The organism is Streptomyces sparsogenes (assembly GCF_001704635.1).
In the GTDB taxonomy this organism is placed as follows: domain Bacteria; phylum Actinomycetota; class Actinomycetes; order Streptomycetales; family Streptomycetaceae; genus Streptomyces; species Streptomyces sparsogenes.
In genome coordinates this window covers 1-57,671 of record NZ_MAXF01000148.1, presented here as the reverse complement: position 1 = coordinate 57,671, position 57,671 = coordinate 1, and the positions used below count along the sequence as shown (strand labels likewise).

The 57,671-nt window shown below is 75.3% G+C and carries 44 protein-coding genes and 1 pseudogene (1 of these 45 running past the window's edge); 21 read left to right on the top strand and 24 right to left on the bottom strand.

Going from position 1 to position 57,671, the window contains the following annotated elements; genetic code table 11:
- From BBH68_RS30480 to BBH68_RS44110, 6 genes are all read right to left on the bottom strand, one after another.
- A protein-coding gene (locus BBH68_RS30480) for a helix-turn-helix transcriptional regulator (RefSeq protein WP_065966963.1) crosses the window boundary here: on the bottom strand, window positions 1-1,659 show its 5' portion. Its footprint begins 1,173 nt before the window's first position; 1,659 of the gene's 2,832 nt are visible here — the first part of the coding sequence; its start codon is at window positions 1,657-1,659; the stop codon falls past the left edge of the window.
- Window positions 1,649-4,372 carry an AAA family ATPase gene (locus tag BBH68_RS30475; RefSeq protein ID WP_065966962.1) on the bottom strand — a complete coding sequence of 908 codons (2,724 nt, stop codon included), beginning with the start codon at window positions 4,370-4,372 and terminating at the stop codon, window positions 1,649-1,651. Before BBH68_RS30475 ends, BBH68_RS30480 begins: the two co-directional genes overlap by 11 nt.
- 83 nt (window positions 4,373-4,455) lie before the next feature.
- On the bottom strand, window positions 4,456-7,365 hold the full coding sequence (locus BBH68_RS30470; protein ID WP_065966961.1) for a helix-turn-helix transcriptional regulator: 2,910 nt from the start codon (window positions 7,363-7,365) through the stop codon (window positions 4,456-4,458).
- 375 nt (window positions 7,366-7,740) lie between these two features.
- Complete coding sequence (locus BBH68_RS30465; protein WP_065966960.1) at window positions 7,741-8,259, bottom strand: ATP-binding protein; 519 nt, start codon at window positions 8,257-8,259, stop codon at window positions 7,741-7,743.
- A complete protein-coding gene (locus BBH68_RS39875) occupies window positions 8,256-8,450 on the bottom strand; it encodes a DUF5999 family protein (RefSeq protein ID WP_076972067.1) in 195 nt (64 codons plus the stop codon). Before BBH68_RS39875 ends, BBH68_RS30465 begins: the two co-directional genes overlap by 4 nt.
- A gap of 163 nt (window positions 8,451-8,613) precedes the next feature.
- A complete protein-coding gene (locus BBH68_RS44110) occupies window positions 8,614-10,830 on the bottom strand; it encodes an ATP-binding protein (RefSeq protein ID WP_065966959.1) in 2,217 nt (738 codons plus the stop codon).
- Between the two features lie 292 nt (window positions 10,831-11,122).
- Between BBH68_RS44110 and BBH68_RS30455 the strand changes: the two genes are divergently transcribed.
- Together BBH68_RS30455 and BBH68_RS30450 are read left to right on the top strand one after the other, a co-directional pair.
- Complete coding sequence (locus tag BBH68_RS30455; protein ID WP_079151289.1) at window positions 11,123-13,411, top strand: ATP-binding protein; 2,289 nt, start codon at window positions 11,123-11,125, stop codon at window positions 13,409-13,411.
- Between the two features lie 151 nt (window positions 13,412-13,562).
- The gene (locus BBH68_RS30450) at window positions 13,563-15,374 is read left to right on the top strand and encodes a pyridoxal phosphate-dependent aminotransferase (protein ID WP_076972068.1); all 1,812 of its coding nucleotides are present in this window, start codon (window positions 13,563-13,565) and stop codon (window positions 15,372-15,374) included.
- A gap of 42 nt (window positions 15,375-15,416) precedes the next feature.
- On the opposite strand, the gene BBH68_RS30445 is transcribed toward BBH68_RS30450, so the two are convergent.
- On the bottom strand, window positions 15,417-15,818 hold the full coding sequence (locus BBH68_RS30445; RefSeq protein WP_245738374.1) for a hypothetical protein: 402 nt from the start codon (window positions 15,816-15,818) through the stop codon (window positions 15,417-15,419).
- A gap of 129 nt (window positions 15,819-15,947) precedes the next feature.
- Here BBH68_RS30445 and BBH68_RS30440 point away from each other — a divergent pair, with 129 nt between their 5' ends.
- From BBH68_RS30440 to BBH68_RS30425, 4 genes are all read left to right on the top strand, one after another.
- Complete coding sequence (locus BBH68_RS30440; RefSeq protein ID WP_065966956.1) at window positions 15,948-16,808, top strand: helix-turn-helix domain-containing protein; 861 nt, start codon at window positions 15,948-15,950, stop codon at window positions 16,806-16,808.
- The gene (locus BBH68_RS30435) at window positions 16,809-17,045 is read left to right on the top strand and encodes a DUF397 domain-containing protein (protein WP_065966955.1); all 237 of its coding nucleotides are present in this window, start codon (window positions 16,809-16,811) and stop codon (window positions 17,043-17,045) included.
- Window positions 17,046-17,109: 64 nt separating this feature from the next.
- On the top strand, window positions 17,110-17,919 hold the full coding sequence (locus BBH68_RS30430; protein ID WP_065966954.1) for an SAM-dependent methyltransferase: 810 nt from the start codon (window positions 17,110-17,112) through the stop codon (window positions 17,917-17,919).
- Between the two features lie 1,705 nt (window positions 17,920-19,624).
- Window positions 19,625-20,893 carry a transglycosylase family protein gene (locus BBH68_RS30425; protein ID WP_065966953.1) on the top strand — a complete coding sequence of 423 codons (1,269 nt, stop codon included), beginning with the start codon at window positions 19,625-19,627 and terminating at the stop codon, window positions 20,891-20,893.
- Between the two features lie 137 nt (window positions 20,894-21,030).
- On the opposite strand, the gene BBH68_RS30420 is transcribed toward BBH68_RS30425, so the two are convergent.
- Entirely contained in the window at window positions 21,031-21,762 is a 732-nt protein-coding gene (locus tag BBH68_RS30420) for a DUF429 domain-containing protein (RefSeq protein WP_065966952.1), read from the bottom strand.
- 57 nt (window positions 21,763-21,819) lie between these two features.
- Here BBH68_RS30420 and BBH68_RS30415 point away from each other — a divergent pair, with 57 nt between their 5' ends.
- On the top strand, window positions 21,820-22,470 hold the full coding sequence (locus tag BBH68_RS30415) for a DUF4291 domain-containing protein (RefSeq protein ID WP_065966951.1): 651 nt from the start codon (window positions 21,820-21,822) through the stop codon (window positions 22,468-22,470).
- Window positions 22,471-22,534: 64 nt separating this feature from the next.
- Here the strand turns inward: BBH68_RS30415 and BBH68_RS30410 are convergent, their stop codons facing one another.
- Window positions 22,535-23,110, bottom strand: a complete 576-nt coding sequence (locus tag BBH68_RS30410; RefSeq protein ID WP_065966950.1) for a helix-turn-helix domain-containing protein — start codon at window positions 23,108-23,110, stop codon at window positions 22,535-22,537.
- 47 nt (window positions 23,111-23,157) lie between these two features.
- On the opposite strand from BBH68_RS30410, the gene BBH68_RS30405 reads away from it, so the two are divergent.
- The 3 genes from BBH68_RS30405 to BBH68_RS30395 all read left to right on the top strand — a co-directional run bounded on the left by BBH68_RS30405 (window position 23,158) and on the right by BBH68_RS30395 (window position 27,929).
- Window positions 23,158-23,700, top strand: a complete 543-nt coding sequence (locus tag BBH68_RS30405; RefSeq protein ID WP_065966949.1) for a GNAT family N-acetyltransferase — start codon at window positions 23,158-23,160, stop codon at window positions 23,698-23,700.
- Between the two features lie 73 nt (window positions 23,701-23,773).
- Window positions 23,774-24,190 (top strand): YchJ family protein, encoded by a 417-nt coding sequence (locus BBH68_RS30400; RefSeq protein ID WP_065966948.1) that lies wholly within the window; start codon window positions 23,774-23,776, stop codon window positions 24,188-24,190.
- 199 nt (window positions 24,191-24,389) lie between these two features.
- On the top strand, window positions 24,390-27,929 hold the full coding sequence (locus BBH68_RS30395; protein ID WP_065966947.1) for a phosphodiester glycosidase family protein: 3,540 nt from the start codon (window positions 24,390-24,392) through the stop codon (window positions 27,927-27,929).
- 103 nt (window positions 27,930-28,032) lie between these two features.
- Here the strand turns inward: BBH68_RS30395 and BBH68_RS30390 are convergent, their stop codons facing one another.
- A complete protein-coding gene (locus tag BBH68_RS30390; RefSeq protein ID WP_065966946.1) occupies window positions 28,033-28,581 on the bottom strand; it encodes a tyrosine-type recombinase/integrase in 549 nt (182 codons plus the stop codon).
- 156 nt (window positions 28,582-28,737) lie between these two features.
- On the opposite strand from BBH68_RS30390, the gene BBH68_RS30385 reads away from it, so the two are divergent.
- Together BBH68_RS30385 and BBH68_RS30380 are read left to right on the top strand one after the other, a co-directional pair.
- Window positions 28,738-29,241, top strand: a complete 504-nt coding sequence (locus BBH68_RS30385; protein WP_065966945.1) for a metallophosphoesterase family protein — start codon at window positions 28,738-28,740, stop codon at window positions 29,239-29,241.
- A gap of 125 nt (window positions 29,242-29,366) precedes the next feature.
- Window positions 29,367-31,412 carry an NAD(+) synthase gene (locus BBH68_RS30380; RefSeq protein ID WP_065966944.1) on the top strand — a complete coding sequence of 682 codons (2,046 nt, stop codon included), beginning with the start codon at window positions 29,367-29,369 and terminating at the stop codon, window positions 31,410-31,412.
- Window positions 31,413-31,446: 34 nt separating this feature from the next.
- Here BBH68_RS30380 and BBH68_RS30375 read toward each other — a convergent pair whose 3' ends face one another.
- From BBH68_RS30375 to BBH68_RS30360, 4 genes and pseudogenes are all read right to left on the bottom strand, one after another.
- Window positions 31,447-33,417, bottom strand: a complete 1,971-nt coding sequence (locus tag BBH68_RS30375; RefSeq protein ID WP_065966943.1) for an APC family permease — start codon at window positions 33,415-33,417, stop codon at window positions 31,447-31,449.
- Between the two features lie 112 nt (window positions 33,418-33,529).
- Window positions 33,530-33,919 carry a VOC family protein gene (locus BBH68_RS30370; protein ID WP_065966942.1) on the bottom strand — a complete coding sequence of 130 codons (390 nt, stop codon included), beginning with the start codon at window positions 33,917-33,919 and terminating at the stop codon, window positions 33,530-33,532.
- Window positions 33,920-34,027: 108 nt separating this feature from the next.
- Window positions 34,028-35,008, bottom strand: a complete 981-nt coding sequence (locus tag BBH68_RS30365; RefSeq protein WP_104531439.1) for a hydroxyacid dehydrogenase — start codon at window positions 35,006-35,008, stop codon at window positions 34,028-34,030.
- 35 nt (window positions 35,009-35,043) lie between these two features.
- Window positions 35,044-35,262: pseudogene (locus tag BBH68_RS30360) on the bottom strand (carbohydrate ABC transporter permease); the annotation flags it as partial.
- A 174-nt stretch (window positions 35,263-35,436) separates the two neighbouring features.
- Between BBH68_RS30360 and BBH68_RS30355 the strand changes: the two are divergent.
- Window positions 35,437-35,919, top strand: a complete 483-nt coding sequence (locus BBH68_RS30355; RefSeq protein ID WP_065966939.1) for a hypothetical protein — start codon at window positions 35,437-35,439, stop codon at window positions 35,917-35,919.
- A 52-nt stretch (window positions 35,920-35,971) separates the two neighbouring features.
- Here BBH68_RS30355 and BBH68_RS30350 read toward each other — a convergent pair whose 3' ends face one another.
- From BBH68_RS30350 to BBH68_RS30335, 4 genes are all read right to left on the bottom strand, one after another.
- Entirely contained in the window at window positions 35,972-37,993 is a 2,022-nt protein-coding gene (locus tag BBH68_RS30350) for an NAD(P)-binding protein (protein WP_065966938.1), read from the bottom strand.
- Between the two features lie 13 nt (window positions 37,994-38,006).
- A complete protein-coding gene (locus tag BBH68_RS30345; RefSeq protein ID WP_065966937.1) occupies window positions 38,007-38,363 on the bottom strand; it encodes a darcynin family protein in 357 nt (118 codons plus the stop codon).
- 69 nt (window positions 38,364-38,432) lie between these two features.
- Window positions 38,433-39,821 carry an MFS transporter gene (locus BBH68_RS30340; RefSeq protein WP_065966936.1) on the bottom strand — a complete coding sequence of 463 codons (1,389 nt, stop codon included), beginning with the start codon at window positions 39,819-39,821 and terminating at the stop codon, window positions 38,433-38,435.
- Between the two features lie 151 nt (window positions 39,822-39,972).
- On the bottom strand, window positions 39,973-41,112 hold the full coding sequence (locus BBH68_RS30335) for an XdhC family protein (RefSeq protein ID WP_065966935.1): 1,140 nt from the start codon (window positions 41,110-41,112) through the stop codon (window positions 39,973-39,975).
- Between the two features lie 61 nt (window positions 41,113-41,173).
- On the opposite strand from BBH68_RS30335, the gene BBH68_RS30330 reads away from it, so the two are divergent.
- The 7 genes from BBH68_RS30330 (at window position 41,174) to BBH68_RS30300 (ending at window position 48,908) form a co-directional block, all read left to right on the top strand.
- Complete coding sequence (locus BBH68_RS30330) at window positions 41,174-41,728, top strand: (2Fe-2S)-binding protein (protein WP_065966934.1); 555 nt, start codon at window positions 41,174-41,176, stop codon at window positions 41,726-41,728.
- Complete coding sequence (locus BBH68_RS30325) at window positions 41,725-42,726, top strand: FAD binding domain-containing protein (protein ID WP_065966933.1); 1,002 nt, start codon at window positions 41,725-41,727, stop codon at window positions 42,724-42,726. Before BBH68_RS30330 ends, BBH68_RS30325 begins: the two co-directional genes overlap by 4 nt.
- Entirely contained in the window at window positions 42,723-44,870 is a 2,148-nt protein-coding gene (locus BBH68_RS30320) for a xanthine dehydrogenase family protein molybdopterin-binding subunit (RefSeq protein ID WP_065966932.1), read from the top strand. Before BBH68_RS30325 ends, BBH68_RS30320 begins: the two co-directional genes overlap by 4 nt.
- Window positions 44,871-44,880: 10 nt before the next feature.
- Window positions 44,881-45,513, top strand: coding sequence for a TetR/AcrR family transcriptional regulator (locus BBH68_RS30315; RefSeq protein WP_065966931.1), 633 nt, complete (start codon window positions 44,881-44,883; stop codon window positions 45,511-45,513).
- 136 nt (window positions 45,514-45,649) lie between these two features.
- The gene (locus BBH68_RS30310) at window positions 45,650-46,297 is read left to right on the top strand and encodes a LysE family translocator (RefSeq protein ID WP_065966930.1); all 648 of its coding nucleotides are present in this window, start codon (window positions 45,650-45,652) and stop codon (window positions 46,295-46,297) included.
- 178 nt (window positions 46,298-46,475) lie between these two features.
- Entirely contained in the window at window positions 46,476-47,372 is an 897-nt protein-coding gene (locus BBH68_RS30305; protein ID WP_065966929.1) for an MBL fold metallo-hydrolase, read from the top strand.
- 162 nt (window positions 47,373-47,534) lie between these two features.
- Entirely contained in the window at window positions 47,535-48,908 is a 1,374-nt protein-coding gene (locus BBH68_RS30300) for an FAD-binding oxidoreductase (protein ID WP_065966928.1), read from the top strand.
- A 6-nt stretch (window positions 48,909-48,914) separates the two neighbouring features.
- Here the strand turns inward: BBH68_RS30300 and BBH68_RS30295 are convergent, their stop codons facing one another.
- From BBH68_RS30295 to BBH68_RS30270, 6 genes are all read right to left on the bottom strand, one after another.
- Window positions 48,915-49,778 carry a TauD/TfdA dioxygenase family protein gene (locus BBH68_RS30295; protein ID WP_065966970.1) on the bottom strand — a complete coding sequence of 288 codons (864 nt, stop codon included), beginning with the start codon at window positions 49,776-49,778 and terminating at the stop codon, window positions 48,915-48,917.
- A gap of 42 nt (window positions 49,779-49,820) precedes the next feature.
- Complete coding sequence (locus BBH68_RS30290; protein ID WP_065966927.1) at window positions 49,821-51,095, bottom strand: FAD-dependent oxidoreductase; 1,275 nt, start codon at window positions 51,093-51,095, stop codon at window positions 49,821-49,823.
- Window positions 51,092-52,867, bottom strand: a complete 1,776-nt coding sequence (locus BBH68_RS44105) for a prenyltransferase/squalene oxidase repeat-containing protein (RefSeq protein WP_065966926.1) — start codon at window positions 52,865-52,867, stop codon at window positions 51,092-51,094. The genes BBH68_RS30290 and BBH68_RS44105 overlap by 4 nt, the downstream gene beginning before the upstream one ends.
- A 237-nt stretch (window positions 52,868-53,104) precedes the next feature.
- Entirely contained in the window at window positions 53,105-54,166 is a 1,062-nt protein-coding gene (locus BBH68_RS30280; RefSeq protein WP_218029722.1) for a UbiA family prenyltransferase, read from the bottom strand.
- Window positions 54,167-54,172: 6 nt separating this feature from the next.
- Complete coding sequence (locus BBH68_RS30275) at window positions 54,173-55,192, bottom strand: polyprenyl synthetase family protein (RefSeq protein WP_104531437.1); 1,020 nt, start codon at window positions 55,190-55,192, stop codon at window positions 54,173-54,175.
- A 94-nt stretch (window positions 55,193-55,286) separates the two neighbouring features.
- The gene (locus BBH68_RS30270; RefSeq protein ID WP_065966924.1) at window positions 55,287-56,324 is read right to left on the bottom strand and encodes an aminotransferase class I/II-fold pyridoxal phosphate-dependent enzyme; all 1,038 of its coding nucleotides are present in this window, start codon (window positions 56,322-56,324) and stop codon (window positions 55,287-55,289) included.
- A 309-nt stretch (window positions 56,325-56,633) separates the two neighbouring features.
- On the opposite strand from BBH68_RS30270, the gene BBH68_RS30265 reads away from it, so the two are divergent.
- The gene (locus BBH68_RS30265) at window positions 56,634-57,650 is read left to right on the top strand and encodes a LysR family transcriptional regulator (protein WP_065966923.1); all 1,017 of its coding nucleotides are present in this window, start codon (window positions 56,634-56,636) and stop codon (window positions 57,648-57,650) included.
- The last annotated feature ends 21 nt before the right edge of the window (window positions 57,651-57,671 follow it).

Here is a 57,671-nt window from a genome sequence, read left to right as displayed (position 1 = left end):
CTCGGCCGCCGTGGCCGTCGGCGGCTCCTCCCCCATCGCGTGCAGCCGCTCCACCGCCGAGGCCAGCTCCGCCGGGTCCGCGACGCCGCACTGGCGCAGCCGCGCCTCCAGCCGCAGGGCCACCTCGCGCACCGCGCCCTCCAGCGCGTCCGGCGGGCCGAGTTCCGCGGCGGCCTGCCGCAGCAGATCGACCGCGGAGTGCGGGGTGCGGTCCAGGACGGCCGGGGAGAGCCGCAGGGCCGCGGCGGCCCGCTGGCCGGCGGTGGGGAGCAGCGGGATCGCCTGGGAGATGTGGCGCTCGGAGGCGGCGGGGTCCAGGCCGCGCTCGGCGGCGGCCAGGTCGATCAGCAGCCGCGCCCGGGCCTCGCCCGCCAGGGAGCCGTCCAGCAGCGCGCGCCGCAGATAGCGGATGGCGGCCTCGGGGGCGCCCCGGCGCAGCGCCGTGTCCGCGGCGGCCCGCAGCACGCCCACCGACCACGGGTGGCCGGAGGTGACCCCGGCCATCAGCTGGGCGGCGACCTGTTCGTCGGAGTGTCCGGTGCGGTACAGCAGTTCCGCGGCGTGGTCGTGCAGCCGCTCCCGCTCCGTGACGGTCAGCGAGGCGTGGACGGCGTCGCGTACGGCGGGGTGGGCGAAGCGGGGCCGCGGCCCGGCCGTCCGGTCCTCGGGCAGCCGGTCGGCCACCAGCCCGAGTTCGCCGAGGGCGCGCAGCGCCGCCCCGGCTCCGATGGGGTCCAGGCCGGCCAGCCGGGCAGCCAGCGCGGGATCGCCGTGGTCGCCGAGGACCGCGAGGGCGGCGGCCAGGTCGCGTACGGCGGGGGGCTGGAGGCGTACGCATCGGGCGAGCCGCTCGCGCAGGTCCGCGGGGCGCGCGGAGCGGGCCGCTTCCGCCCGGTCGGCGGTCGGCCTGTGGCCGGCGGCCGCCAGGTCCTGGAGGACGGAGGTCAGCGCGAGCGGGTTGCCGGCGCAGGTGTCGTGGCAGGCGCGGACGAAGTCCTCGTGGCCCGGCTCGCCGAGGTGGTCGCGGATCGTCTCCGCGGTGGCCGCGGCGGACAGCGGGCCGAGGGGCAGCCGGTGGGTGGCCGCGTCGGCGATCTCGCACACCAGGGGGTGCCGGCCGCGGGGTTCCCCGTCGCGCAGGGCGCACACGAGGACCGCGCGCAGCCCCCGCAGCCGCTTGGCCAGATACGCCAGGCAGCGCAGCGAGGGAGTGTCGACCCACTGGAGGTCGTCGACGAGGATCAGCAGGGGGCCGTCGGCGCAGACGTCCTCCAGCAGTGAGCGCAGGCCGCCGAGTGCCGGTTCAGGGGCGGCGGGGCCTTCGGGCCCGGGCCCGGCCTCGTCGGCGAGGGCCGTCATCCTGGCGAAGCCGGCGCTCTCGTGCGTCCAGCGCTCGCACAGCTCGCGCGGGGCGCCCGCCAGCAGGCTGTCGAGCAGCTGGCGCACGACGCCGAAGCCGAAGTCCTGTTCCATCGGGGCGGCGTTGGCGCGCAGCACCCGCGCGCCCTCGTCGGCGACGTGTGCGGGCAGCCGCTGGAGCAGCGCGGACCGGCCGATGCCGAGCGGGCCGGTGACCAGGACGAGGGACGGCCTGCCCGCGCGGGCGTCCCGCAAGGCGGTGGTGACCTGGGCGAGTTCGGGGTCCCGCTCATGCAACATCCGTGTCGTGGCCTTCCATCGAGCGCACCAGCGCGCGCAGTTCGGCGCGGCCGCTGATCCGCAGTTTCCTGTAGGCGGCGCTCAGCCGCAGCTCGACGGTGCGGGTGGTGACCGAGAGCTTGTCGGCGATGTCGCGGTTGCCGTGCCCGCGGCCCGCGAGGGTGGCGGTGCGCCGCTCGGCGTCGGACAGCGCGGTCCAGGCGGCGGGCAGATCGCGGCTGGGGCCGCCGGGCCGGCCGAGCCGCTGGGCGAGGGCGCGCGCCCGCGCGGCCGTCCTGCTGCCGGGCTGGGAGGCGACGAGCCGGGACACCTCGGCCACCAGGGGTGCCGCGGCCTGCCGCCGCCCCGCGTCCAGCTCCGCCGTGGCCAGTTCGATCAGCGCCCCGGTGTAGGCCACGGTGGCGGGGACGGCCCGCAGGGTGCGCACGGCCTCGCGCAGCCTGGCCGTCCGGCCCTCGCGGGCCACCCGCCCGAGGCCCAGCTCCGCCCAGCCGATGGCGCTCGGCGCGCCCCAGTGCCGGGCCAGGGACAGTTCCTCGTGGCCGAGCCGCTGGGCCTCCTGGTCGCGGCCGAGGGCGTGGCAGGCCCGGGCGGCCAGGGAGCGCCAGGGGAGCAGGGCCGGGTTGGCGTACTGGAGGCGCAACAGCCGCCGCCCGGCGGCCAGCAGCAGGTCGGCCGCTTCTGCCGGGCTGCCGTACGCGATGGCCACAAGGCCCCTGGCGAAGAGCAGATGGGCGCCCGCCATGCCGTTCCACGAGGCGTCGGGGTCGGGCAGGGCCGCGAGCGCCTCGGCCCGCCGGCGGTCGTCGCTCTCCAGCGCCACCAGGATGCGCACGGCCAGCGCGTAGGGGGCGTAGAGGGGGTGCCAGTGGGTCTGCGGCAGGGCGCGCTCGGCCGCGGCGACGTCCCCCTCGGCCAGGTCGGGCCGGCCGCGCCGCAGATTGAGGTCGCCGCGCGCGATGAGCAGCAGCGCGGCGGCGGCCGGGGCGTGGTCGCGCCGGGCCTCGGCGAGCAGGGCGTCCAGGCGCCAGGCGGCCTCCTCCAGGTCGCCGGTCAGACACAGCGCCCGGCACGCCGCCAGCCGGGGCAGCAGCAGCGCGCCCTCGTCGCCGCGGCCGGCGAAGGCGTCGCGGGCGAGCGCTCGGGTGGCGGGCAGGTCCTCGCCGCGCAGCGCCTGCCGCCAGGCGCGCACCCCCGCCTGGGCGGGCGAGGCCGGGTGGCGGGGCAGCGCGGGGACCTCGTGCAGCAGCAGGTCGGTGTCGTCCTGGCGGCCCAGTTCGGCGAGCCAGAACAGGGCGACCAGGGCGTCGCGTTCGCTGCCGTGCGCGGCGGACAGCGCTTCCACCAGCGCCCGGCGTACGGCATCGCCGCCGCCGCGGGCCAGTGCCAGGTCGGCGGCGCGGGTCCGCGTCCCGGCGAGTTCGGCGCCCGGCGAGCGGAGGATGTGGGCGAACCGGCGGTCGGCGGCCTCCGGGGCGGCCGGCATCTCGGCGGCGGCCAGCCGCAGGCTCAGCCGGGCCCGCCGCACGTGGGCCAGCGGCTCCTCCAGCGCGCGGGCCAGCGCGGCGACCGCCCGGCCGTGGTCGCCCGCGCGCAGCGCCTCGGCGCCGGCGCCGCGCAGTGCGTGGACGGCCCAGGGCGCCCCGACGGGGCGGGCGGCGAGCAGCAGTTCCGCGATGTCGGCGTCGCCGGCCCCGGCCCGGTGGGCCAGCTCCGCGGCGCGCGCGTACAGGTCGGCCCGCTCGTCGGCGGGCATCTCCTCCAGCACCCGGGTACGCACCTCCGGGGCGGCGGGCCGCAGCGCCTCTCCCCCGTCGGAGGCGGTGAGCCCGGTGGCCTCCAGCGTCTCGCGCAGCCCCGCGTCGTGTGCGGGGCGGGGCCTGGCGAGGGTCCGGACGAGGGGGAAGTCCAGCAGGTGGCCGCAGACGGCCACGGCCCGCAGGGCCGCGACCGCCTCGGGGGGCAGGCCGCGCAGCACGCGGGTGGTGTGCTCGGCGGTGACGGCGGCGGTGATCGCGCGCAGCTGCGGCACCCGGGCGTCGAGCGGTCGGTGTCCGGCGTCGGCGAAGCGGCGCAGCACCTCGTGAAGCACCTCCGGGTTGCCCGCGCAGGCCTCGGCGGCCGCCGCGGTGAAGCGCTCCTCGCCCCGGTCGCCGCACACCAGCGCCACCGCGGCCGCGACCTCGGCGGGGCCCAGCGGCGGGAGCGTCAGCCGGGTCACCGGGAGCGGCCCCGGGGCGTCCGGGTCGGCCAGGCGCGCGGGGCCGGTGGCGCCGGCCAGCACCGCGACCGGCGCCCCGGGCAGCCGCCGGATCAGCGCCCGGAGCCAGCGCAGCGAGTCGGGGTCCAGCCATTGCAGGTCCGCCACGGTCAGCAGGGTCGGCCGGTCCCGGGCGGTGCGCAGCAGCTCGGCGAGGCCGGGTAGCGGCCCGTCGCGCCCGGCGCCCCCGGCCGGGGCGTCGGGGCCCAGCAGCTGGGTCACGGCCCCGTACACCAGGTCGCTCTCGCCGGGGGTGGCCCGGGCGCGCAGCACGCGCAGCCCTCGCTCCTCGGCGAGCCGGGCCGCCCACCGCAGCAGCGCGTGCTGTCCGGAGCCCGCCGCGCCGCTCACGGTGACGACCGCCGGGCGGTGCTCGCTCAGGCCGGTGACGGCCCTGGCGAGGACTTCCTGCTCATGTTCGCGACCGAGGAGGGAGAGCCCGAATGGCGGCATGCGGTCACTATACATAGGGTTTATAGTGGCGGTTTCGCCAGGCGGCCCGGTCGCGGCGGGCACGGCGGCGACGGGTCTCCCGCTCAGCTCCGGCCGCGGGAGGCGGACACCCAGGCCGGCGCCCGGGGCCCGGGGGGCTCCGAGGCGCGCAGCGCCGCCCCGAGCTCGCCGCGCTGACCGACGCTCAGCTTCCGGTAGACACTCGTCAGGTGCATCTCCACGGTGCGCACAGTGACGAAGAGGGATTCCGCGATCTCCCGGTTGCCCGCCCCGCCCGCGGCGAGCTGGGCGACCGTGCGCTCCATGCCGGTCAGCAGGTCCACCGGCGAGGCGGTGATCTCCCGCATCCGCCCCCCGGAGGCGACCAGCCTCCGCCGCGCCTCCTTGGCGAGCGCCAGCGCACCGCAGCGCCAGGCGAGGTCCGCGGCGGTGCGCAGCCGCTCACGCGCCCCGCGCGGGTCGCCCGCCTCCAGCAGCGCCCCGCCCAGCAGGTACTCGGCCCGCGCGTGCTCGGCCCGGGCCGGTGACCGGGACAGCAGTTCCACCGCCCGGCCCAGCAGTTCGACGCCCCGCCGCCCCCCGGCGGTCACCCCCTCGGCGAGCGCGGCCAGCCCGAGCGCGCGCGGCGTCCCCCACCGGCGGGCCAGCCCGGAGCCCCACTCGACGAGGTCCCGGGCCTCCTCGGGGCGCTTCAGCTCGGCGAGCACACAGGCCGCCTCCGCCCACCAGGGCGCGAACGCCGGGTTGGTGAAGCCCGTCTCCTCCAGGGACCTGCCGCAGTCCAGCAGCAGCCCGAGCGCCGCCTCACGGTCGCCCAGCGCCCACCGGGCCCGCGCCCGCGCCATCAGATACCAGTGGTACTCGAGCACGAACCCGTCCAGGTTCGGGCGGGCGATCCGGTCCAGCAGCGCCTCGGCCCGCTCCGGCTCGCCGCGGTCGACGAGCGCGGTGGCCAGCGCGGTCTGCGGCATGGTCACATGCCCGTTCCACCGCTCCTCCGCGATGATCTCCACCGCGGTCTGGGCGTCCGCCAGCGCGTCGGTGATCTCGCCCATCGCGTGCCGCACCAGGGCGCGGGTGGACAGGCCGAGCACATACGTCCACACCGCCGCGTTCTCCTGGCTGTGGCGCAGCGCGCGGTCGAGCCCCTCGAGCGAGTCCCGCGCCTCGTCGGCGAGGCCGAGCGTGAACGCGGAGAAGATCAGCGGCAGGGTGCCGGACTCGGCGTCCCGCGACCGCTGGGCGCGCCGGGCCTGCCGTACCGCGCGCTCCACCGAGCGGCCGTCCATCGCCGTCAGCACGCTCATCATGGCCAGCGTCTGGCGCTGCGCCGGGGTGTCCCCGGCGGGGGCCGCCATCCGCGCGAAACGGCCGCGGACGGCCGCGATCGTGGCCTTCTCGTCGCAGCCGGTGATCAGCAGCACCGACTGGACGAGGGCGCGCAGCTCACGGTCCGCCGGGTCGGGGTCGGGCCCCAGCTCGGCCTCGAGGGCGTCCAGGACCTCGCCGAGCACCCGCACCGCGGCGGGCGCCCGCTGCACGGTCAGACAGGCCATGGCCAGCTGGACGGCGAGCGTCGCGCGGACCCGTACGTCCACGGCCAGCGCGAGCGCCTCCTCCAGCAGGGCGATGGCCTCGGGCGGGTTGATCTCCGCGAGCGACCTGGCCAGCTGGGCGCGCGCCGACACGCTCTCCGGCTCCGCCTCCAGGACCCGGTACAGATAGCGGACCGCCGCCTCCGGGGCGCCCCGGCTCTCGGCCCCCGCGGCCGCCTCCCGCAGCACCCGCCGCATCCACGGCTGGTCCACCGCGGGCACCAGCAGCAGTTGGCCCGCGACCTCCTCGGCGGGCCGCCCGGCGTCGCTGAGCAGCAGGGCCGCCCGGGCCCGCAGCTCGCCCAGCTCCTCGGCGGCCGCCGAGTCCAGCACGGCCGAGCGCACCACGTCGTGCGTCAGCTCCGTCCGGTCGTCGGCCACCACCTCGGCGCGCCGCAGCGCCGCCAGGGCCTCCTCGACCATCGCGGCGGGCACCCCGGCCAGCGCCCCGACGTGGTCCACGTCCTCCTCACCGAGCACCGCGATCGCCGTGGCCACATCGCGCGCCCAGGGGCGCAGCCCGTCCAGCAGGGCGCGCACGCTCGAGCCCACCACGCCCTGGCCCACCTCGGCGACCGCGGCCAGGCCCCTCTCGTCCGGCGAGGCCCCCCTGGCCCGCAGCTCGGCCAGCAGCTTGGTGAGCATCAGCGGATTGCCCCCGGAAACGGCGGCGGCGCGCTCGACGAAGGCGGGGTCGACGGGGGCCGGGAAGGCCCGGCCGACCATCTCCGCGACCCCCTCCTCGGTCAGCGGCTCCAGGCGGATCGCCGTGGAGCGGGGCTGTGCGGCCAGGTCGGCGAGGGCGCCGGGGGCGGCCGGCTCGGTCTCGGTGCGCTGGGCCAGCACCACCAGCAGCGGCAGGTCGTCCGCGCGGCGCAGCAGGAAGTCGAGCCAGCGCAGCGACCGCTCGTCGCACCAGTGCGCGTCGTCCAGGACCAGGACGAGCGGGCCGCTCGACATCAGATTGACGGCGAGCCAGTACAGCCCGTGCAGCACGGGGTAGACGCTCGCGGCCGTGCCGGGCTTCTCCTCCTCGCCGGGGCAGGGCCGCAGGGCGGGCAGCGCCCGGCGGGCGCTGCCCCGCAACAGCGGGGAGTCGCGGGCGGTCTCGGGCTCCGCGAGCCCCAAGCGGCCGAACAGGGCCCGCACCCCGCCGTAGCCGGCGTTGGTGACGACTTCGCCGCACCTGCCGTGGAGCACCGTCATGTCGCGGCAGGCCCCGCCGTTCACGAAGGCGTGCAGCAGACTCGTCTTGCCGATGCCGGCCGGGCCGGACAGCAGGACCAGACCGGCGCGCCCGGAGCGCGCCGCGTCGGCGTGGTCCCGCAGCGCCGCCAGCTCGCGGGTGCGCCCGATGAGGGCGTCGGACAGCCAGGATCCAGCGGTCCGGTCCGTCACCGTAGCCCCCTCGCACCCCAACACGCTGCGATAAGCCGGAAAAGCATGCTACTCGATGCGATCACGAGATTACACGAGTGACACTTATGTGATCAACCGACACGGCAGTGAGCGGTGATGCCTCACGGAATCGGTGTTCGCGCCCCGGGCGCTGGTGGAGCGAGGCGGGGCGGACACGGGAAGGCCCGGGGCCGGAAGTCGCGGTGGAGGGCACTCATCTTCCGGTCCCCGGGCCGTTCGGCATCACGGAGTGCGATGTACCGTCCGATGGCATCTCCCTTCGTCGTGTCGTGTGCGGTGTGACGTGTGCGGTGCGTGTCCCGCGCGGTTCGTGTCGCGCGCGGTCCGTGCCGTGGTTTCGGCGGGGTGTACGGCTCAAGGGGCCTCGGGGTTCGGGCGCCGCTCGGCCTGGGGGCGGACGTGGAGCTCGAACCACACGGTCTTGCCCCCGCCCGTCGGGTGGCTGCCCCAGCAGCGGGCCAGCAGGTCGATCATGTAGAGCCCGCGGCCCCCCTCGTCCTCCTCACCGGCCTCGCAGGCATGCGGCGGCGTGGGGTCGGCGTCCTCCACCTCGCAGCGCACCGCGTCGTCCGCGGGGCACAGGCACAGCGTCAGCCGCACCGGCCCCACGGTGTGCCGCAGCGCGTTGGTGACCACCTCGCTGACCAGCAGCTCGACATCGTCCGCCGGCCCGGGCACGGCCCATACGGCCAGCTGCGACAGGGCCAGCCGACGGGCGGCGGACACCGAGGACGGATGGGACGGCAGCACCCAGGACACCCCCCGGTCGGCGGCGCGGGCACCGCGCCGCGCCGGCCGCCGGAGAGTGCCCGGCGGGTCGGTGAGCGCCACTGCGGGAGGGGGCACCGCCCAGCGGTAGCCGGGGGACTTCATGCGGCCTGCTCCGGGCTGTTACGGGGGGCGGGGACGACGCGACCGTCGGGGAGGAGTTCACCCGTGTCCGCGAAAACCACCACGCCGTTGCACAGGAGGCTCCACCCCTGCTCGGGGTGGGTTGCCACCAGACGGGCCGAGTCGTGGTCGGTCGCGTCGGCGGGCGGGCAGGGAGGCTGATGATCACACATGGCTCGGGCCTTCGATCTTCCGCCGACTTCCGGCGGAATCCGGAATCGAGACCTTCAGCATGCGACCGGGGGCTTCCCCCGGGGAGGGGAGAAATCCCCGCATGGGTACCTGACCCGCCCCCGGGGCCCGCCCCGGCCCCACCTCAAGCGCGCCGAGCCCCCCTCACGCGCCGGCCGAGGCCGCGCGGCGGCCGGGGGCGGGTACCGGGTCGTGGAGGGCGGCGGCCGTCGCCTCGTCGGCCGTCAGCCGCGCCCCGGCCCGGTACGCGACGGCGTACGCCCGGGTGCCCAGTTCGGCCCGCAGGCGGGCGGCGACCTCGTCGTGTACGGCGGCCAGGTGCCGGAAGCCCGCGGGCGAGGCGCCGGTGGCGCTCCACATGGCGTCCGCCGAGCCCAGCAGCCGCGCCCCGTAAGCCGGCCGGCCGCCGAAGGCCGCGGTCCAGGCCAGCACCTCGAGGCACAGCGCCGTCCCCCACCCGTCGCGCACCGCCCACCGGGTCCGCAGGGCGTCGCGCACCAGCGCGGTCGCCCGCCGCCGGTCGCCCCGGCGCCAGGTGTGCAGGCCCAGGGCCCACAGCGCGTAGGAGCGGGTCCACTGGGCCCCGGCCGCCTCGCACAGCGCCAGGCACTCCTCGCCGTAGGCCGACGCCCTGGGGTCGCCGTACAGGGCGCAGGCCATGGTCAGCTGGTAGAGGGCGGTCATCACGCCGTTGCGGTCACCGGCCGCGCGGTGGCCCGCCAGGGCCTGCTCGACGAGGCGGATCGCGCGGGGGAAGTCGCCCTCGTACAGCGCGAGGGCGCCCCGGTGCTGGGTGGCCCGGACCGAGGTGGGCTCGTGCCGGATGCGGAGGGCCAGCTCACGGCACTCGTCGAGCCGGGGCAGGGCCGAGGCGGTGTCCCCCTGGAGCGCCGCGAGCCAGGCGTCCACCCACAGGGCCTTGCCGCGCGCCACGCCGTCCTCGGGGGCCAGCCGCAGCGCCTGGCCGAGCCAGTGGCGGCCCTCGCCCAGGCTGCCGCCGCAGATCCAGTGGGGCCACAGCGAGGCGGCGATCTCCAGCCCCGCGCGCGCCTCGCCGGGCTCGGCGCGGCAGAACTCCAGGGCGGCGCGGACGTTCGCGATCTCGGCGCTCAGCCGGGTCAGCCACTCCTCCTGACGCGGGGTGAGCCACTCCTCCTCGGCCTCGCGCACCAGCGCGCGGCACCAGTCGCGGTGGCGCCGCCGCCACACCGCGACCCGCCCGGAGCCCGCCAGCCGCTCCCGCCCGTACTTGCGGATCGTCTCCAGCAGCCGGTAGCGGACCCGGCCGTCCCGCTCCTCCCGGACCAGAACCGACTTGTCGACCAGCCCGGCCACCAGGTCCAGTACGTCCTCCCGGCCGACTCCCTCCCCGGAGCAGACCTCCTCCGCCGCCCGCAGGTCGAAGTCCCCGGCGAACACCGACACCCGGGCCCACAGGGTCCGCTCGCCCGGGGAGCACAGCTCGAAGCTCCAGTCGACGGCCGCGCGCAGCGTCTCGTGGCGGGAACGGGTGCCGGCCCCCTCCTCCCCCGCGGGCTCCAGACACCGGTCCAGCCGGTCGAGCACCTGTTCGGGGGCGAGGGTCCGCAGTCCGACCGCGGCCAGTTCGATGGCCAGCGGGAGGCCGTCCAGCCGGCCGCACAGCAGGGCCACGGTGTCCCCGTTGTGCGGGCCGAGGGCGAAGCGGGGCGAGGCCCGCGCCGCGCGGGCCACGAAGAGCCGGACCGCGGGGTAGCGGGCCAGTTCCTCGGGGCTGTGCCGCCGGTGCGGCTCGGGCACGCCCAGGGAGGGCACCCACAGGACCACCTCCCCGTGCACCCGCAGCGGCTCGCGGCTGGTGGTCAGCACGCACAGCCGGGGGGCGCGCCGCAGTAGGCGGTCGGCGAGGACCGCGCAGGGCTCCACCAGGTGCTCGCAGTTGTCGAGGACCAGCAGCGCCCGCTTGCCGCTCAGGTGGTCGCCCAGCAACTCCACCACGGGCCGGGCGGCCGGGTCGCGCAGGCCCAGCGCGCTCGCCACGGCCCGCGGGAGCAGCCCGGGGTCCGCGAGCGCGGCGAGTTCGGCCGGCCACACACCGTCCGGGAAGTCTCCCCGCACCAGGTCGGCGACGCCCAGCGCCAGCCGGCTCTTGCCGACGCCCGCGACGCCGGTGAGGGTGAGCAGCCGCGTCCGCCCGAGCAGCCGCCGGGCCTCGGACAGCTCCTCCTCCCGGCCGACGAGCCCGCCCGGGCCGGACAGCCCGCCCCCGTACCCGCCGGGAAGTCCGGGGAGTCCGGGGAGTCCGGGAAGTCCGGGGAGTCCGGGGAGTCCGGGGAGTCCGGGCCCGCCGCCGGGGCCGGACTCGTCATCCCTCACCGCCATGCGATGTCCTTCGCTCGCACCCTTCGCCTCAGCCCTTCGCCCACACCTCTCCTCTCCCTTATGCCCGCCATATCCATTCTTGGAGTATTTCTCACGTTTCTTTGCGTTTCTTGCGTTCCATTCTCCGCGCTCCCCTCCGGCCCCGCTTCCCCTAGCCTGGAAGCGTCGGCCCGGTCCGAGCGCGCGGGGCCTCGTCGGCCGGGACTGGTTCGAGGCATCCATGAGCGCGGTGGCAGCAGGCACCTCGAACGGTCGGCACACCGGAAGGCTGCCGGCCGAGGTGACGAGCTTTGTGGGACGTCGGCACGAGATGGCCGAGGTCAAGCGGATGCTGTCCGCCTCCAGACTGGTGACCTTGACCGGTGTGGGCGGGGTCGGCAAGACCCGGCTGGCGCTGCGGGTGGCCGAGGACGCGCGCCGGGCGTTCCCGGACGGGGTGTGGCTGGTCGAGCTGGCCGCGCTGACCGACCCCGCGCTGCTGGCGCAGAGCGTCAGCGAGGCGCTGGAGCTGCGGGACCACTCCTCCCGGCCCGCGGTCGAGACCCTGGTCGACCATCTGCGGGACAAACAGGCGCTGATCCTCCTGGACAACTGCGAGCAGTTGGTGGAGGACTGCGCGCGGCTCACCGACCGGCTGCTGCGCGAGGCGCCCCGGCTGCGCGTCCTGGCCACCAGCCGGCAGGCGCTGGGCACCGCCGGGGAGCAGACGCTGGCCGTCCCGGCACTGGCGCTGCCGGACGCCGACGGCCCCCGCCTGTCCACCGCGGCCCTGGCGCAGTGCGACGCGGTGCGGCTGTTCGTGGAGCGGGCCGGCGCCATCCTGCCCGGGTTCGCCGTGACCGAGGCCAACCGGGACGCGGTGGAGCGGGTCTGCCGCCAGCTGGACGGCCTTCCGCTGGGCATCGAGCTGGCGGCGGTGCGGCTGCGGGCCCTGTCCGTACAGCAGCTCCTCGACCGGCTGGACGACCGGTTCCGGCTGCTGACCCAGGGCTCCCGGGCGGTCCTGCCGCGCCACCGGACACTGCGGGCGCTCGTCGACTGGAGCTACGACCTGTGCACCGACAAGGAACAGCTGCTGTGGGCCCGGATCTCGGTGTTCGCCGGAAGCCTGGACCTGGAGGCGGCCGAGGCGGTGTGCGGCGGGGACGGCATCGGCCGCGAGGAGGTCCTGGACCTGGTGACCGGGCTGGTGGACAAGTCGGTGCTGATCCGGGAGGACCATCCGGAGGCGGTGCGCTACCGGATGCTGGACACGCTGCGCCACTACGGCCGGGACCGGCTCGCCGCGGCCGGGGAGGAGGCCGTGCGGCTGCGCCGCCACCGCGACTACTACCGGGGGCTGGCGGCCGCGGCGCGCGCGGAGCTGTTCGGCCCCTTCCAGGTGCCGTGGTTCGCCCGGCTCCAGCGGGAGCACACCAATCTGCGCGCCGCGCTGGAGTACAGCTTCGCCGAGCCCGGGCAGGCCACGGTCGGTCTCGGCATCGCCACCGACCTGCTCTACCACTGGATCACCAGCTACTACCTCGCCGAGGGGCGCGGCTGGCTGGACCGGGGCCTGGCGCTGTGCCCCGAGCCCACCGAGGAGCGGGCCCGCGCGCTGTGGACGGACAGCTGGCTGGCCATCATCCAGTTGGACATCGACGCGGCGGCCGACATGCTGGAGGAGTGCCGGGCGCTCGGCGACCGGCTGGGGCAGGACTCGGTGCCGGCCTATGTGGCGCTGTACTCCGGGATGGTCGCCATGTGCCGGGGCAACACCGAGTCCGCGGTCGGGCTGTACGAGGAGGCCGTGGCGCGCCATCGCGCCACCGGCGATCCGGTGGGGCTCGCGCTCGCGCTGATCCGGCTCTCCCTGGCCCATTCCTTCCGGGGCGACGCGGCCCGCGCCGTCGCGGTGGGCGAGGAGTCGCTGGCGGTGTGCGATGCGCACGGGGAGGGCTGGCACCGGGCGTACGCGACGATGGCGCTCGGCGTGGAGGTGTGGCGCCAGGGCGACCACGAGCGGGCGGAGGCCCTGGAGGCGGAGAGCCTGATCTTCAACCGCTCGCTGGACGACCCGCTGGGCGTCGGGGTCAACCTGGAGGTGCTGGCCTGGATCTCGGCCTCGCGGCAGCGGTACCAGCGGGCCGCCAGGCTGCTGGGCGCCCTGCAGAACATCTGGCAGAGCGTCGGCGCCCCGCTGTCCGGGTACGGCCACCTCGTCCGCTACCACGAGGGGTGCGAGGCCGCCACCCGGCAGGCCCTGGGCAAGCAGGCGTTCCAGGCGGCCGTGAAGGAGGGCGCCAGGCTCTCGTACGACGAGGCGATGACGTACGCGCTCCAGGACCGGCTGCCCGGCCCGTCCGCGGCCGGCGAGGCCGAGCCGTCCTCGCCGCTGACCCCACGGGAGACGGAGATAGCGGAACTGGTCGCCCAGGGGCTGAGCAACAAGGAGATCGCGGCGACGCTGGTGATCGCCCAGCGCACCGCCGAGGGCCACATCGAGCGCATCCTGAGCAAACTCGGGTTCAACTCCCGGGCGCAGGTGGCAGTCTGGGTCGCCGGTCAGCGCCGTCCCGAAGACGATGTCGAGGCGGAATGATAACCGCTCACCTGTTCCCCTGTCCCGAACTCCTCAAACACCCCACGAAAATCCTCAGTGTGCCGACATGTGAGGGATCATGCGGCAGGCTCTGGAGACAGAGCAGCAACGGTCGTGTCTGCACGGCCCCGTGACCGAGGAGGGTCCCGCGGTGACTGTTGCCGCAATCGGCAATTCCGGTGGCGCCACGGAGCTGTTCCGTGGCACCCACCACAGCCCGTCCTCTTTCTCGCTCTCCCGCGCGGGAGTGGGCCAGGACGTCGTGGACTTCTGCATCCCCTGCAACCCGTACTTCCCCACCCCCGCGATGTTCGCGGTGCTGGCGGTGCGGCTGCGGGACATCCTCACGTACTACCCGAGCCCGGCCGACACCATCACCGCCGAACTGGCCGGCCTGCTCGGGCTGCAACCACAGACCATGGCGATGGGCAACGGCTCGACCGAGCTCATCACCTGGATCGACCACCTCCTGGTCAAGGAGAGCCTGGCGGTGCCGATCCCCACCTTCGGCCGGTGGACCGACCAGCCGATGGAGACCGGCAAGCGGGTCGACATGTTCCAGCTCCCGGAGGCGGACGGCTTCCGGCTCGACCCGGAGGCGTTCGTCTCCTTCGTACGGTCCAGGGGCTCGCGGGTCGCGGTGATCTGCAACCCGAACAACCCCGACGGCGGGCTGCTGTCCCGGCGGGCCGTCATCTCCATGATGGACGCGCTGGCCGACCTCGACCTGGTCGTCATCGACGAGTCGTTCCTGGAGTTCGCCGACGCCGAGGCGTATCCGAGTGTCGTGGACGAGGCGGTGTTACGGCCGAATGTGATCGTGCTGCGCAGCCTCGGCAAGAACTTCGGTCTACACGGCGTCCGTTTCGGCTATCTGGTCGCCAATCCGGCGCTCGCCGGCCAGATCCGCGCCCGGTTGCCGAAGTGGAATCTCAACTCCTTCGCCGAGGTCATCGTCTTCATGCTGAAGCGGTACCAGCCGGAGTACGCGCAGAGCCTGCGCATGCTCAGCCGGGACCGGCAGGAGATGACGGCCCAGCTGGCCAATCTGCCCGGCCTGACGGTCTACCCGTCCCAGGGCAACTTCGTCTTCGTCAAGCTCCCGGAGGGCGCCGACGGCGCCCAGGTCCGCGACCGGCTGCTGGCGGAACACGGCGTGCTGGTCCGCGAGTGCGGCAACAAGCTGGGCAGCAGCAGCCGGTTCATGCGGCTGGTGGTGCGCTCCCAGCCGGATGTGCGGCGGCTGCTGACCGGGCTGAGCACGGTGCTGTACGGCACCGCCTGGTACGCCCCGCAGCCCTCCTTGGACCACCAGCCGTCCTACGCGCTGGAGCAACAGCCCTCGTACGCGCTGGACGAGCGGTCCTCGTACGCGCAGGCACCGCAGCCGGCGCTCCACCCGGCCGATCCGCTCCAGGCCACGCAGGACGACTACGGGCCGTACGCGGCGCAGCAGGCCGCGCCCGCGGCCTACCTCCAGCCGCAGGCGCAGCCGATGGCCGAGCTGACCCCCGCCGCGTACACCCCCGCCGGCCAGATGCCGCCCTACCAGGCGCCGCTGCCTCAGCCGGCCCCGGCGTTCCACGCGGCGTCCCAGGTCCAGCAGCCGCAGCCGACGGGCGCCTACGCCCGGCTGCGGGCCATGCAGGAGGCCCTGCGGCAGCCGGCGTGGCCCGGCGCCGGGTCCGAGCCCGCGCAGACCGCGGAACAGCCGTCCGGCGGCGGGCGGATGACGGTCTACGCACCGAATCCGGCGTCGGCCGGGGCGGATTCCTCGTCGATGGACGACACCCTGATCTACATGCCGACGGTGGTCACCGACTCCGCCCCCGACCCGGCTCCGGCCTCCGCCCCCGCCAGGCCCGCCCCTGAGCCCCTCGACAGCGAGGCCCCGTCCGGCGGCGGCGCCCTGCGCCGCTATCCGCGCCCGGCCGCGTATCGGCAGGCCGACGGCGTTTCCTGACGGCTGAAGGCGGCTGAAGGCGGCTGAAGGCGGCTGAAGAGCCTAGTCCGGCCAGGACGGGGAGACCCCGGCGACCGCGCAGACGGCGATGTGCAGCACCAGCGGATGGGTGTACGGCACGGTGCCCTCGGGGCGGTGGATCAGCCGGGGGCCCTCGGCCGCCGCGTTCCGCTCCGGTGCGCCGGTCAGCACCGCGCCCACCGAATACTCGGCGATCCCGGGCCAGTTGAGCCCGGAATCCGACCGCGGCGGAACGATCCACCACCACCGGCCGGATGCGGAGTAGACACAGCCCGCCCGGGGCAGCAGCTCCATAACCTGACGCCCCTGCCGCTCCGGCAGGGCGACGGCGTCGTATCCGGCGTCGGCGGCCAGCGGGGGCGGCAGCTCCAGACGCCGTCGGCGGCCGAGCCTGGGCGGCGCCGCGGGAGATGACGGGATCACGACGCCACTATGCGTAACGCCTTGTGCACTTGGCAAGGGGCACTCTGAAAAGTGCAGAGTCGCAAGTGCAGTGTGTCCGCTCCATTCAGGGCATGACACACTTCGGGCATCAGCTGCGGGAGGTAAGAAGTGAGTGAACCGCGCTCCGCCCCGACCGTGGGCCAGGTCGTCCTCGGCAAGCGCCTGCGGGACCTGCGCGAACGGGCGGGTCTCAAGCGCGAGCAGGCCGCCAAGGTGCTGCACGTGGCCCCCGCCACCATCCGCAGGATGGAGACCGCCGAGGTCGCCCTGAAGATCCCGTATGTACGGATGCTGCTGGAGGCCTACGGCGTCACGGGCGACGAGGCCGAGGCGTTCATCGCCCTGACCGAGGAGGCCAACCGGCCCGGCTGGTGGCAGCGGTTCCACGACATCCTGCCGGACTGGTTCAGCGTGCACGTCAGCCTCGAGGGCGCGGCCGCCATCATCCGCGCGTACGAGCCGCACTTCGTCCCCGGCCTGCTCCAGACCGAGGACTACGCCCGGGCCATCATGCGCACCGGCGCCGTCGGCCAGGTCGGCCCCGAGGACACCGAGCGGCATGTCGCCCTGCGCATGGAGCGCCAGGCGCTGCTCACCCGTGAGGACGCCCCCCACCTGTGGGTGGTGATGGACGAGACGGTGCTGCGCCGCCCCGTGGGCACCCCGGAGGTGATGCGGGGGCAGATCGACCGGCTACTGGCGGCCACCGAGCGGCCGAACGTCACCCTGCAGATCGCGGAGTTCTCCTCGGGCCACCACCCGGGCACCTACGGGCCCTTCGTCCTCTTCCGTTTCGCTGTACCCGAACTGCCGGACATGGTCTACGTCGAGTACCTGACCGGCGCCGTCTACCTCGACGAACGTGTCGAGGTGGCCTCCCATCTGGAGGTCATGGACCGCATGGCGGCCCAGGCGGCAACCGCACGACGCACAAAGGAAATCCTCCGGGACTTCCGCAAGGAGCTCTGAATGGATCGCATTTACAACGGCATGCGCGCGGCCGACCTCGGCACCGAGGGCTGGCACAAGCCGTGGAGCGGCGGCAACGGCGGCAACTGCGTCGAGGCCAGGAAACTGGACGACGGCCGGGTCGCGCTCCGTCAGTCCACCGATCCGGAGGGCCCGGCGCTGATCTACACCCGCAACGAGATCATCGCCTTCATCCAGGGCGCCAAGGCCGGCAAGGCCGACTTCCTGGTGTCCTGAGGCACGTCTCCCGACGCACTACTCCCTTCACCCCCCCATCGCGCCGACCCCCATGGAGCGCACCATGCCAGCACCCGAATCCGGCCTCGCCGGAATCGACACCAGCAGGCCCCACCCGGCCCGCGTCTACGACTACATACTCGGCGGCAAGAACAACTACCCGGTCGATGAACAACTCGCCCTGCGGGTCATGGACACCGACCCCACGGTCAGAACCTCCGCCCGGGTCAACCGGCTGTTCATGCACCGCGCGACCGAGTGGCTCGCCCGCACCGGCACCCGCCAGTTCCTCGACATCGGCACCGGCATCCCCACCGAGCCCAACCTCCACCAGATCGCCCAGCGGACGGCCCCCGAGTCCCGCGTGGTCTACACGGACAACGACCCCATCGTGCTCCGCCACGCCGAGGCCCTGCTGCGCAGCACACCGGAGGGGGCCACCCACTATCTCGAAGCGGATGTGCGCGAGCCCGGGAAGATCATGGACCTGGCCGCCGAGGTACTCGACCTGAGCCGGCCGGTCGCCCTCTCCCTCATCTCGCTCATGCACTTCATCCCGGACGAGGACGGCGCCTACGACCTGGTGCACGCCCTGATGGACGCGCTGGCCCCGGGCAGCCACCTGGTGTTCTCCCACGCCACCTCCGACGGCAGCGAGGAGGAGGCGGAGAAGGTCGTGGCCCTCTACCGCGAGGGGGGCGTGACCTTGCGGCCGCGCACCCGGGCGGAGGTCGCGAGGTTCTTCCACGGCCTGGAGCCCGTCGGCCCCGCGCCCGTCCTCGTCTCGCAGTGGCGGCCGGACGCCGAGGCGGAGGAACTCGCGCCCGACGGCCCGAAGGTCACCGTCTACGCGGGCCTGGCGCGCAAGCCCTGAGCGCCGCGGGGCCGTACGGACCACGGCCCCGCCCTGCACCCATGGGGCCGCACGCGACACTCGCCCGCTGCCCCGCGGCAGCGGGCGAGTGTCCGCGGGGGCCGGTCGTGTGCCGGACCGGCCTCGGCCGGCAGCCCGGCCCTCCGCGCGGTCGGCGCGGCTTCTCGGCGTGGGAAGCCTGGGCGCCTGGTGCCCGATGGGCGGTCGGCGGCACGCCGCGGCGCGGCGTGCGCCCCCGGTGGGGCGTCCAACGGGATGTCGTACGCACGGCTACGCCACGTCATGTACGGCGCCGGGCGGGGAACGACCGCCGTGCGCCGTAGGCGCGGTGCGCTCCCCCGGCGGCGCGGGCCCGGGCGTGGCTCCGGGCGGGGGCCCTGGGCGCCTCACCGGCGGTGGAGCCCGGGATAAAGACGCGGGGGCCGGCCCGGTCCCGACGGTGCGGCGGGGAGAGATGATTAACCGCGAACCGCCCCGGCGGGCGGTCTGCGGAGGAAGTCGATGTGAATGCCATGGTATGCGCGGCGGCAGGGCTCCCGCTATACGTGGACCCTCTGATTCTCCGCCAGTTTTCGGGCCCGTGCGGGAGCCCGGATGGCGATCGCCTTTTCGGGAGAAGCACGGCGGCGCGGGTTCGGCGGATCTTTCCCCTATCCCGCCGCTCACCGCTCACCGAGGGGCTCCACCTCACGCCTGGGCCGGATCTGAACGTGTGGGGGACGGAACCGCAAATCGATACGGAAGACAAGGGACGTGCCACCGGCGAGATCTCTTCATAAGGCCTGCCGTGCGACGTGGCACTTCTCCCGTGACGGCCCCGCGCCGCGCACCCCGCACGAGCAGCCGCACGCCCACCCCGCTCCCCCAGGGAGGAGCGGGGCCGCGGGCAGCGGCCCGCGCGGGAAGGCCTCGTCCCCACGCCCCGCACCGGGCGGAACCCCGGCACTCCGGAGCGGGTGAGGATACGAACGGGCGGGAAGGCCCATGGACGGCCGGATATACGACCCGCCGGGGAGCGGAAGCCCCGCCCCGGGCCCGAGCCCGGCTCGAACCCCCGCACCACGCACCGCAAATGCATACGCCCAGGAGGGAACGGCTCACCGCCGACCTCGACCTCCCTCCATCTCCCACCCTCTCCCTATACCGTCCGCCGCGACTCGACGGCGTCCCGCCGAAACAGGCCGGCACGCGTTGACGCGTGGGGCATGGGTCATGAGCCATGAGCCATCGGGCATCACGGAGGGTCAAGGCCGGGCCGTCGCTCGGGCTCCGCGGGCCGTCCCATGGCGCGGCCGTTCTTCTTCTCTCCTTCTCCTTTCGTCTCTCCTCCGTGGCGCGCGGTACCGGTGGGGTCCGGAATCCAATCCCGTGGATTACCCGGCCGTCCCCCACCGGGAAAGACTCATTTCCCGCCCACCCGGCCGCGGCCGGACCCCCGCCGCCGGGCCGGGCCGGGGACGCGCCCGGGGCCGGCGGCGTCCAGGCCGCCGGCCGCGCCGGTCCCGGCCGTGCGCCCCCCGTCCTCCACGCGCCTTGCCGTGCCCGGCTGACGGGGCATCAGCCGCGGCGGGGGTGGCGTTCGACGGCGCTCGGTCGGTCGTGCGGCCCCCTGCGCCTTGCGACCCGCGGGGCCCGGCTGCGGTACTCGTACAGCCCGCCGGGCCGCCGGTGGGCGAGTCGAAAGCTCGTGGAGAGGAACAGGCCCATGGCCCAACGACGAAGTCACCGCCGTTCCGCACCGCCCAGCCGGATCTCGCCCCTGTGTGTCGCCCTCACCGCGGGCAGCGTGGGAATCGTCCTGCCGCTGCTGGGCGCCGAGCCGGCCGCCGCGGCCCCTTCGGAGGCCTGGGACAAGGTCGCCGAGTGCGAGAGCGGCGGGGACTGGGACATCAACACCGGCAACGGGTACTACGGCGGGTTGCAGTTCTCCCAGCACACGTGGGCGGCCTACGGCGGCACCAAGTACGCCGCCCGGGCCGACCTGGCGACCCGGTCCCAGCAGATCGCCGTGGCCGAGGCGGTGCTGCGCCGCCAGGGCCCGGGGGCCTGGCCGGTCTGCTCGGCGCGGGGCCGGCTGACCCGCGACAGCCGGCCCGCGGCCGGCACCGACCACGGCGGCTCCCGCCACTCCGGGGGCTCCCGCCACTCCACGGAGTCCCGCCACTCCACGGGGTCCGGCCACTCCGGAGGCTCCGGCCACGCCGCGGGCTCCGGCGGTTCCCGCCACCGCGCGGCCACCCCACGGCGGCACGCCACCGGCTCCGGGCCGTACCGGGTCAGGCCCGGGGACTCGCTGTCGCGCATCGCGCTGCGCGAGTCGGTCAGCGGCGGCTGGAAGACGCTCTACCGCGCCAACTGGAGCACCGTCGGCCCCGACCCGGACCTCATCCACCCCGGCCAGCGGCTCGCCCTGCCCTCCCGCGGCGGCCAGGCGCGCGAGGCCGCGGCGCACCGGAAGCGGCCGCGCTCCGGGCAGCCGCGCTCCGCGCGCGGCGGCGACACGGCGGAGGGCGCCGCGCGGAGCTCGTCGGACACCCCGGCGCACGGCGCCCGGCGCCCCGCGGCCCGGCGCGCCCATGTGGCACCGGTCAGCGGCCAGGTCGGCACCTCCTACGGCGTCCGGGGCCCGCGCTGGGCCGGCGGCCACCACACCGGCGTGGACTTCGTGGTGCCCGTCGGCACCGGGGTGCGCGCGGCCGCCCCGGGCGTCGTGGTGACCGCGGGCTGGGGCGGCTCCTACGGCTACGAGGTGGTCATCCGGCACGCGAACGGCCTCTACACCCAGTACGCCCACCTGTCCTCGCTCGCGGTGCGCCCCGGCCAGACGGTGGACGCCGGCCGGCGGATCGCCCGCTCCGGGGCCACCGGCAACGCCACCGGACCGCACCTCCACTTCGAGGTGCGCACCGGGCCGCGCTACGGCTCGGACATCGACCCCGTCGCCTATCTGCGCTCGCATGGGGTCGTCGTCTGACGCCCCGACGGGCCTGGTGAAACGGGGAGGCCGCCCGGCGGAGGGGGCCGGGCGGCCTCCCGCACCCAGCAGGACACCGCGGTCAGTGGCGTCCGGGCGAGGGCCCAGTCGGCGGGACGGGGGGGGAGAGGAGGGGGTCAGTACCAGATGGCCACCGGGAGCCCGTCGCGCGTGGTCTGGGGCGGGTCGGGCAGGCTCACCGCGGTGCCGAGGGCGATCCGGTGGGCGCTCCAGGCCGCCGCCGCGGCGTCCAGGACGTCGTCGGGCGGGACGCGGCCGGCCGGGCCGAGGTCGTCCGGCAGGGTGATGCCCCGTTCGCCGAGCAGCCGCCGCCGCTGGGCCTGGCCGTTCCAGCTCTTCTTGCGCCAGGCCACCGGGCGCCCGCCGGCCAGGGCCGCGAAGGAGACCTCCGGGTGCACCTCGTACAGGCGCCGCTCGCCGCCCTCCCGGCAGGCGTTGGCCTCCCGCAGTTTCAGGGCCAGGCCCCAGGACTGGCGGGACAGCCCCGAGCCGGTGAGGCGGCGGCAGCGCTCGTTCGCCGCCTCGTACCCGGACTCCTCCCACACCTGGCGCGGCGGCACCGGGAACACCCGGGAGCGGTGCGGGGCGACCAGGCCGAGCGCCAGCTCGTCCGCGCGGCGCCGCCCCGACTCCAGCAGCCCGAGCGGCATGTCGACCGCCACCACGGCGGCTTCCGGCAGCCGCGCCAGCAGCGCGGCCAGCGCCGGATCGGCGTCGGCGCCCGCGTACCGGCCGTCGCGCAGGACCACCGCCACCCAGCCGCCCGGGCAGGCGTCCACCCCCACGACGCACGGGGCCGCGGGCCCGGCGGGAGGAGGGGTGCGAGAGACATCGCTACGGGGACCCATGGCTCGTATCCTTAATTCGCTGGCCGCACGCGGCACATCCCCGCCACCCTGAGCGGCATGCAAGCACCACCCCATCAGATCCGCGCGCTGCACACGGCCTCCACGGTCACCGTCTACCAGGCGTACGCCCCGCACCTCGGGCTGCCCGCGGCGCGCGACGGCTGCTTCCCGGCCGCCTGGAAGCGCGACCGGATGACCTGGATCAAGCCGTCGTTCCTGTGGATGATGTACCGCTGCGGCTGGGGCGCCAAGGAGGGGCAGGAGACCGTCCTGGCCGTCGAGATCACCCGTGAGGGGTTCGAGTGGGCGCTGGCCCGGGCGTGTCTGTCGCACTACGAGCGCGCACTCCACCCCGACCAGGCGTCCTGGAAGCGCGCGCTCAGGGCCGCCCCCGCCCGCGTCCAGTGGGACCCGGAGCGCGATCTGCGGCTGCGGCCGCTGCCGTACCGCTCCCTGCAACTCGGCCTCGCCGGCGAGGCGGCGCGCCGGTACGCGGACGAGTGGACGGTCTCGATCACCGATGTGACCCCGCTGGCCCACGAGATCCACGCCCTGGTGCGCCGCGACGAGCTGGACGCGGCGGCGAAGCTGCTGCCCGAGGAGCGCCCGTATCCGGCCGGGGACGACCTGCTGCGCCATCTGCGCGGCCCGCGCCGCGACAAGGGCGACGGGGGCCGCGCAGGCCATGAAGACGACGAAGGGCGCTGACGAGCAGGCGCCGCGCCCGCGCGGCGATGGAACCCGCGCGGCAATCGAATATCGCCGGGCCCCGTCAGCGGGTCTGTGCCGCGCGGGGCCGCATGATGAGCGCGGCGACGTGGTAGGCGCAGGGCTCGCGGCCGGGGTTGGCGTAGCCGTGGGCGACGTCGGCGGCGAAGTAAGCCGAGTCCCCCGCGCCGAGCTCCACCGTCCTGCCGCCGAGGGTCAGCCGCAGGGTCCCCGACTCCACGACGACGAACTCGTGGGAGCCCGGGGCGTACGCGGGGAAGGTCCCCGCGTCGCAGCCCGGTGGCAGGGTGGTGCGGATCCATTCGAAGTTGACGCCGGGCACCACGGGTGTGAGGACGGTCCACCGCCACCCTCCGGGCTCCTCGACGGTGTCCTGGTCGGCCGCCCTGCGTACGACGACGCGGCCGTCCTCGGGCTCGGCGACCAGGTCGGCGAGCGGCACGCCGAGCCCGTCGGCGATGCGGGCGAGGACGAGGACCGTGGGCGCCTTCTGGCCGCGCTCCACGGAGGACAGCATGCTCACGCTCACCTCGGCCGCGTCGGCCAGCCGCTGCAGGGTCAGGCCGCGCGCGTGCCGCAGTCCCTGCACGCGGGTGCCGAGGGTCACGAGATCCAGCATTCCTCTATAATAAGCGCTTCTTCCTCTATAGCGAAAAGAGCCCGACCGTGACGCTCCCGGAAGCCGCCATCCGGCCGGCGGTCCGCGCCGATCTGAAGGCCGTCGCCGACATCTACGCCCACTACGTCCGGCACACCGTGGCCACCTTCGACGAGACCCCCCGCTCCACCGCCGACTGGGAGCGGCGGTTCGACGAACTCACCGCCCACGGCCTGCCCTTCCTGGTCGCCGAACTCTCCGGCGACGTGGCCGGGTTCGCGTACGCCGGGCCGTGGCGCCCCAAGCCGGCGTACCGGTACACGGTGGAGGACACCATCTACCTGGCCCCCGACGCCACCGGCCGGGGCCTGGGCAGCGCCCTGCTGGGCCCCCTGATCACCGAGGCCGCCCGCGCGGGCCGGCGGCGGATGATCGCGGTCATCGCGGACACCGGCAGCGACGCCTCCGCCGCCCTGCACCGCCGCTTCGGCTTCACCGACGCCGGCCGGCTGACGGCCGTGGGCCACAAGCACGGCCGCTGGGTCGACACCCTCCTCATGCAGCGGCCCCTGGAAGCCGCGGAAGCCCCGGAAGCCGCGGAGACCGCCTGAGCGCGGCGCGCCGCCCGCGGATGCCCCGGCCCCGGGCCCCGGGCCCCGGGAGGGCAGCGGTCACAATGAAGCCATGTCCCGACGCGCACGACGCCCGCAGCCGCCCCGCCCGGCACCCTGCCCCTGCGGGCTGCCCGCCGCCTACGACGACTGCTGCGGCCCCCTGCACCGCGGCCTGGCCCGGGCGGCCACCCCCGAGCAGCTGATGCGCTCCCGCTACAGCGCCTTCGTCCGCCGGGACGAGGCGTATCTGCTGCGCAGCTGGCACCCCGACACCCGTCCCGCGCGCATCGACTTCGACCCCGCGCTGCGGTGGCGGGGCCTCGACGTCCTCGCCGCCACCGAGGGCAGCGCCTTCCACTCCACCGGCACCGTCGAGTTCCGCGCCCACTACACCGAGGGCGGCCGCGCCGGGGAACTCCACGAGACCAGCCGCTTCACACGCCACGACGGGGACTGGGTCTACCTCGACGGCACCCTCCGCGGCTGAGCCCTCGACGCCCGAGCCCGAACACCCGCACCCTCGACTCCTGAACCGCCCGCGCGAGCCCGGCGCACACCCCCGGCTCGCGTGCCGCGATGTTTCCCAGGATGTTGCCGACGACTCCTGGCGCAAGGTCAACTCCCCCCGGGATGCTGGGGCGCTGTGCGTGTGAACCACGCGAAGCCGACGGTTCCCTGGAGTTGCCGTGCCACCTGTCGCTCTCGCCAGACCCGCGGCGGTCCTGGCCGCGGTGTCCGCCCTGTTGCTGGGCGCCGCCGGCCAGGCCGCCGCCGACAACACCCCCTCCCCCGCCCCCGAGCCGCTGCCCCGGTCCTCCACCGAGATGCTGCGGCCCGTCGCGCCGCCGGCCGCCAGCGGCGCGCGCGGGCGGGACGGGGCCGCGACCCGGTCCGTCGCCGACGGCGACGGCATCGAGACCGCCCGCAGCATACGGCCGGTCGCCCCCGGGGTGAAGCTGACCTCGTACGACCGGCTCGAGTCCGACAAGTGGCTGCGGGTCGACGCGCTGTCGGTGGACCTGGGAGGCGGCGCGAAGGTCGACTACCTCCACCCGGACAAGGTCGCCGCCCGCGAGCCCGTCTCCAAGCTCGCCGCCGAACACGACCCCGGGCCGGGCCGCCGCACCGTCGCCGCCATCAACGGCGACTTCTTCGACATCAACCAGACCGGCGCGCCCGAGGGCAACGGCATCAGCCGCGGCCGGGTGGTCAGTTCGGCCTCAGCGGGCGCGGCCGGCAGCCGTGCCGTCGGCATCGGGCCGGGCGACGCGGGCCGGGTCCTCCAGCTGTACTTCGACGGCACGCTCACCCTCCCCGACGGCCCGCGCCCCCTCGCCGCGCTCAACTCGGCCAACGTGCCCGCCGGGGGCATCGCCGCCTACACCGCCCAGTGGGGGGAGGCGGACCGCGCCCAGACCGTGGACGGCGCGAAGCGCACCGCCGAAGTCGCCGTCGTGGACGGCAGGGTCACCTCCGTGGCCACCGCGCCCGGCAAGGGCGCGATACCCGCCGGCACCACCCTGCTGATCGGCAAGGACGCCGGGGCCGACGTCCTGGCGGGCCTCGCCGTCGGCGACCCGGTCTCCTGGGAGTACCGCCCGCGCCCCGACGCCGGCGAGACCCCGGACACCGCCGTCAGCGGCCGGGAACTCCTGGTCGTGGACGGCAAGGCCGTCGGCCACGACGGCGAGGGCAACAACACCGCCGCCCCGCGCACCGCCGTCGGCTTCTCCCGCGACGGCCGTACGATGCAGGTCCTCACCGTGGACGGGCGGCAGGCCGACAGCGGTGGCGTCACGCTCACCGAACTCGGCGTGATGATGAAGGACGCGGGCTCCTACAGCGCGCTCAACCTCGACGGCGGCGGCTCCTCCACCCTGGTGGCCCGCGAGCCCGGCAGCGACACCGCGCGGGTGGAGAACAGCCCGTCCGACGGCAGCGAGCGCACCGTCCCCAACGGCCTGGCGTTCACCGCCCCCGACGGCAGCGGCCGGCTCAAGGGCTTCTGGGTGGAGACGGCGGCCGACCCCGGGTCGGCCCCCACCGCCGACCCGGTCAGGGGCGGCCACCCCGAGCGCGTCTTCCCCGGACTGACCCGCCGGCTCACCGCGGCCGGATACGACGAGACGTACGGCCCCGCCGCGGGCACCCCCACCTGGCGGGCGGCCGACCCCCACGTCGGGCGGGTCGGCACCGACGGCACCTTCACCGCCCGGCACAGCGGCGCCACGAAGGTCACGGCCCGCCGGGGAGCCGCGCACGGCGACATCGCGCTGACCGTGCTCGACGAACTCGACCGGATCCAGCCCACCACCCGGCTGATCGGCCTGAAGGACGCCGACGCCACCGGCCGCTTCGGGGTGGTCGGCCTGGACGCGCACGGCGCCGGCGCCCCCGTCGAACCCTCCGACGTCCGGCTCGACTACGACCACGAGCTCTTCGACATCACCCCCGACCCGGACTCGGGGGACTTCACCGTCAAGGCCCACGGCGGACAGGGCGCCGGCCAGGTCAAGGTCACCGTCGCGGGCACCACGACCGTGCTCGCGGTCACCGTGGGGCTGACCGAACGCCCGGAGGCCGACTTCGACGACGCCGCGCGGTGGACGTTCAGCCAGGCCCGCGCCTCCGGCTCGATCGCCGCCACCCCCGAAGGACACAGCGGCACCGGCCTGGAGCTGACCTACGACTTCACCCAGTCCACCGCCACCCGCGCCGCCTACGTCAGCCCGCCGCAGCAGATCGCCGTGGAGGGCCAGCCGCAGTCCTTCGGGCTGTGGATCAAGGGTGACGGCAAGGGGGCCTGGCCCACGCTCCACCTCAAGGACGCGGCGGGCTCCGACCAGTTGCTGCGCGGCCCCTACATCACCTGGACCGGCTGGCGACATGTCGACTTCGCCGTCCCGGCCGGGGTCTCGTACCCGCTGAAGGTCCAGCGCTTCTACCTCGCCGAGACCGGCGCCACCCGCCAGTACACCGGCCGGATCACCATCGACGACCTGACCGCCCAGGTCCCGCCCGCCGTGGACCTGCCCGCGCGGGCGACCCACCCGGACCCGCTCATCGGCACCGCCGCCCGCGCCGAGGGCCGGGACTGGCGGTTCGCCGTCATGTCGGACGCCCAGTTCGTGGCCCGCGACCCGGACAGCGCCATCGTCGCCCAGGCCCGCCGCACCCTGCGGGAGATCAAGGCGGCCCGCCCCGACCTCCTCGTCATCGACGGCGACCTGGTCGACGAGGGCTCCCCCGCCGACCTCGCCTTCGCCCGGAAGGTCCTCACCGAGGAGCTGGGCGACACCGTGCCCTGGACGTATGTGCCGGGCAACCACGAGGTGATGGGCGGCAGGATCGACAACTTCGAGGCCGAATTCGGCCCCGCCCACCGCGTCTTCGACCACCGCGGCACCCGCTTCATCACCCTGGACACCTCCAGCCTGAGCCTGCGCGGCGGCGGCTTCGACCAGATCCAGGCGTTGCGCGCCCAGCTCGACGCCGCGGCGAAGGACCCGGACATCGGCTCGGTGATGGTGATCCAGCACGTGCCCCCGCGCGACCCCACCCCCCAGCAGGGCAGCCAGCTCGGCGACCGCAAGGAGGCCGCGCTGCTGGAGAACTGGCTCGCGGAGTTCCGCCGCACCACCGGCAAGGGCGCCGCGTTCATCGGCGGCCACGTGGGCACCTTCCACGCCTCACGCGTCGACGGCGTGCCGTACCTGATCAACGGCAACTCGGGCAAGAACCCCGCCACCCCGCCCGGCCAGGGCGGCTTCACCGGCTGGTCCATGGTCGGCGTCGACGAGGTCTCCGAGCACCAGCGGACCCGCGCCCGCCAGGCCCCCTGGACCGGCGGACCCGACTGGGTGTCCGTCCAGACCCGGCCCCATGTCGACGGCACCGGCGGGCTGACCCTGGCCGCCCCGGCCGAACTGCCCGCCGGGCAGGACGCCGAGGTCGCCGCGACCCTGCTCCAGGGAGGGGGCGCCGACCCCCGCCGGGTGCCCGTCGCCTTCCCGGTGAGCGCGGACTGGACCGGTTCGCCGAACCTCTTCATCGGCGACCCCGACAAGGCCCGGCACCGGCCGCGTTACGTCGCCGCGTACGACCCGGCGACGGGCCGGCTCACCGCGCTGCGCCCGGGCACGGCCACCCTCGCGGTGACGGTGAACGGGGTGACGGCCAAGGCGGGCTTCGACGTCACCGCCCAGCGGCTCAGCGCCGCGGGCTAGGCGCCGTTCGGGCCGTCCCGGCCTGGGCCGGGACGGCCCGCGACTCCGCCCACGGCACCCCCGGTCGCCGCCGGGGGTGCCCCACCCGCCGGTCGCCTCCCCCTCAGGTCCGTGACCAGACGCGGCGGAGCTGTTCGAAGCGGGTGGGCAGCGGGGGGCGGCGGGCGGCGTGGGTGGCGTTGGTGCGGTGGACGAAGCGGCGCCAGGAGAGTACGAGACCCTGGCGGGTGATGGGCAGCCCGGCGGCGACGGTGACGCCGTTGTCGTGGGTGTGGTGCACCGTGAGCAGCAGGGCCTTCGGCACCGTCCCCTCCAGCTCCGCGCACAGCTCCTGACGCACCCGCAGCCAGCGGCGCAGCACGATGACCGTGCCCGGGTCCAGGCCGTGCCGGCGCGGGACGCGGTGCTTGCCGTGTTCGATGGTCACCCAGCGCGCGTCGAGGTCCAGCGCGTCGGTGGTGCAGCGCAGCAGGTCCCCGTAGCGCGCGCCGGTGGCCCGGGCCAGCCCGACCACCACGGCGAGCCGCACCGTCTCGGGCAGGGCCCCGTCCTCCAGCGCCTGCACCGACAGCAGCCGCCACACCCACTCCGCCTCGGCGGCCGACACCACCGGACGCGGATAGCGGTCCGTCGCCTTCTCCTGCTCCGCCATCACCGTTCACCCCTCCCGGCTTGCCCTACCCGGCTCCGAGGCCTACCCCGTTCCGCCGCTTGGCACACTATTTTTCACTCATCGGGTCGCGTCGCACGTTACGCGGCCCCTCCGACACGGCGGGCGTCCGGCGGGCCCGCGCGGTAGGGTCGCCGGGTGCGGTTGCTGCTGATGGCCGACACCCATGTCCCCCGGCGCGCCAGGGAGCTCCCCGAGGAGCTGCTGGCCGAGGTGGCGCGCGCCGATGTGGTGGTCCACGCCGGCGACTGGGTGGACACCGCCACCCTCGACCTGCTCCAGGCCCGCTCCCGGCGGCTGATCGGGGTGTACGGCAACAACGACGGCCCGGCGCTGCGGGCGCGGCTGCCGGAGGTGGCGTACGCGGAGCTGGGCGGGGTACGCGTGGGCGTGGTGCACGAGACGGGGCCGGCACGGGGGCGGGAGGCACGTTGCGCCGAGCGTTTCCCGGAGCTGGACGTGCTGGTGTTCGGGCACAGCCACATTCCGTGGGACTCCGTGGCCGGGGACCGGCTGCGGCTGCTCAACCCGGGCTCGCCCACCGACCGGCGCAGACAGCCGTACCGCACCTATATGACGGCCGAGGTGTCGTCGGGGCGGCTGTCCGGCGTGGAGCTGCACCGGCTGCCGCCCCGCCGCTGACCTGGCGGCCGGTGCCGGGGGAACCCGCGGCCCGCCGCAGCGCCGCGCGGGGCCGGGTGGCATGCTGCTGGGACCGCGCCGGCAGGGCACGGTCGATGTGATCCACTGCATTCGAGGACGTCACGTTGAACTTCTGGTCGATCTATCAGCACGGCTTCGCGCGCGTCGCCGCGTGTACGGGCCACACCGCCATCGCCGACCCGCCGGCCAACGCCGAAGCGGTCCTGCGGCAAGCGCGCCGGTGCGCGCGGGAGGGGGTGGCGGTCGCCGTCTTCCCCGAGCTGGGCCTGTGCGGCTACTCGATCGAGGACCTGCTGCTGCAGGACGCGTTGCTCGACGAGGTGGAGGCGGCGCTCGAGACGGTGGTGGCCGGGTCGGCGGAGCTGCTGCCGGTGCTGGTCGTCGGCGCCCCGCTGCGCCATCGCAACCGGATCTACAACTGCGCGGTGGTGGTGCACCGCGGCCGGATCCTCGGCGTCGCGCCCAAGTCGTACCTGCCGAACTACCGGGAGTTCTACGAGCGGCGGCAGATCGCCGCGGGCGACGACGAGCGCGGCGGGACGATCCGGGTCGGCGGCGCGACGGTGCCGTTCGGGGTGGATCTGCTCTTCGCGGCGCAGGACGTGCCCGGGCTGGTGGTGCACGCGGAGATCTGCGAGGACATGTGGGTGCCGGTGCCCCCGAGCGCGGAGGCGGCCCTGGCCGGGGCGACCGTGCTCGTCAACCTGTCGGGCAGCCCGATCACGGTCGGCCGGGCCGAGGACCGGCGGCTGCTGTGCCGCGCGGCGTCCTCGCGCTGCCTGGCCGCGTATGTCTACGCGGCGGCCGGCCAGGGCGAGTCGACCACCGACCTGTCCTGGGACGGCCAGACCATGATCTACGAGAACGGGGTGCTGCTGGCCGAGACCGACCGGTTCCCGGCCGACGACCGGTGCGCGGTGGCCGACGTGGACCTGGATCTGCTGCGGCAGGAGCGGCAGCGGATGGGCACGTTCGACGACAACCGCCGCACCCACGCCGCGCGCGCCGACGGCTTCCGGGAGGTGTCGTTCCGGCTCGACCCGCCGACGGCCGACCTCGGGCTGCGGCGTCGCCTGGAGCGCTTCCCGTTCGTACCGGCCGACCCGGACCGCCTCGCCCTGGACTGCTACGAGGCGTACAACATCCAGGTCGCGGGGCTCCAGCAGCGGCTGGCGGCGATCGGCGGCCCGAAGGTGGTCATCGGGGTGTCGGGCGGTCTCGACTCCACCCACGCGCTGATCGTCGCGGCCCGGGCGATGGACCGCGCGGGCCGCCCGCGCAGCGACATCCTGGCCTTCACCCTGCCGGGCTTCGCCACCAGCGACCACACCAAGGACAACGCCCACAAGCTGATGCGCGCGCTCGGAGTCACCGCGGCCGAGCTGGACATCACCCCGACCGCGCGGCTGATGCTGCGCGAGATGGGCCACCCCTTCGCGTCCGGCGAGCCGGTGTACGACGTCACCTTCGAGAATGTGCAGGCCGGGCTGCGCACCGACTACCTGTTCCGGCTGGCCAACCAGCGCGGGGGCATCGTGCTCGGCACCGGCGACCTGTCGGAGCTGGCGCTGGGCTGGTCCACCTACGGCGTGGGCGACCAGATGAGCCACTACAACGTCAACTCGGGGGTGCCGAAGACGCTGATCCAGCACCTGATCCGCTGGGTCATCAACAGCGGCCAGTTCGACGAGGAGACCGGCTCGACGCTGGCCGCGATCCTCGACACGGAGATCAGCCCGGAGCTGGTGCCGGGCGAAGAGCTGCAGTCCACCGAGTCCAAGATCGGTCCGTACGCGCTGCACGACTTCACCCTCTTCCACGTGCTGCGCTACGGATTCCGGCCGTCGAAGATCGCCTTCCTGGCCTGGCACGCCTGGCACGACCGGGAGGCCGGCGACTGGCCGCCGAACTTCCCGGAGGCCAAGCGGGCGGCGTACGACCTGCCGGAGATCCGGCGCTGGCTGGAGGTCTTCTGCCGCCGCTTCTTCGCGTTCGCGCAGTTCAAGCGCTCCGCGATGCCGAACGGTCCGAAGGTCTCGGCCGGCGGTTCGCTCTCGCCGCGCGGTGACTGGCGCGCGCCGTCCGACGGTACGGCCCATGCCTGGCTGCGCGACCTCGCCCGGTTCGACGCGCCGGAGGCCGGGCGGTAGCCGGCGCCTCCGCGCGCCCCCGCGAAGGGGTGGTTCAGCCGACGTGCACATGCGGGCGCCGGGCCCGGTCCGGCTCGGCCTCGCGCAGCACCTCGCGGGTGACCGGGGCGACCTCCCCCGCGCCGAAGAGGAAGAACCGCAGGAAGTGGGCGATCGGGTTGCCCTCGGTCCACTCGAAGTAGATGTGCGGCCGCTGTCCGGTCAGGTCCCGTACGTGCAGCAGCATCGCGGCGAGCGCGTTGGGGACCGAGGAGCTGACCAGGGTCAGCACCCGGTAGCGGCCGTGCATCACCTCCCCGCACACCCGCAGCTCCGTCTCGAACTCGGACGGGTCGGAGACGGTCACCTCGACGAAGATGAGGTCCTCCTCGAGCGGGAGGTCGTTGTCGGCCCGGATCTGGTGGAGCTTGTCGCGGTACTCGGCCAGGTCCCGGTTGTCCGGCTCGTTGGCGATGAAGCGGATGGTGCGGTGGGCCATGTCGCGGACGAAGCGCTCGGCCAGGGGGTCGAGTTCCACATGGCTGACCCGCAGTTCGAAGGCGCGGGCCGCCCGGGACATCAGCGACAGACCGACGATGCCGGCGATGAAGCAGGCGCCGATCTTCACCCCGTCCGGGCGCTCCACTACATTGGCGCCCGTGGTGTAGACGAAGACCGCCGCCATGACGGCGAAGGCGACCGCCCAGTGGCGCTGCCCGGCCTTGTGCGCGGCGATCGTCACGGCGATCGCGGCGGATGAGATGAGCACCAGCACCCCGGTGGCGTAGGCCCCGCCCTGGGCGTCCACATTGGCGCGGAAGATCCAGGTCACCAGGAAGGCGACGAGGGTGAAGACCAGCACCGTCGGCCGCACCGCCCGCGCCCAGTGCGGCGCCATGCCGTAGCGCGGCAGATAGCGGGGCATGAGGTTGAGCAGTCCGGCCATGGCCGAGGCGCCGGCGAACCAGAGGATGACGATGGTGGAGATGTCGTAGACGGTGCCGAAGCCGTTGCCCAGGTACTCGTGGGCCAGATAGGCGAGGGCGCGGCCCGAGGCCCGGCCGCCCGGCTCGAACTCGTGGTGCGGGATCAGCAGGGTGGTGACGAAGCTGCTGGTGATGAGGAAGACGCACATGATCAGCGCGGCCGTGGTCAGCAGCTTCCTGGCCCCTCGGATCCGTCCGACGGGGCGCTCCTCGGTGTCGCCTGGGTCGCCCTCGATGTGGGGCATGACGGCCACTCCGGTCTCGAAGCCGGACAGGCCGAGCGCCAGCTTGGGGAAGACGATCAGCGCCAGGCCGATCATCACCAGCGGGTTGCCGTGCTCGGCGGTCAGGGCCCGGGTCCAGTCCGAGACCACCGTCGGGTGGGTGAGCACATGTTCCAGGGCCACCACCACGACGACGAGGTTCAGCGTCAGATAGACGCCGACCAGGGCCACCGCCAGCCCGATGGCCTCGGTGAAGCCCTTGAGGAAGACGGCGCCGAGCAGGGCGATCAGCACGAGGGTGACGGGGACCTCGTGGCCGCGCAGGGCGCCGTCGACGTTCGGGTTCTCCACCAGGTGGGCGGTGGCGTCGGCGGCCGACAGGGTGATGGTGATCAGGAAGTCGGTCGCCGCGAAGCCCAGCAGGGCCAGCACGAACAGCTTGCCCTGCCAGAACGACAGCAGCCGCTCCAGCATCGCGATCGAGCCCATGCCGTGCGGGCTCTCCGCGGCCACCCGCCGGTACACCGGAAGCGCGCAGGTGACGGTGACCAGCACGAGCACCAGCGTGGCGATCGGGGAGAGCACGCCGGCCGCCAGGGCGGCGATGCCCGGCTGGTAGCCCAGGGTGGAGAAGTAGTCCACGCCGGTCAGGCACATGACCTTCCACCAGGGCCGGCCCGGGTGCTCGGGCGGCAACTGGGCGTGCGGGCCCGGCTGCTGCTTGGCCATGTCGGCCAGGCCCTCCAGCATCCAGGCGCGCAGGCGCCGCCGCATCCGTCCCCCGGCGTCGGTGCCCGCACGGGCGGAGCTGGCCATCACGTACTCCCGTCGAACCGCTGGATCGAACCGGCCGCTTCGGCAGACGGCCAGGTCAGCGTACGCAACGGTCGCGTCGGAGCCGGTGATGGCACACCGCCGCCCGGCCGCCTCAGTGGGCGGTGGGGGCGTTCCAGTCGACCAGCTGGACGATCACTCCATTGGGGTCGCGCACCTGGAAGGCGCGCTCGCCCCACTCCTCGTCGGTCAGCGGCATGGTGATCGTCACGCCCTCGGAGCGCAGGCGGGCCAGCTCGCCTTCGAGGTCGTCGACGACGAAGGCCAGGATCAGGCCGGCGGCGTGCTCGTCGCGCTGGTCCGCCGGGAGGGACTCCAGCCCCCGCCGCAGGAAGATGACGTTCAGGCCGGCGTCGTCGCGGGTCAGGGACGCGAAGCCGTCCGCCGCCATCTCCTCGCGAAACCCGAAGTGCTCGATGAGAAAAGCGCTGGAGGCGGGGACGTCGTCGACGTTGAGTGACACCGCACTGGACGTGATCTTCACAGGGGACTCCTATCTCTGTACGCAGTACATTATACATAGTATGGAGAAGGGTGCGGAGAGGGCCCGGAGACTCCCCCGTCACCGTCGCCCGGCGTGACGCGCCGGGTGTCAGGCCGAGCGGTCGAGGATCTCCGGGCGTACGGGGTGGGCGAACGGCCGCCCGTGGACGTAGCGGTCGACCTCGCCGATCGCGAGGTCCGCCAGGCGCCGCAGCTCGCCGCCCTTGGACCCGGCGATGTGCGGGGTGAGCAGCACGTGGTCGCAGTCGTACAGCGGGGAGCCGGCGGGCAGCAGGTCCGGCTCGGTGACGTCCAGCACCGCGTACAACCGCCCGGCCAGCACCTCGTCGGTCAGCGCGCGCTGGTCCACGAGCGCGCCGCGGGCGGTGTTGACGAGGGTGCCGCCGGTGCGCAGGGCCGCCAGCAGCTCGCGGCTGACCAGGCCGCGGGTCTCGGGCAGCAGCGGGGTGTGCACGCTGACCACGTCGCTGGTGGCGAACAGCTCGTCCAGCGGCACCTGGCGGGCGCCCAGCGCGCGGGCCCCGTCGGCCGTGAGGTACGGGTCGTACAGCAGGATGTCGAGGTCGTGCGGGCGCAGCAGGGCCATGACGCGCCGGCCGATGGCGGAGGCGCTGAGGATGCCCACCGTGCGGCGGTAGTTGCCCGCGTCGGGGTACCGCTCGTTCCAGTCGACGCGGCGGCGCTCGGCGCGGTAGTCGCGGGCGATGTCCAGGGCGCGCTTGTTGGCGAGGAGGATCATGGCGAGGGTGTACTCGGCTACGGGCACGGCGTTGGCCGCGGCGGCCGAGGAGACCGCGATGCCGCGCTCCCAGCAGGCCGCGGTGATGTGGTGGCGTACCGTCCCGGCGGTGTGCACGACGGCGCGCAGCCGGGGGGCGGCGTCCAGCGCCGCGCGGTCGACGGGCGGGCAGCCCCACCCGGTGATCAGCAGTTCGGCGGTGGCGAGCGCGTGGTGGGCGGCCGGGGTGGTGAGGTCGTCGAGGACCAGTCCCCCGTCGAGGTCGGTGAGCCGGGCCAGCCGGGCCAGCGCCCGGTCGTCGAGCACCTGCCGGGCGGTCCGGGGCGCCATCGCGAGGACGGCGCGCGGGCGGGGGCGGGGTTCGGTCACGTGACGCTCCCTGCGGTGGGGCCGGACTTCCAGCAGCGCTGGAGCAGGACGAAGGCCGCGACCAGCGAGCCGACGACGACCAGCGGGTAGTACTCGGGGGAGACGGTGGCGGCGCTGTTCCAGGTGTAGAGGCCGAGGCTGAGCGGATACAGGTGCTGGTCCGAGAGCATCACCATGGGGCGGAAGAAATTGTTCCAGATGGCGGTGGGCTGGAAGAAGGGGCGGTCGGGCGGCGCGGGCCCGCGATCGCGGGAACGGCCGTGGAAACGGCCGGGGCGAAGTCAACGGGGTGTTGAACGGGACGGGGTCGGCGCACGTACCCCCCTTCGCGCGCCGGTGCGCGGCGTGCGCCGCCGATCCGACCATGCCCGACACCCGGAGGCCCGATCATGAACGAGCCGGTCATCCCTCCCGTCCAAGCCCTCCCGGGCGGAGAGGCCGAACTCCGCCTCGTGCTCCATCTGTCCTGGGAGGACATCGCCAGGCTGGGCCAGGACGCCGGCCGCCTGGCCTCCCAGCTGCAGCGCCCGGTGAGCCTCGACGAGGCCGTCAGCCACCGGCTGCGGGCCCGGCCGCCGGCCGCGCACGCCAAGCCCGCCGCGGACCGCGGCCAGCCGCTCGCCGCCTCCGCCCCTTCCCCGGCCGCCCCTCTGGCCGCCCGCTCCCCCGGCGAGCAGGCCCGGCAGGCCATCGAGAAGATCAACGGCTCGGCCCAGCCCTACCAGGCCGGCGCCGAGACCACCGGCGCCCCACCCCCGGGCCCCGCCCCCGAAGCGCTCCCCACCGACGCCCGGGGCATCCTCGAGCGCCCCACCCGCCCGCCGTCCTCCGTCAACGGCACCGGCGAGCACGGCCGGCTCGCAGGAGCCTGACGGGGCCCTCCGCCGGACCGGGCGGGCCCGTCCTGACGCCGGTGCCCGGCGCTCACCCCGGGCCCGGGGAGGCGGGGCGCGGGGCGGGCTCCGCACGGCCGGACACCGGCCCGCGCCCCAGGAGTTCCCCGAGGCCCTGCCGGGTCGCGGCCAGCACCACGCGGTCCTGGGGCCGCAGCACGTACTCCGGCGGCAGGTCCCACACCAGCCCCCGCTGCCGGCCGCTGCCGTCGTCCGGGGGTGCCACGGCCAGATCGCGGAAGCGGCCGTCGGCGTCCGCCGTGTCCAGGGCGACCACCCGCCAGGCGCCCGGCCGGAACGCCTCGGCCACCGTACGGCCCTCCAGCTGCGGATGGCCCGCCACCGGCACCGCCGCGAAGAGCAGCACCCGCCGCTCCACCGGTACGGCACCGAGGATCTGACGCCCCATCATGGCACCCGCGAAGGCCGGGGCCGCCAGGGTGGACACGCTGCGGCTGCGCGTCAGCGCCTGGGGGTGCGCCGCCCGCAGGGTGCGGTAGACGGCGGTGGCGAAGCGGTCGTCGTACAGCCGCATGGCCACCCGCAGGCCGGGATCCAGCGACCGGGCGTACAGCGCCGCCTCCAGGTTGGTGGTGTCGGAGCTGGTGACGGCGAGCAGCGCGTGCGCCCGGTCGATCTTGGCGGCCTCCAGCACCCCCTCCTCGGTGACGTCCCCGAGGACCGTGGGCACCCTCAGCCGGCGGGCCAGCGCGATGCCGCGCGCCTGCGGGTCCGCCTCCACGCACACCACGGGGATGTCCAGCTCCCGCAGCCGGGCCAGCACCCGGGTGCCGACCTTGCCGAGCCCGAGCAGGACGACATGGCCGGACAGCCCCCGGGGCGGCCGGCGCAGGGCGGACGCGGTCCGGAAGGTGCCGAGGCCCTCCAGCGTGGCGGCCACCAGGACGGGCAGCAGCATCAGGCCGACCAGTCCGGACAGCAGTTGCAGGATCTGCCGGGCCAGCGGCTGGCCCAGCGCGGGATCGCCGATCGCCAGGATGTCCAGGAGCGTCAGATACGCGGCCCGCAGCGGATGTTCCCCCGTGATCTGCCAGGACGCGATGGCGAGCGCCAGCAGCGCGGCGGCGAACCCCACCACGGTCCGCCGCAGCCGGCGGGAGAACAGCGAGCCGAGTGGCATCCCCCGGCCACCGAGCCGGCTGGGGGTCAGCGCCGGCGCGGTGTGGGCGACGGCCTCCAGCACCACCGTGCGGCGCCCGGTCGCGGCGGCCACGGCCCCGTCGTCGGGCAGCAGCCGCGGCCCCTCGGCCCCGCTGCTGTCCGAACCCTCCAGGCCCGCCGGGTCGTTGGTGGTCGAGGACAGCAGGGCCAGGGTGCACAGCCCCGGGTCGGCGATCCGGTCCCGGCCGGGCGGGGTGTGGATGGCGGCCCGCAGCAGCAGCCCGTCGGCCTGGATCACCTTGCTGGTGCCGGCCACGGCGGTGGCCGCCAGCGCGGGCGCGGCGGTGTCGGCGTCCGACAGGACGGTGGTCGAGGCGTCCGGCTCCGCCGCGCCCCGCTCCGGGTCGGCGACCGCCGCGGCCTGGTCCAGCAGTTCCCGCAGGTACTCGCCGAGCCTGCGGTTGTAGAGGCGGATCACCAGCCGCAGCCGGGGGTTGAGGCGGCGGGCGCGCAGGGCGGCGTGGATGTTGATCTCGTCGTCGTCGTAGACCAGGGCGAGGGCGGCGGCCCGATCCACCCCGGCCTCGGTGAGCACCTCGTCGTCGGGCTCGGCCGCCTCCAGGACGCGTATGCCCGTCTCGGCCGACGTGGTGGCGGGCGCCGGCGGGGCGAGCGTCGGCCGGCCGACGGCGGCCGTCATCCGCCCGAAGAGCGCGGCGGCCCGCGCCCGTCCGCGCCCCGCCCCCGGCGCGGCGGTCCCCGCCGACCGCGGCTCCCAGGCGGAGGGTGTGGCGGGGATGACGACGGTCACCCGCTCGCCGTAGACGTCCTTGAGCTCGGCGGCGAGGCGGTGGGCGAGCGCGTCGTCGCCGCACACGACCATGTGCGGGCCCGCCGGCTGCGCCGGGGGCTGCTGGGGCAGGGTGGGCATCCTGGCCGGGGTCTCAGTCGCGCTGCCCGGTGCGGCGCTCGTAGTCGGCGAAGCCGTCCTCGACCGTGGGCAGCACCATGTCCACGCGGAAGTAGGGCACGCTCCACAGGGGGCTGTCGCGAAGACCCTCGAAGAGGTCGGACCAGGCCGTCGGATCGTCGGTCGTCGCCATCAGGACGTCGGACGGAGCGGCCGCCCACGCCTCGGCGTCGAACCAGCGGACCTGGACGGCGGAGTGCCGCTCGAGCAGCGGCTCCACATGCTCGGCGATGATCTGCTGACGCTCGGGCCGTCCCAGGGCGAGCCACGCCGGCAGGGCCGTCAGGTGGACGAATATGGTGAACCGCGGCTGTGGCTGGATCTCGCTCATGGGTGTCATTGTGGATCAGAACCGGTCGTCCAGTCGCCCCTTCGGTCAAAGCGCCGCGGCCGTGCGGCGTCAGCCGGTGTAGCGGCGGAAGTCGGGGACGGCGGCGGTCAGGGCGAGCATCGTGGCGGCGACCAGCAGGCCGCCCGCCGTGACCGCCGCGCGGGGGCCCAACAGGGAGCCGGCCGTGCCGTGCAGCAGGTCGGCCAGGCGCGGGCCGCCGGCGACCACGACCGTGAAGATTCCCTGCATCCGGCCGCGCATGTCGTCCGTGGCGGCCGCCTGGAGGATGGCGCTGCGGAAGACCATGGAGACCATGTCGGCGACGCCCGCCACGGCCAGGAAGGCGGCCGCCCACCACAGTCCGGCGCTCAGCCCGAAGCCCGTGATGGCCAGCCCCCAGACGACCACGGCGGCGGTGACCATCAGCCCGTGGTGGCGGGCCCGGGAGAAGGTGCCCGACAGCAGCCCGCCGGCCACCGCGCCGATGGGTATCGCCGCGAACAGCAGCCCCAGCGCGAAGCCTTCGCCCCAGGGCGCGTAGGTGCTCGACGCGAGCTGCGGGAACAGCGCGCGGGGCATGCCGAAGACCATCGCGACGATGTCCGCGAGGAAGGACAGCAGCAGCACCCGGTGGGCCACGATGTAGCGGAACCCGTCCGCCACCTCCCGCGCCCCGGCCCGTCGCCGGCCGCTCTCCTTGACGGCGCCGCCGCCGTCCAGCGGGGGCAGCGCGGGCAGCCGCCATACGGCCCACAGGGTGACGCACAGCGCGAGGGCGTCGACCAGGTACAGCGTGGACAGGCCGATCAGAGGGATCAGCGCCCCCGCCAGCAGCGGCCCGAGGACCATCCCGGTCTGCGCGACGGTGGACTGCAGGGCCGTCGCGGCGGGCAGTTCCCCGGCGGGGACGAGCCGGGCTATGGAGGCGCTGCGGGCGGGGAAGTTGATGCCGAACAGGCCCTGCTGGACGGCGAGCAGCACCATGAGCAGCGCCACCGAGTGGACCCCCGCGAAGGACTGCGCCCAGAACAGCACCGAGGTGAGGGCGATGCCCACGCCGGTGAACAGCATCAGGGTGCGCCGGTCCACCCGGTCGGCGACCGCGCCGCCCCACAGCGCGAAGACCACGAGCGGCAGCAGGCCGGCGAAGCTCGCGTAGCCGACCCAGGCGGAGGACTGGGTGAGGTCGTAGATCTGCTTGGGCACGGCCACGGCGGTGAGCTGGCTGCCGATCGTCGTGACGGAGGTGGAGGCCCACAGGCGGCGGAACGGCCGGTGCCGCAGGGGTCGTACGTCCATCACCCACCGCCGCCACCCGCTCCCGGCCTGCCCGTCCTTCCCGGCGGCCTCCCCGGCCTTCTCGGCCGGACCGGCGGGCTGGTCGGGTCCGGCGGGACCGGCCGGTCCGGCGGGCCCCGCCGGGGCGGCTTGCTCCTCGGTGTTACTCGCGCTCTCCACGGCTGATTCGATTCCTCCTACACCCATCTACGGAAACGGCATCATTGTGGACCCCGTCCCGCCCGCGCCGCGCGGCCGTCTCAAGCACCGGCCGTCTCGGGCACCGGCCGTCTCGGGCTCCGGCCGCCGCCGGGTGTGCGCCCCGTCGGGGTCAGCCGCTGTGGATCCTCCCGGTGCGGGAGGTCAGCCGGGTGCCGCTGCCGCCCCAGCGGTCGGCGACGATCTCGGCGGCGATGCTGACCGCGGTCTCCTCGGGGGTGCGGGCGCCGAGGTCGAGGCCGATGGGCGAGGAGAGGCGGGCGAGCAGGTCCTCGCCCAGGCCCCGTTCGCGCAGGCGGCGCAGCCGGTCGTCGTGGGTGCGGCGCGAGCCCATGGCGCCGACGTAGCCGAGCGGGAGGCGCAGCGCGACCTCGAGCAGCGGCACGTCGAACTTGGGGTCGTGGGTGAGGACGCACACCGCGGTCCGCTCGTCCAGCCGGCCCGCCTCCGCCTCGGCCCGCAGATAGCGGTGCGGCCAGTCGGTCACGACCTCGTGGGCTTCGGGGAAGCGGCGCCGGGTGGCGAAGACGGGGCGGGCGTCGCAGACGGTGACCCGGTAGCCGAGGAAGCCGCCGAGGCGGGCCAGCGCGGCGGCGAAGTCGACGGCGCCGAAGACCAGCAGCCGGGGCGGCGCGGCGTGGGCGGACACGAACAGGGTGAGCTCCGAGCCGAGGGGCCGGCCGTCGTAGCCGTGGCGCAGGGTGCCGGTGCGCCCGCCGGCCAGCATGCCGCGGGCGGCCTCGGCGGCGGCCTCGTCCAGCCGCTCGGAGCCGAGGGACCCGGTGGTGCCCTCGGGCCGGACCACCAGGCGGCGGCCCAGCCTGCCCTCGGGGTCGGGGCCCTCGACGGCCACGCAGGTCACCTCGGCCACGGGCGCCCCGGCCCGGACGGCCGCGGCCACCTCGCCGAACTCGGGGAAGGTGGCGGGGTCGATCCGCTCCACGTAGACGTGGATGGTCCCGCCGCAGGTCAGTCCGACCGCGAAGGCGTCGTCGTCGCTGACCCCGTAGCGCTGGAGCACCGGCGTCCCGGCGGCGACGACCTCCTGGGCCAGCTCGTAGACGGCGCCCTCGACGCAGCCGCCGGAGACGCTGCCGACGGCGGAGCCGTCCGGCCCGACCAGCATGCCGGCGCCCGGCGGGAGGGGTGAGGAGTGCCAGGTGTCCACGACCGTGGCGCGGGCGAAGGGCTCGCCCTCCCGCCACCATCGGTACGCCTCCTCGACCACCCGGGGCAACTCTCCCTGAGGCATCTCTCCTTGAGGCATCTCTGAAATTCCCTCAACTGATGTAAGAGATTGATACATTGGATGTATGAGCCTCTCACATTCGTCTCCGAGTAGCGACATCACTTTGCGCATCAACGGCACCGACCACGCGCTGACCGTGGACAACCGGACCACCCTGCTCGATGTGTTGCGCGAGCGGCTGGGGCTGACCGGCACCAAGAAGGGGTGTGACCACGGCCAGTGCGGGGCCTGCACGGTCCTGATGGACGGGGAGCGGGTGAACAGCTGTCTGATGTTCGCGGTGGCGGCCGAGGGGCGGGAGATCGTCTCGATCGAGGGGGTGGCCGGCCTGGCCGGGGGCGGTGCGCTGCACCCGGTGCAGCAGGCATTCCTCGACCACGACGGACTGCAGTGCGGCTACTGCACACCGGGCCAGATCTGTTCCGCCATCGGGGCGCTCGGCGAGGCCCGGCGCGGCTGGCCCAGCCAGGTGACCGAGGACACCGCCGCGGGCGTCGGCGCGCTGGACCGCGAGGAGGTCCGCGAGCGGATGAGCGGCAATCTGTGCCGGTGCGGCGCCTACGGCGGCATCGTCGAGGCGGTCCTGGAGGCGGCGGCCGCGGACGGGGGCGCGCGATGAGGGAGTTCGCGTACGTACGGGCCACCGACGCCGCGGAGGCGGCCGCGCTGGTGGCGGACCGGCCCGACGCGGTGTACCTGGGCGGCGGCACCAATCTGGTGGACCTGATGAAGCTCGGCGTGGCGGGGCCCGGCCTGGTGGTGGACGTCTCGCGGCTCGGCCAGGGCCGTATCGAGCACCGCGCCGACGGCTCGGCGCTGATCGGCGCCGCCGTGCGCAACGGCGAGCTGGCCGGGGACACGGGCGTCCGGCAGCGCTTCCCGGCGCTTGCGCAGGCGCTGGTGGCGGGCGCGTCGGGGCAACTGCGCACGGTGGCCACCGTGGCGGGCAATCTGCTGCAGCGCACCCGCTGCGGCTACTTCCAGGACGTGACCAAGCCGTGCAACAAGCGTGAGCCCGGCTCGGGCTGTCCCGCGATCGAGGGCGCCCACCGCGAGCTGGCGATCCTCGGCACCTCCGACCGGTGTGTGGCGAACCACCCGTCCGACATGGCGGTGGCGCTGGTCGCGCTGGACGCGGTGGCCCAGGTGCGGTCGGCGGACGGCACCACACGCGCCGTCCCGGTGGAGGAGCTGTACGTCCTGCCCGGCGACGCGCCGCAGCGGGAGACCGTGCTGGCCCACGGCGATCTGATCACCGAGGTGGAGCTGCCGGCGCCGCCGCCCGGCGCGGCGATGGCCTACCGCAAGGTGCGCGACCGCCGCAGCTACGCCTTCGCGCTGGTCAGTGTCGGCGCGGTGGTGAGCGTGGACGGGGACGGCCGGCTGACGGACGTCCGGATAGCGCTGGGCGGCGTGGCGCCGCGCCCGTGGCGGGCCAGGACGGCCGAGTCCCTGCTGCGCGGGCGGCGTCCGGACGAGGAGACGCTGCGGGAGGCGGCGCGGGCCGAGCTGGCGGCGGCCCGTCCGCTGCCGGACAACGCGTTCAAGGTCGACCTGGCCATTGATCTGATCGTCGCCGCCATCCGCGACCTCGTCGCGAGGAAGGACCGCGCATGACCACCGTCGAGCAGTCCATCGGCGCCCCGCTGACCCGGGTCGACGGCCCCCAGAAGGTCACCGGCGCGGCGCGTTACGCCTACGAGTTCCCGACCCCGGACATCACCTACGTCTGGCCGGTGCAGTCGACCATCGCCCGCGGCCGGGTGACGGAGGTGGACGCCACCGCGGCGCTCGCCCTGCCGGGCGTGCTGACGGTGCTCGAGCCCGGCACCGCCCCGCGGCTGAACACGGAGGCCGAGGGGGTGAGCGCCGACCTGTTCGTACTCCAGTCCCGCGAGGTGGCCTACCACGGCCAGATCGTGGCGGCGGTGGTGGCCACCTCCCTGGAATCCGCGCGCGAGGCCGCGGCGTCGGTGCGGGTGAGCTACGCGCCCGAGCCCCACGACGTGGTGCTGCGCGCGGACCACGAGGCGGCGTACGTCCCCGAGAAGGTGACCGACGGCAGCCCCGGGTTCGTGGAGCGCGGCGATGTGGAAGCGGCGCTGGCCGCCGCCGCGGTGCGCACCGACGCCACGTACACCACCCCGGTCGAGCACGTCAGCCCGATGGAGCCGCACGCCACCATCGCCTCCTGGGAGGAGGACCGGCTGACCCTGCACGACTCCAACCAGGGCCCCCACATGGCCGCGCAGCTGATGGCCGCGCTGTTCGGGCTCGACCCGGGGGCGGTGGAGGTGGTCGCCGAACACATCGGGGGCGGCTTCGGGTCGAAGGGCATTCCGCGCTCGCCGGCCGTCCTGGCGGCGCTGGCCGCCCGGGTGGTGGCGCGGCCGGTGAAGATCGCGCTGACCCGGCAGCAGATGTTCGCGCTGGTCCCCCACCGGGCGCCGACCATCCAGCGGATCCGGCTGGGGGCCGGACGGGACGGCCGGCTGACCGCGATCGACCACGAGTCGGTGCAACCGCGCTCGAGGATCGTGGAGTTCGCCGACCAGACGGTGTCCTCGACCCGGATGATGTACGCGGCGCCCGCCGTCCGCACCACGGTGAAGCTGGCGCCGCTTGATGTGATGACGCCCGCCTGGTTCCGCGCCCCCGGCCACACCCCGGGCATGTTCGCGCTGGAGTCGGCCGTGGACGAGCTGGCCTGCGAGCTGGGCATCGACCCCGTGGAGTTGCGGGTCCGCAACGAACCGGAGCTGGACCCGGGCACGGGCAAGCCGTTCAGCAGCCGCGGCCTGGTGGCGTGTCTGCGCGAGGGCGCCCGCCGCTTCGGCTGGGAGCGGCGCGATCCGGCGCCGGGGGTCCGCCGGGAGGGGCGGTGGCTGGTGGGCACCGGCGTCGCGGCCTCCCACCACCCCGACTACACCATGCCCTCGACGGCCGTGGCGCGCGCCGAGCCGGACGGGACGTTCGTGGTGCGGGTGGGCGCGGTGGACCTCGGCACGGGGGCGCGCACCGCGCTCACGCAGGTGGCGGCGGACGCGCTCGCCGTGCCCCGGGAGCGGGTGCGGCTGGAGATCGGCCGGGCCTCGCTCGGCATGGCGGCGTTCGCGGGCGGCTCGATGGGCACGTCCTCCTGGGGCTGGGCCGTCCACAAGGCGTGCCGGGCGCTGCTGGAGGAGGTGAGCGGGCACGCGGGCGTGGTCCCGGACGGGGGCCTGGAGGTGGTGGCCGACACCACCGAGGACCTCCGGGAGCGGGCGGAGCTCTCGCGCCACACCTTCGGCGCGCAGTTCGCCCAGGTGCGGGTGGACGGGGACACCGGCGAGATCCGGGTCGACCGGATGCTGGGGGTGTTCGCGGCCGGGCGGATCCTCAACCCCAGGACGGCCCGCTCGCAGTTCCTGGGGGCGATGACGATGGGGCTGTCGATGGCGCTGCTGGAGGTCGGCGAGGTGGACCCGGGGTTCGGCGACTTCGCCAACCACGACTTCGCGGGCTACCACATCGCGGCCAACGCCGACGTCCCGCGGATGGAGGCGCACTGGCTGGACGAGCGCGACAACCGGCTCAACCCGGTCGGCGGCAAGGGCATCGGCGAGCTGGGCATCGTGGGCACGGCGGCGGCGATCGCCAACGCCTTCCACCACGCGACGGGGGTGCGGGTGCGTGATCTGCCGATCCGTATCGAGCGCTCGCGCGCGGCGCTGCGGACCATGCGGGAGAAGGCCGGGGGCCGCGGGCCGGGCATCGGGTAAGGTCAGCCGGATGGCATGCAGCGGGGGCAGGGAGCGCGGCGCCTACCACCACGGCGACCTGGCCGCCGCGCTGGTCCGGGCGACGCTGGAGATCGTGGACGAGGTGGGGGTGCGCGGCTTCTCGGTGGCGGAGGCCGCGCGCCGCACCCGGGTGAGCCCCGGGGCGCCGTACCGCCACTTCGCCGACCGCGACGCGCTGCTGGCGGCGGCCGCCCTGGAGGTCTCGCGCCGGCTGCGGGCCATCCACCTGGAGGCCATGACCACGGCCTCCTCGCCGCATGAGCGCCTCGCCGCGGTCGCCGGCAGCTATGTGCGCGCCGCCGCCGTGCACCGGGGCGGCTTCGACCTGCTCTTCGCCCCCGGGCTGCGCACCCACCACCTGGAACTGCGCGACAGCACCCGGGAGTTCATCGATCTCCTGCTGCCGAGCGCGTTCGAGGTGGTGCCGCCGGAGCAGGGGGCCAAGGCCGCCGTCGGGCTGCTGGAGGCGCTCTCGGCGGTGGCGCGCGGCTATGTCGCCCTGCTGCTCGACGGGGTGTTCGGCGAGCCGGGGGCGGTGGCGGCGGAGGTCGCCGTCCGCGCCACACGGGCGGCCCGCGCCCTGGTGGACGGGTACGGACTCCCGGATACGACCCCTTCATGACAACGACACGGTCTGGTACGCGCCCCGCACACCGTGCCCCGGGGCGAGGTGCCCCGGACACCTCGCCCCGTGCGCCTCGCCCCGTAGCCCGGGAAAATTCCTTGGCGCGGCTCGTGGGCGCGGTGATACTCGCGGCATGGATCTCTCCCTGATCGCCGCCTTCGTGGCGGCCGCGTTCCTGCTCAGCGTCGCACCCGGCCCGGACATGCTCTTCATCGTGGCCAACGCCACGGCCGGAGGCCGCCGCGCCGGGCTGGTCGCCGCCCTCGGCATGTCCACCGGCCTGGCCGTGCACACGCTCGCCGCGGCCCTCGGCCTGAGCGCGCTGTTCCGGGCGGCGCCCGAGGCGCTGGAGGTGGTGCGGCTGGCCGGCGCGGTGTTCCTGCTCTATCTGGCCGTCACCTCCTGGCGGGCGGGCCGCCGGACGCCGGGCGAGCAGGAGGGCCCGGCCCGCGCCACCGTGCCCCGGCGGCCGCTGCGCAAGCTCTATCTGATGGCGACGCTGACCAATGTGGCCAATCCGAAGGTCATCCTCTTCTACCTGGCGTTTCTGCCCCAGTTCCTCACCACGGGCGCATCGGCGTGGCCGGTGTGGGTGCAGCTGCTGGCCCTCGGCGGACTGTTCATCCTGGTCGGCCTGCCGGTGGACGCCACGGTCGGCCTGGCCGCCGGGAGTCTGGCCGACAAGCTCCTCAGCCGGCCCTCGTTCCGCCGCCGGCTGGAGCGGGCCTCGGCCGTGGTCTTCGGCGGGCTCGCCGCCCGGCTGGCCCTCGACAGCCATTGAGGACAAAAGCGAAGAAAGCGCCACAAAAACTCGTCTGTGCCGCGGTCGCTCAGAGACGCCTCCCCGGAAAACAACAAGGTCCGCACCCCCTTCTTTTCTTCGCCGCGGCCGGGATATCCATGAGGGTGAGCGGCCGGGCACCGGCCGTGACCGACGGACACGGGAGGACCCCGACACCATGGGCGACACGGCACGGCCGGCCGGCGGACAGGGCGGCTGGTATGTGGACGACCGCTGTACGAACTGCGATGTGGCGCGGCAGCTCGCCCCCGGGCTGATCGGCGAGGCCGACGGCCGGTCGCGGGTGCTGCGCCAACCGCGCGACGAGGCGGAGACCAGGCTGCTGGCCGCCGCCGCCTACGCCTGCCACGTCCGGTCGATCCGCCCCGCGACCGGGCGGCTCGACCCGGCGCTCGACCCGTTTCCGCTGGCCCTGGACGACTCGGTGTGGCTGTGCGGACACAACTCGACGCACACCGCCGCCGCCAACTCCTACCTGCTCAGCCGCCCGTCGGGGAACGTCATGGTCGACACCCCGCGCTGGAGCGAGGCGCTGGCCGAGCGGTACGAGGCGCTCGGCCCGGTGACCGAGGTGCTGCTCACCCACCGCGACCACGCGGCGCACGGCCGCCGCTGGGCCGACCGCTTCGGCGCCCGGCTGTGGATCCACGAGGGCGACCTGGACGCCGCCCCGGACGCGGACCGCGTGCTGCGCGGCACCGAGCCGGTGGAGGTCGCCGACGGCGTGGTCGCCCACCCGCTCCCCGGGCACACCGAGGGCAGCGTGCTCTATCTCGCGGACGAGCGGTACTGCTTCAGCGGCGACAGCCTCTACTGGTCCCGCACCACGGAGGACATCGAGGTCGCGGAGAGCGTGACCTGGTACTCCATCGAGGAGCTGGCCGCCTCCCTGGCCCGCTCGGCACCGCGCCTGCGGTTCGAGTGGCTGCTGCCGGGCCACGGGGACCGCAAGCGGCTGCCCGCCCCGGAGGCGGCCCGCCGCCTGGCGGAACTGACGGACCGTGTGCGGGCGCTGAAGCCGCGGCCGGTCGACTTCACCGCCGTCCGCTGGTGAGTCACCGCCGTCCGCTGGTGAGCGGCGGCCAGGCCCCGCCGGTACGCTGAGGCGGGGCATTCCGGCGCTCGTCCCGGGCACCCGTATCCGCGTCTTGGCAGTCTCCACCGCGGCGGCCCCCGCGCGACGCTCCGCCGTGGCACCGGACGCGAGGAGGGCGGAATGGGCGGACACACACGGCCCCGGGGCATCGAGGGGACCGTCGTCCGGCGGGGCGATCCGGGCTTTGAGAAGCTCCGGGCGGGCATGGTGTGGAACGAGCTCAAACCGGCCAGGTCGCCGGATGTGATCGTGGTGGCCGCCTCCGAGCGGGACGTCCCCGAAGCGGTGCGGCTGGCCCGCTCCCAGGGCCTGCGGATCGCCGTCCGGGCGGGCGGGCACAGCTGGTGCGGCGCGCCGCTGCGCGAGGGCGGGATGCTCATCGACCTGTCGGGGCTGCGCCGGTGCTCGGTCGACCCGGCGTCCCGTACGGCCCGGGTGCAGCCGGGCGTGCCGGGAGGGGAGCTGGCCACCCGGCTGGCCCGCCACCACCTGGCCTACCCGACCGGGCACTGCGGTTCGGTGGCCATGGGCGGGTATCTCCTCGGCGGCGGCCTGGGCTGGAACTCCGGTGCCCTGGGCCCGGCCTGCGCAAGCGTCCGGCGCGCCTGGGCCGTCACCGCGGACGGCGAGGTGGTGGTGTGCGACGCGCGGGAACATCCGGACCTGTTCTGGGCGGCGCGCGGCGCGGGGCCCGGCTTCTTCGCCGTCGTCACGGAATTCGAGCTCGCCCTGCACCCGCTGCCCGCGGCCGTCGCGACGACCACGTACGCCTTTCCGCTCGATCAGACCGAGGAGGTGGCGCGGCGGATCGCCGAGGTGTCGGAGGAGCTGCCCGCCGAGGTGGAGGTGAGCCTGACGCTCGGGACGGCCGAGCCGGACATGTGGTCCACGCCGCCCAGGCCGCGGGTGGTCGTCGTCAAGGCCACCGCGTTCGCCGACTCACGGCGGGAGGCCGTCCGCCTCACGGAGCCGCTGCGGGACTGTGCCGTCGCGCGGCGCGCGGTGTTCCGCCGCGAGAGCGAGCCGACCTCCACCGACAGCCTGTACGGCGGCTCCTCCGACGCCTGGCCCGCGAGCCACCGCTTCGCGGCGGACACCCTGTGGTCCGACCGGGACCTGGGCACGCTGCTGGCCCCGCTCGCCGACGCCGTCGCCGCCGCGCCCTCGGAGAAGTCCCTCGTCCTCGCGCCGCTGCGGCCCGCGTCCCGGGACGAGGGGCTGCTCGCGGACATGGCGTTCTCGGTGCTCGGCAGGTCCTATGTCGTGCCGTACGCGATCTGGGACGACCCGGCGCGTGACGGGGCCAACGTGCGGTGGCTGCGGGAGGCGATGGGCCGGGTGGAGCCGCTGGGCACCGGGCACTACATCGCCGAGACCGACCTCACCGCCGCCCCCGCCCGCGCCGAGCGCTCGTACGCCCCGGCCGCCTGGCGGCGGCTGCGCCAGGTGCGGGCGCGCTACGACCCCGACGGCGTCTTCCACTCGTATCTGTAGTCCGGGTCACTCATAGCCGTGGCGTGCGGTGACGTGGCGCGGCCAGTAGCGCTCGTCGCCGCGCGGCCGGTACTCCTTCCAGCGCGGGGCGTCGCCGGTGGGCTCGTCCCCCAGCACGGTCACCCGCTGCCCCCGGCGGGGTCCCGTGTAGTCGTTGACGGCCAGGTGCTGCGTGGCGCGGTTGTCCCACAGCGCGACCGCCCCCGGCCGCCAGCGGTAGCGGCAGTTGAACCGCGGCGACTCGGAGTGGTCGAAGAGGTGCTGCAGGATCGCGTCGCTCTCCGGGCGGCTGAGCTGCGGGATGTGCGAGGTCCACATGCGGGTGACGTACAGGGAGCGGCGCCCGGTCTCCGGGTGCACCCGCACCACCGGGTGTTCCGCGCGGTGCTCGCCGGTCTGCGGGGTGTTCAGGACGTGGACGGCGGTGAGCCCGTCGAGGAGGTCCCGCAGCGGCTCGGACAGCGTCTCGTAGGCCAGGTACTGGTTGCTCCACATGGTGTCTCCCCCGGCCTCCGGGCAGGTGATCAGGTGGAGGATCGAGGCGACGGGCGGGTTGGGCCGGAAGGTGACGTCGATGTGCCATTCGTCGGCCTTGGCGCCCTGGTCGGCGTCGAGGACCACGATCTCGGGGTGGCCCTCCACCTTCGGCAGGAAGGGGTGCACCTCCACCTCGCCCAGGCGCCGCCCGAGCGCGATGTGCGCCTCGGGGGTCAGATGCGCCTGGTCGGGAAAGAACACCACCAGGTATTCCAGCAGCAGTTCATGGACGCGCTCGAACAGGTCGTCGGTCAGGTCCGTCAGGTCGACGCCGCGGATCTCCGCGCCGAGCGCCCCGGACACCGGGGTCACGGTCAGCTGGCGGGTGCTCATGGTCACACCGTCCTCCTAGGACGTGCGGGGGCAGGGGTTGGGTCAGCCGGTGGGCACGCGGTGGGCGCGGGGGTCGGGCACCAGACCGAGCTGCTGAAGCCGGTCCAGCAGGGTCAGCGGGCGCGGGCCGAGCCCGGACATGTTGTGGGTGACGGTGTGCAGCAGCCGGGGGTTGGCGCCGGTGTGGCGCACCGCGCGGCGCCCCAGGACCCGGCCGCGCCAGGACAGGTCGGTGACCATCCGGGCGGCGTTGCCGCTGGTCCGCGCGGCCTGGGCGAGGGTCGGGGCGAGCCGTTCCTCGACGTCGCGCAGCGCGCCGTCCACCGCCGCGGCCGACAGTCCCCCGGCCCGCCCGAGGTGCGCGGCGAGCTGCTCGGCCAGGCAGCCGGCGCTGGTGATGGCGGTGTTCATGCCCTGGGCGGCCATGGGGTGGACGGCGTAGGCGGCCTCGCCGAGCAGCGCGAGCCCCGGCGCGGTCAGCCGGGACGACAGCAGCCGCGCCACGGGCAGCGTCTGGCGGCTGCCGAGGTGCGCGAGCAGGTCCGGGGTCAGCGGCCGGAGCGCCGGCACCGAGGCGAGCGCGCGGGTCGCCCAGCCGGCGAGCTCCCCCGGCCCGGCGCCGCGCAGCTCGTCCGGCTCCGCCTGGACGTACAGCCGCAGCCGTCCGCCGGGCAGCGGGTAGAGCAACCGCAGCCCGCGGTCGGTCACATACGCCGAGAAGTCCTGGGGCCGCCCGGCGGCCGCGCCGGCGATGTCGAAGGAGACCAGGCGGTGCGGGTAGTCGACCCGCCTGGCCTCGATGCGCGCCCAGCGGCGCAGCCGGGAGGAGATGCCGTCGGCGCCCACCACGAGCGCCGCGGGCGCCTCGTAGCGCCTGTCGCCCTCCTTCAGGAGCAGTCCGGTGACCCGGCCGGCGGCGTCGCGCAGCGGCTCCTCGGCGAGCACGCCCCGGCGCAGCTCGACCCCCGGGGGCAGGCTCTCGCGCAGCGTGTCGAGGATGACGGTGTGGTCGTGGGCCAGCAGCCATTGGTCCGGGGCGGGCAGCGCGCCGTAGTCCAGCGCCATCAGGGGTGCGCCGGCGGGGTCGCGGACGACCAGCCGGCCGAGCCGTACGGCGCCCCGCTCGTCGAGCCGGCGCTCCACGCCCCAGGCGCGCAGCAGCCGCAGCGCCCCCGGCTGGAGCACCTCTCCCTTGGCGACCGGGCGGACCCGCGGCTGTTTGTCCACCACCAGCACGCGCAGTCCGAGACCACCCAGCGCGCGGGCCGCCGCGAGCCCGCCCACACCGGCCCCGCACACCACCACGTCCCAGGTCATGACCCCTCCTGCGGGCGGGCGGCGGTCCGGTAGTGGGCGAGCGCCCGCAGCGCCAGCCCGGTGGCGATGCCCTCGTCGGCGTAGCGGGCGCAGCCGCGGATGTACTCGTGCACCGGGGACGGCGGCCAGCCGCCGTCCGCCCGCTGGGCCTCCAGCAGCCGGTGCGCGGCCGCCGCCGGGGCCGGGTGGTCCGGGGGCAGCCCGGCGGCGAGCAGCCCGCGCAGCGCCCAGGCGGTGTCCTCGACGGTGCCGGGGCCGCCGTCGCCCGCGCCCCAGGAGCCGTCGTCCCGCCGGGTGCGCAGCAGCCAGTCGGTGGCCCGCCGCGCGGCGCGGCGGTGGGCGTCGGTGGTGCCCGCCCGGGTGAGCGCCTCCAGGACGGCCGCGGTGCCGGCGGTGCCGCCGCGGTACCACAGCGCCTCGTACGACCCGTCGGGGCGCTGCACGGCGGCCAGCCGGCGCAGCGCCCTGGCCACCCGGGCGTCGCCGGGCGGCGCGCCGGAGTCGAGGAGCGCGCCCACCGCCTTGGCGGTCATCTGGGGGCACGGCCCGAACCCGCCCGGCTTGCTGTCGCGCACGCACAGGCTCCAGGTGCCGGCGGAGTCCTGGGTGGCGGTCAGCCAGGCGATGCCGTCCCGGGCGTGGCCGTCGTCGGCCCCGCCGGGCAGCCGGAACAGGAGGGAGCCGGCCTCGGCCGTCTCCAGGGCCATGGGCCAGCTCCGGGGGCTGGAGAAGCCCCAGAACCCGGGCGGGCAGCCGAACGCGTCGAAGGGCTCCTTCTGCTGGTGGGCGCGGAGCATCGCGCGCGTGGCCGCCAGCCGGGGGTCGGCCGCGTGACCGGCCTCCAGCAGGGCGGCGGTGGCGAAGTTGGTCCAGGTGACGTCGAGGGGCATCAGATCCCAGGAGCCGTCCGGACCGGCAGCCCGGCGCAGCCAGCGCGCCGCCGCCGCGGTCAGGTCGGGCGCCCGGCCGGAGCGGGCCAGGCCCAGGCAGATCAGGGCGGTGAGCCACGGGTCGGTGCTGAACCCCCCGGTCGCGCCCTCGCGTTCGTACGCCCCGCGCACCACGGCCAGCGCCCGGGGCCGGGCCAGCCGGTCCAGGGCGCGGCCGACCGGGCCGCGGCGGCGGTGCTCCGCCTGGGCGAGCGCCTGGGCGGCGAAGATCGGCAGCCGCAGGCTGAGCAGCCGACGGCTGAGGCCGGGCAGCAGCAGGAGCTCCAGGGGAAGCCGGCGCGGCGCGCCCTGGTACGGCAGCCCGGCCAGCGCGTGCAGCTGACGGCACAGGGCGGCCATCGCCGGCTCGGGGAGCCCCTCGGCCCCGCCGAGCGCGGCGAGCCGCTCCAGGGCGGCCGGTACGGCGGCGGCGCGGTCGGGGGCGGTTCGGCCGGGGGCGGTGCCCGTCGGGTGGGCGCCGGTGTGGTCGGGGCCGGTGGGGTCGGGGCCGGTGGGGCCGGGGCCGGTGGGGCCGGTGGCGGTCAGCTGGAGCGCGGCGGCGGCGACGGCGGTGGCCAGCGGCTCGGTGGGCACGCCGGGCATCGCCCAGCCGCCGTCGTCCCGCTGGTTCCGGCACAGCCAGGCGACGCCGCGCTCGATGGCCTCGGCCGAGCCCCGCGGATCGGCGAAGTGCAGGGCGATGACCGCGCCCGCGGTGTTCAGCGGGGAGGTGCGGCGCGCGCCGAAGACGAAGGCGCCGTCGGCGCGTTGGCGGGCGAACAGCGCCTCGGCACCGGTGGCGACCGCCGCGTCGAGCCGGTCGGTCAGGGCGGAAGCGGGCATGGGCACCCTTCTGGTCGTGGTGACTTCTCGCGGTGAGCCGCCCCGTCGGGCGGGCGGACGACCCGGGCGGGCGGACGGACGACGGGCAGGGTGACCGGCCGGCGGCAGACGACCGGACGACGGGCACGACCGGCCCGACGGCAGACGACCGGACGACGGGCGGGGCGGCCGGCGCACCGGCGGGCGACCGGCCCGGCCGCGCGGGGCCCGGCCGCGCGGGGAGGGAGGACCCGGGGGTCATGGGCCGGGGTCCGGAACGGGCGCGGGGCGGTGCGGTGGTGGGGGGAACTCGTAGGCCGCCCGCATCCGGGCCTGGGTCACCACGCTGACCGCGAGGCAGGGCACCAGCACCGCCAGGGCCGGTGCCGCGCCGGCGCCCGTGGCGAGCACCGCGGCGGCCAGGACCAGCCGTTCGGCGACGAGGACCTGGTGCGCCCGCAGCGCCCGTGGCGCGGTGATCCGGCCCGGTGACCGCAGCAGCGGGGCGAAGGCGCACCCGCCGCACCCGGCGGCGGCCGTCAGCAGCACGGCGGCGCCCGCGGGCCCGTCGGGGGGCGAGGCGGACGAGGGGGTGACCGCGAGGGCCACGGCGGCCGTCGCGAGGGCGGCCAGGTAGAGGGCGGCCGCGGTGTGCGCCGCGCGCCTGACGCCCCGGCGCACCGACAGGGTCGCGTAGCCGCCGTCGCGGTCGCCGTCGACGTCCCTGACCGTGCCGACCAGGTTGGACGCCGTGTCATGGGCCCAGAAGGCGAGGGCGAACGGCAGCGCGTGCCACGGGGGCCATGCCTGGACGGCCATCGCCCCGAACAGCAGGGCCAGCGCCGTCAGCGCGCCGCGCATGACGTTGCCCGACAGCCCGCGCCCCTTCAGCACCCGGCTGTAGGCCACGATGCCCGCCGCCGCGGCGACGGCCACGGCGACCGAGCGCCAGTTCGCCCACAGGGCCAGCCCGGTCATGGCGGCGGCGCAGACGAGGCCGGCCGCCACGGCCGCCCGGGGGCTCAGCCTTCCGGAGGGGATGGGGCGCTGGGGCTTGCTGATGGCGTCGAGCTGGCGGTCGAACCAGTCGCCGAGGTAGTGGCCGGCGACCCAGCCCAGGGTGGGCGCGGCCCAGGCCACGGCGAGCCACCGGGCGGGCGGGTCGCCGCCGGCGAGCGCGGCCCCGGCGAGCCCGACGAGACCGGGGTACCACAGGGTGTAGGGCCGCCAGGTCTGCAGATGGGCCAGAAGGCGGGTCGGAAGGGGGGTGCGGGGGTGGGTGCGGGGGTGGGTGCGGCGTGTCGAGCGCGGCGCGGCCACCGCCGGTCACCGGTTCCGGTCGACCGACAGGTCGGCGACCGCGGCGAGCACCGCGGCGCCGCGCGCGGCGGGCAGCTCGGCGAGGCACTCCTTGGCGCGGGCCGCGTGGGCGGCGGCCTGTTCGCGCGCGGCGTCGAGCGCGCCGGTGGTCTCCAGCAGCCCGTGCACCAGCGGCAGGGCCTCGGTCGGGGGCAGGGTGCCGTCGAGCGCCGCCTCCAGCTCCCGGCGGCCGGCGGCCGGGGCCATGGCGTACCCGAGCAGCAGGGGGAAGGTGGGCCGGCCGGCGGCGAGGTCGCTGAGGGCGGACTTGCCGGTGCTCCGGGGGTCGCTGGTGTACGGCAGCAGGTCGTCGTGCATCTGGAAGGCGAGACCGAGGTGTTCGGCGTAGCCGGTGATCGCCCGCTGCTGGGCCGGGGAACCGCCGCCCAGGATCGCCCCGCCCAGGCAGGCCGCCCGGAACAGGGCCCCGGTCTTCAGCGCGGTCATGGTCAGATACCGGTCGAGCCCGCAGCCCGGGTCGCCGCGGAGCTCGCCTTCCAGGGCCTGCCCGCGGCACAGGTCCACGCCCGCCCGGGCGAAGACGCGGACCGCGGCGAGCGCGCGGTGCGGCGGCAGTCCTTCGACGGCGTCGGTGAGCGCGGCGAACATCCCCAGCATGAGGGCGTCCCCGGCGACGATGGCGTCGGTGACGCCGTAGCGGGCGGCCACCGAGGGCCTGCCCCGCCGCACGTCGTCGCCGTCGATGACGTCGTCGTGGATGAGCGATCCGACGTGCAGGTACTCCACGCTCAGCGCGGCCCGCACGAGTTCGGGCCCGCCGCCGCCCACCGCCTGGGCGGATTCGACGAGCAGCAGCGGGCGCAGCAGCTTCCCGGCGGGGATGAGCGCGTAGCGGGAGATCTCCTGGAGGCGTTCGACTCCGGGGGGCCAGCTCCGGTCGAGTTCACGCAGCAGGAGCTCGATCGTCGAGCCGGCCTCGGTCAGGGGGGTCACCAGGTCGGTCATTGCCGAATCGGGCAGGGTCATGGGGCCGCCTTTCCCGCGTGTGCCGTTGGGCCTTGGGTGCCGAAGAGCCAGGTGTACGGACGAGTCAGGTGCGGAGGGCCGGGGCGCCGGTGGGTTACCTCGACTCCCGGTATTTCGCGGCGAGCTGCCGGAACGCCTCGTTGGCCTCGGGCTCGGCCACGGTCACCCGCACCCCCTCTCCCGGCTTACCGCAGACGACCACCGCGTGGTCCGCGCAGGACTGGGTGAAGCGCTCGACCCCGGACTCCATCGGCAGCCACAGGAAGTTGCCCTGGCTCACCGGCACCTCCCAGCCCTGGTCGAGCAGCGCGCGGCGCAGCCGGTCGCGCTCGCGGGCGGTGTACGCGCACCCCTGGAGCACCTTCTCGTGGGCGCCGAGGGCGGCGATGGCGGCCTGCTGGGCGACATGGCTCACCCGGAAGAACGGCAGTTGGGCGCGGAGCGGGGCCAGCACGGGCTCGTGCCCCACCAGATATCCCACGCGCAGGCTGAGCAGCCCGTAGGACTTGGAGAAGGTGCGCACCACACAGACACGTTCGTCGCCGCGGAACAGGTCGATGCCGTCGGCGAGGGCGCCGGGGTCGGCGAAGTCGCGGTACGCCTCGTCGACGACGACCGTGACATGGCCGGGCAGTTCGTCGAGGAACGCCCGGACCGGCTCGTGGCGCAGCGCGGTGCCGGTGGGGTTGTTGGGGTTGCACAGCAGGACCATGCGGGTCCGGTCGGTGACGGCCGCCGCCATGGCCCGCAGGTCGTGGTGGCAGTCGGTGAGCGGCACCCGGACGGTGGTGGATCCGGCGTTGGCCGCCATCATCGGGTAGGCCTCCCAGGAGGACCACGCGTGGACGGTGTGGGTGTCCGGGCCGGTGCGGGTGGTGAAGAGCTGCTGGAGCAGCGCGCCGGAGCCGGGCCCGATGAGGATGTGCTCCGGCTCCACCCCGAGGTGTTCGGCGAGGGCGCGGGTCAGGGCGGTGCCGAGGGCGTCATGGGTGCGGTGGGCCTCCCGCCCGGCCCGGGCCACCGCCTCCAGCACTTCGGGGAGCGGCGGGTGAACGGTCTCGTTCAGCGCCATCTGGTGGAACGGCCGATCCTCGGCGACCACGGGGCGCATCCGGTTCCAGCCATCGTGCATCGGGCACCATCCATCCATTCCGGCGGGGGATTCGGGCGCGGGGCTCGGGCGGGCAATCGAGTGACCCGCGGGGTCCCGCGGGTGAACTTCCGGCGGAGCGGGACGTGCCGCTTCGGCCGCTTGGGGAAACCGGCCCGGACGGGCCGTGATCGCGTGGGTGGTCCGGGGCCGGGGGGAGGGGGTCCGGTCGGGCAGGACGGCCGGCCGGGGGCCGGGTGAACCGTCACGATGATTTTGACCGTCACCTGATCACACGTCCAATTAAAGTCTTACGGCGATTCATCAGGAGTTTTTATCGTCCTTCGGGTGATGGATCTTCGCCAGCTCACCGTGCTCGCAGAGGTCTCCCGCGCCGGCTCCTACCGCGCCGCCGCCGACCGGCTCGGCTACACCCAACCCGCCGTCAGCTATCACATGCGCGCCCTGGAGCGCGCCGCCGGAGTGCCGCTGGTGGCCAAGTCGGGCCGCGGGGTGCGGCTGACGCCCGCGGGCCACCGGCTCGCCGAGCGCGCCCAGGAGGTGCTGGCCGGGCTGCGGGCCGTGGAGAGCGAGTTCGAGGCGCTCGCCGCGCACACCCGGGGGCGGGTGCGGGTGTCGGCCGTCCAGAGCGCGTGCGTCGCGGTGCTGCCCGCCGCGCTCGCCCTGCTGCGCGCGGCGAGCACCGAGGTGGAGGTGGAGCTGGGCCAGGCCGCGTCCCCGGACTCGTACCGCCTGCTGCGGTCGGGCGAGACCGATGTCGCGATCGTCGGCGACGGCGGCCTCGGCGACCTCGGCGCCCGGGAGCCGGGGTCCCCGGTGGGGGCGGCGGACCCGGCGCTGTGCCGGGTGCCCCTGCTCGCCGACCGCCGCTATGTGCTGCTGCCGCCCGGGCACACCCTCGCGCGGCGGCGCAGCCTCGCCCTCGCCGATCTGTCCGGTGAGCGGTGGATCCTGGGCCGGGAGCGGGGCCGGTTGCTGCGGCGGTGCGCGGAGGCGGGGTTCGAGCCGCGGGTGGTGACGACCACCGACGACCAGGCGACGACCATCGGGCTGGTCGGCGACGGGGTCGGCGTCGCCCTCCTGGACGGGCTGGGCCTGCTCCCCCGGCGTGATCCGCGGGTGCGGGCGCGCCGGCTGAACCGCTGGCCCCGGCGCCAGGTGTACGCGCTGCTGCGGCCGGAGACGGCGAGGATGCCGGCGGTGGCGGCGCTGATGGGCGCGGTGCGGGCGGCGGTGGCCCGGCTCGCCGAGTCCACCGACTGCCTGCTGCCGCCCGGCGGCGAGCCGCCGGCGCCTCCGGGGGACGCGCCCCCGGGCCGCGCCCCGGGCCGCGTCCGGCCGGCGTAGGCCGGTACAGGGTAGACCTAC

Coding starts and splice junctions, on each gene's coding strand:
- BBH68_RS30375 (WP_065966943.1), bottom strand. CDS start 33,417: ATGGCCAGCTCCGCCCGTGCGGGCACCGACGCCGGGGGACGGATGCGG.
- BBH68_RS30310 (WP_065966930.1), top strand. CDS start 45,650: ATGGATCTCTCCCTGATCGCCGCCTTCGTGGCGGCCGCGTTCCTGCTC.
- BBH68_RS30345 (WP_065966937.1), bottom strand. CDS start 38,363: ATGAGCGAGATCCAGCCACAGCCGCGGTTCACCATATTCGTCCACCTG.
- BBH68_RS30300 (WP_065966928.1), top strand. CDS start 47,535: ATGGGCGGACACACACGGCCCCGGGGCATCGAGGGGACCGTCGTCCGG.
- BBH68_RS30320 (WP_065966932.1), top strand. CDS start 42,723: ATGACCACCGTCGAGCAGTCCATCGGCGCCCCGCTGACCCGGGTCGAC.
- BBH68_RS30435 (WP_065966955.1), top strand. CDS start 16,809: ATGGATCGCATTTACAACGGCATGCGCGCGGCCGACCTCGGCACCGAG.
- BBH68_RS30295 (WP_065966970.1), bottom strand. CDS start 49,778: ATGAGCACCCGCCAGCTGACCGTGACCCCGGTGTCCGGGGCGCTCGGC.
- BBH68_RS30330 (WP_065966934.1), top strand. CDS start 41,174: ATGAGCCTCTCACATTCGTCTCCGAGTAGCGACATCACTTTGCGCATC.
- BBH68_RS30465 (WP_065966960.1), bottom strand. CDS start 8,259: ATGAAGTCCCCCGGCTACCGCTGGGCGGTGCCCCCTCCCGCAGTGGCG.
- BBH68_RS30350 (WP_065966938.1), bottom strand. CDS start 37,993: ATGCCCACCCTGCCCCAGCAGCCCCCGGCGCAGCCGGCGGGCCCGCAC.
- BBH68_RS30270 (WP_065966924.1), bottom strand. CDS start 56,324: ATGCACGATGGCTGGAACCGGATGCGCCCCGTGGTCGCCGAGGATCGG.
- BBH68_RS30475 (WP_065966962.1), bottom strand. CDS start 4,372: ATGCCGCCATTCGGGCTCTCCCTCCTCGGTCGCGAACATGAGCAGGAA.
- BBH68_RS30355 (WP_065966939.1), top strand. CDS start 35,437: ATGAACGAGCCGGTCATCCCTCCCGTCCAAGCCCTCCCGGGCGGAGAG.
- BBH68_RS30305 (WP_065966929.1), top strand. CDS start 46,476: ATGGGCGACACGGCACGGCCGGCCGGCGGACAGGGCGGCTGGTATGTG.
- BBH68_RS30410 (WP_065966950.1), bottom strand. CDS start 23,110: ATGCTGGATCTCGTGACCCTCGGCACCCGCGTGCAGGGACTGCGGCAC.
- BBH68_RS30420 (WP_065966952.1), bottom strand. CDS start 21,762: ATGGGTCCCCGTAGCGATGTCTCTCGCACCCCTCCTCCCGCCGGGCCC.
- BBH68_RS30430 (WP_065966954.1), top strand. CDS start 17,110: ATGCCAGCACCCGAATCCGGCCTCGCCGGAATCGACACCAGCAGGCCC.
- BBH68_RS30415 (WP_065966951.1), top strand. CDS start 21,820: ATGCAAGCACCACCCCATCAGATCCGCGCGCTGCACACGGCCTCCACG.
- BBH68_RS30315 (WP_065966931.1), top strand. CDS start 44,881: ATGGCATGCAGCGGGGGCAGGGAGCGCGGCGCCTACCACCACGGCGAC.
- BBH68_RS44110 (WP_065966959.1), bottom strand. CDS start 10,830: ATGGCGGTGAGGGATGACGAGTCCGGCCCCGGCGGCGGGCCCGGACTC.
- BBH68_RS30275 (WP_104531437.1), bottom strand. CDS start 55,192: ATGACCCTGCCCGATTCGGCAATGACCGACCTGGTGACCCCCCTGACC.
- BBH68_RS30365 (WP_104531439.1), bottom strand. CDS start 35,008: ATGGCGCCCCGGACCGCCCGGCAGGTGCTCGACGACCGGGCGCTGGCC.
- BBH68_RS30400 (WP_065966948.1), top strand. CDS start 23,774: ATGTCCCGACGCGCACGACGCCCGCAGCCGCCCCGCCCGGCACCCTGC.
- BBH68_RS44105 (WP_065966926.1), bottom strand. CDS start 52,867: ATGCCCGCTTCCGCCCTGACCGACCGGCTCGACGCGGCGGTCGCCACC.
- BBH68_RS30390 (WP_065966946.1), bottom strand. CDS start 28,581: ATGGCGGAGCAGGAGAAGGCGACGGACCGCTATCCGCGTCCGGTGGTG.
- BBH68_RS39875 (WP_076972067.1), bottom strand. CDS start 8,450: ATGTGTGATCATCAGCCTCCCTGCCCGCCCGCCGACGCGACCGACCAC.
- BBH68_RS30265 (WP_065966923.1), top strand. CDS start 56,634: ATGGATCTTCGCCAGCTCACCGTGCTCGCAGAGGTCTCCCGCGCCGGC.
- BBH68_RS30325 (WP_065966933.1), top strand. CDS start 41,725: ATGAGGGAGTTCGCGTACGTACGGGCCACCGACGCCGCGGAGGCGGCC.
- BBH68_RS30290 (WP_065966927.1), bottom strand. CDS start 51,095: ATGACCTGGGACGTGGTGGTGTGCGGGGCCGGTGTGGGCGGGCTCGCG.
- BBH68_RS30425 (WP_065966953.1), top strand. CDS start 19,625: ATGGCCCAACGACGAAGTCACCGCCGTTCCGCACCGCCCAGCCGGATC.
- BBH68_RS30335 (WP_065966935.1), bottom strand. CDS start 41,112: ATGCCTCAGGGAGAGTTGCCCCGGGTGGTCGAGGAGGCGTACCGATGG.